The organism is Virgibacillus subterraneus, assembly GCF_900110695.1.
Lineage (GTDB): Bacteria > Bacillota > Bacilli > Bacillales > Amphibacillaceae > Lentibacillus > Lentibacillus subterraneus.
In genome coordinates this window covers 519043-575759 of the sequence record NZ_FOEH01000002.1, presented here as the reverse complement: position 1 = coordinate 575759, position 56717 = coordinate 519043, and the positions used below count along the sequence as shown (strand labels likewise).

Genomic DNA, 56717 nt, shown 5'->3' with positions numbered 1-56717 from the left:
TAACAGTTTATTACTGCTCCTCATCTATTTTCACCTTCTTCATTTAATGATTGGATAGGATTAAACCGTTCGCCAAGAATTTTAAAACTGCCTGCACCTTCTTTTAATTCTTCAAGAAATATCTTTAGGCTTGGAACGTTTGAAGAAACCACTATTAAACGTTCTAAGGTGTTGTATTCCTCAATCGCATATATTTCTTCAATCACTTTTGGGGGTATTTCCCCAAATCGCATCTTAAGTATTGCTATCAGGTCTTCTCTATCCTGGACATAACTAGCACCGTCTTCAAACAACATCTAAATCCCCCTTTTTTTGCTGGAGTTATTACATCTTCATCATTTTAAAATAATCTGCTATCATAACTTCTTTACAAGCTTCTCCAAGTTCTTTGGAAAAGTCTGTCATTTCCTCACCCATTCTTTCAACTGCTTCATGTGAAAAATACTTCGATTTTTGGTGTGCGAAGCCATCTCCATAATAAAAAATGAGTTGGTATTGCTTCGAATCTTTAATGACGTGTGCTTGGATATCATAAGGATGTATATTATAATGTTTTTCCACTTCTTCCATTAGAAAGCTGTACAGATCCGGCAAAGCGACTCTTAAAAATTGTTCCTGCTCTGTCTGTAATCGTTCTGATTCCATATCAACTCACCTCCAGTAATTTTTTTAATATATGATTAGTGTTCTGGTAGTACTTCCATTTCTTTTTGGTTATGAAGCTCATCTACTATAATTAACGATTGGAATTTTTGGACAACTCCATCATTGATGCCGTCGTCTTTTAGAGTGGATTTAATTTCCTTAATTAATATCCTTAACAAATTATGATCTCTGGTTAATGCAACAATATCCTCATTTAGATCGGGATTTTCTTCAACTAATTCTTTATATAATCCTTCTTCTTCAGCTTCAGCATGTCGAAGTGTTCTAGTTTCCCATTGTTCGACAATTACATAAGCTAGTTCCAACGCTTTTTCGCTATGATTATCTCTAACTAGCTTATCGAGGAAATTCGTCAATTCAATTGCCTCATTTAGTGCTGCTTCATGAATAGCTTTGTGACTATCGACATGTTTTAATGCAGGACCTGACATAAAATGATCACCTCTTTGAGTGTACTATTTTTATTAATTGTTTATAATAATTAAGATAGAAACTTATTCCATCTAGTAGATTTAGCATATCATGTATCATTTTATGGAACAATTAATTATATTGAATATTTAAATTTAAGTGACAATTATCACATAAATAGATTCAAGTGAAACCCATATACTTTATCATCGAGTTATTAGTTTAATTAGCATATTTTGCGGTAATATACTATTAGGTTGTTATGCATTGTAAAAAATATGCAATAAAGTAATATTATTCTAGGGAGTGATTACATGCTTCTACATGTAACTGTAAGCGGGCGAGTACAGGGAGTTGGTTTCAGGTACACCACTCAGCAAAAAGCAAAAGAACATGGTTTAACCGGATGGGTCCAAAATCAATCCAATGGTACTGTTGAATTGGAAGTTGAAGGTAAGGAGACAAGTGTAAATTCATTTTTAATAGAGCTGGAAAGTGGGTTTAATCAGTTCATTCGTGTTGATGATATAACAGTGGAGAAAATAGAGGAGCATAAGGGTTATAATAATTTTTCGATAAAATAAAAGCCGCCCTCTTATGAGTAGCGGCTGTTGCTTTATTGTTGATCTTCATAGAATTTACGATTTAAAGCAATGTATTCATTTTCTTCTTCAGGAACTTCATCTTCCATATAAATAGCTTCCACTGGGCAAACTGCTTCACAAGCTCCACAATCAATACATATATCCGGATCAATGAAGAACATATCTTTTCCTTCTTCTATACAATCAACAGGACAAACTTCGACACATTCGCCTGATTTCTCATCTTTACAAGGTGATGTAATAATAAATGCCAAGTAAATCTCCTCCTCAAAATTAAGGCCAAATATTTATTTATACAATAATACTACATAAACTTTCCTATTCTTTCAAGCTAATTACACACATAGTTAGGCTTTTATACATATTATTTATTATTCGATAAATAGAGGAGCGAATGTACATGGAAGTAATCATAAGACCAAATGATTCGTTTTGGTATTATAGCCAATTATTCGATATTCCACTCATATTAATAGAACAATCAAACCCACAACTCAATCCAGATCAATTACTAGTGGGACAAAGTATTAAATTGCCAGGGTATACATTAAATAATTACCAAATAAATGGAAATGATTCCTTATGGAAAATTGCAATTGAGAATAATATTCCAGTAGATATGCTTTTATTAATGAACCAGTCAATTGATGCAAAGAACCTTCAGATTGGGCAAACGATTGTAATTCCACAGCGTGTAAATGGTTTACTTATATCTGATTTTGACAATTATACATTTGAAAAAATGGTGAGCGATATTAATAACTTACTATCGGTTTATCCGTTTATCTCAAGACAAATAATTGGTAAATCTGTAATGGGTAAAGATTTAGTGGAGTTGCAGATTGGAAATGGTAGTAAACAAGTTCATATAGATGGATCTTTTCATGCTAATGAATGGATAACAACTTCTGTAATTATGCGGTTTGTAAATGAGTATGTTCTTTCACTGACAAATAAAAAGACTATTCGTGGTGTAAATATGCTTCCATTATATAATGAATCATTTCTATCAATTGTTCCAATGGTAAATCCAGATGGTGTTAATTTGGTTCTGGAAGGTGCAGAGGCTGCGGGAGAGTTTAAACAAGAAGTTCTTGAAATAAACTATCAGAATGAGGATTTCTCAAATTGGAAAGCAAATATATCAGGAGTAGATTTAAATAATCAATATCCAGCACTTTGGGAAGTAGAAGCAGCACGTAAACCGGATTCACCACAACCACGTGATTACCCTGGGCCATACCCATTATCTGAGCCAGAAGCTATTGCAATGGCAAATCTAGCAAGAGAACGAAATTTTTTGCGTGTTAATGCATTTCATACGCAGGGAGAAGAAATATATTGGGGATTCGAAGGGCTTGAACCAGCAGTTTCGAGAGCCGTTGTAAATGAGTACGCTCGTGTAAGCGGCTATCAGCCAATACGATATGTAGACAGTTATGCAGGCTATAAAGATTGGTTCATTCAGAACTTTAGACGTCCAGGATTTACAATAGAATTAGGAAGTGGCGTTAACCCGCTACCGTTCGCTCAGTTTGAGGAAATATATCAGGAAAGTCTAGGTATTATGGTAGCTAACTTATATTTATAGCATAAGGACTAATCACCCCATAAGCACTCTATTGAGTGGTTATTGCCCTCAATATTAATCAAATAAACATCAGGATTCCGAAGGCTTTTCCATCCTTCAAAACCAAAACTCGGGTCATATTGTTTCAGTAATAAAGCCATCAGATTTCCATGGCTTACTAGAATGACATTTGTTGCATTTTTATCCGACTGGACACTTTCAATTACTAACTTTGCCCGATTAACTGTATCATTACTTGATTCACCACCTGGCAAATTGAAGTCTAAATCTGTAAATGACTGTTCTAATACATCCATCCAATCATCAATCGGGTGCTCACTTAAAATACGTTCTTTTAATCGATCATCTATCTTAACTTCTATATTATTTTGTTCCGCGTAGGGCTTTATACTTTCAATTGCCCTCAAGTAAGGACTTGAAATGATTTTGTCTATATTTATATTCTGTTCTGTAAAAAAATCCGAAAGCAATTGTGCCTGCCTTATACCTTCATTTGTCAGTGGTGAATCCATATGTTGCCCGTCCGCAGTACAATGGCGAATTAAATATAAATTTTTCAAAATGATTCAATCCCTTCTGTAGAAGAATTATAATGGAAGTTCAAGATATTTCTAAATAGTAAATTAATTATAGCATTAATAGATTAAAATAGAAAATATAATATTTTTTGTTCATATAGAAAATAACAGGTCGAAACCTGTTATTTTAGTTCTTCAAAATAATATTTGTAAAATCCGCCAATCCGATTGCTGTTATCTATAATAAAATAAAACTCTTCAGTTTCATTCTTTACATCATATTGTTTCCCAGGAGTTAGTTTATTATGAACAATAAATTTTTGAGCGTCTGAATGGACGCACTCAACTATTTTCTCTGTGTCGCGTTCTTCCCAATTTAAATGAATCATTTCTATCTCTCCTTGTACAATTGGTTTACATAATTAAATTATCGTTGATCTACTTAAATAGATATAGATAGTTGCTGTATCCTTTGCCTTCCATTTCATCTTTTGGTATAAATCGCATGGCAGCTGAGTTCATGCAATACCGCATACCACCTTTATCATTTGGACCATCGTCAAAGAGATGCCCTAAATGTGAATCAGCGTTTTTGCTTCTAACTTCTGTACGAATCATTCCATGAGATGTATCTGTTTCTTCATTTAATTGGTGTGGATCAACAGGTTTGGTAAAGCTTGGCCACCCGCAGGCCGCATCAAATTTATCATGCGAAGAGAACAATACCTCTCCTGATACAACATCTACATAAATTCCCTCTTCTTCATTATCCCAATATGCATTATCAAAAGGTCTCTCAGTGGCATTTTCCTGAGTAACACTATATTGAATAGGACTTAACTGTTCTTTTAGCTTAACTTTATCAGTTTTTAGTTTCCAGTTACTCTTAATGAAATCTTCCCTGCCTGAACCTTTTTTATATAATTTGTAATGAAACGAGTTTTTCTTATAATAATCCTGATGTTCTACTTCTGCTTCATAAAAAGTTTTTGCAGGTATAATAGGGGTAATTACCGGTTTCGAAAACTTTCCACTTTGATCTAATTTTTGTTTTGACTGCTCTGCAATTTTTTTCTGCTTCTCATTATGATAAAAGATCGCTGTTTGATAAGATTCCCCCCTATCATTAAATTGCCCACCTGCATCAGTTGGATTTATCTGCTGCCAGAATGTATTAACCAGCTCTTCGTATGACATTATTTCAGGATTAAATGTTATTTGCACTGCTTCCACATGTCCTGTTGTGTTGGAGCAAACTTGTTCATATGTGGGGTTCTCGGTATTTCCACCTGTATAGCCCGATACAACATTGATAATACCCGGGCGTTGATCAAATGGTTCCACCATACACCAAAAACATCCACCCGCGAATGTTGCAAATTCATTTTGATTAGTCATTGTTTATACCTCCATTGCGTACAAAGTTATCTTAACCCTATTTTTTCGCATTTTAAAGAAAAAATCAAGTTGTGTGCCTTGTATAGTTAAATATATAACTTTGGTGTCGATTTACCAACATCTCTTTTGGAAGTATTTTGGTTATTTTTTGAATGTTTATGGTCATTCTTAGATTCTATTCTACTTGTTTGTTCCTCACTCTTACTTTCCGTATCATCATCTTCATTTAATGCTTTCATTAGCTTGAACATCGTTGGAAGATTTTTAGCAATTGGAGCATATTGTTGTACAATAGGGGCTGTAGATTGAACAACCTTTAATACTTTCTGTATGTTGTTCAGTGTTTGTGTAAGTCCTCCGATTCTATTTGGAGATAATAAATTTTGGGCATATTGTGGCGGCAAGAAACGATGCATCAAGTCTTGCAGGTGCGGTTCTTGTGGAACCCCCTGGAACCCTCCGCGATTTTGTAAGATATGATTACTAGGATTTTGCGGTTGTATAGGCCATACCATGTTATCCTCCCCTTCAAAACAATTTTCTAGATTATTGTACGTAATAAATTCTAAAGAGTGTAGGCAGACATCATTAATTATATTAAAAAGCCCTTACAAATTTTGTGTAAGGGCTTTGAATCTGGTTATTCTGCTACTTCTGCTGCAATAATAAATCCAATTGTTCCTGTTAGAATAATACCAAATACAATTGCCGTAAACATATTATCCCCTTCTTTCTTTTCTTATCCTTATATTATAAGTATAAGTGATAAGAGGACGATAAAGGTACTATACTTATGACAATTTCATGAAATATCAGTCATCTAACATTATTATTTCCCGGGCAACCGCATGTTACTACATAATTTTACATATATTTTGCGGTTTTTGCCGAATAAGTACGAATTCCGTCTCTGTCTTTTTTATCTATCCAAAAGAAAATCCTAGCTCAGAGCCCTGATTTGATGAAGTTATTTGAAGTTTTGCATGAATTTCACTTTTCAAGTGAGGTACGTGCGAGATAATTCCCAGTAAACGATTGCTATTCTGTAAGTCTTTTAGACAGTCAATTGCCTGCTGTAATGAAACATCATCTAACGTACCAAATCCTTCATCGATAAATAACGTATCCAGCTGCACCCCTCCTGCATGTGCTTGGACAACATCAGCAAGTCCAAGCGCCAAACATAGTGCGGCTTTGAAACCTTCCCCTCCAGATAATGTTTTGACAGAACGTTGTTTCCCTGTATGATGATCTAGCACTTCCAAGTCTAAACCACTTTGTGCTCCGCGTTTAGCAACTTGTCCACTGCGTATAAGCTGGTAGCGGTGTTCTGTCATTCTATCCAATCGTATATTTGATTGTAGTAAAATTTCATCTAAGAAGGATGCTAGTACATACCGTTCAAAAGAAAGCCTTAATTGATTATTACCATATGCTAATTCAGCTAGTTCTCCAATTTCGTAATATTCATCGGATAGCTTTTTCTGAATGTTACTTTTTTCTTTTATAGTTGTTTTTATCTGATGATTGTATTTTATTCTTGTATCTAGTGCGTTTAGGCTATCATGAATAGATTGCAGCTCAGTTTGTTTTCTATCTGCTATTTCTTCTAACAAGTTCAGGTCAGGCCGAGTTGTTTCTTTTATTTGATCTCCTAATTCTTTTAATCGATAGTTAATCTGTTCCGTTTTATTTTCATATGTTTTAATGTTTTGCTCGATTTCTGCCTGGTAGCCAGATGATAATTTACTTTTTTCGTAGTCTTCAATTGTTTCAAATCCGTTTTCTTCAATTGATTCTGCAAAAAGATTATATTGGATGTCATAATTATTTTTCGTATTTTTTTCAAACTCTTTTTGCTGTTCAAGGATTGTTTTTTCCTTTTGTAACGATTCCTGTGTTTGCTGAAACTTTTCTTTAATTGTTTCCCATTTCGTTAACCATGCCTGATATGTTTCTTCATAGTGCGATATCTTTTTTTGAAAGCTCTTAAAATCTACTATTTCCGGTGGCAAATGTTTCGCTATTTCATCTAAACGTGCTTCAATTTTTGCTAAAGACGAATTGGCTTTCTGGTAATTTTCAGTTAATTGATCAAACGTTTGTTTAAATTCCTTATTTTCCTGTTTTAACCGCATTTGTTCCGTTTTTAACATCTGTATTTCTTCCAAATTTTTCTGTAATTGGTTCTGTTCAAGGGATAATGTTTTAACTTTTTCATTCCATTTATCTAATTTGTTATTAACTTCATTTAGCTCTATACTTTGTAATTCTTCAGTTAGTTCTTCATATAGTTTGTTGACAGTTGCCCTTTGACTCTGACCTTTGGATTTAGAATCCGTGTATGTTGTTTGGAATGCAGTAAACTCTTTTTCTTTTTGCTGTAGTTTTTCCTGAAGTTGATCTAGTTCATCGATAAGTACTATTTCCTCATGTGCTTCAGCCTTATAAGGGTGGTCAAGTGACCCACACACTGGACAAGGTGAATTATCATGTAATTGTTTGGCCATTAACGCTGCATAATGTTCTCTTTGCTTAGCTTCCAATTCATTATAGTTTTTCCGTAATAGTTCTATTTCTTTCTGCATGTCATTATATTTAGTATGAACTGATTTAAAATCCGCTCGCAATTCTTGCAGGCGCTTGTTTTCTTTAGCTAGTTCGGAGATTTTACTCACCATTTGATGTGCTTTTTCCACTTCACTACTTTTCGAATAATAAGCTTTTGTTACTTCCTGATCATTACTTAATTTGTTTTCAATTTCTTCTATTTTATTATCTCGTATGGTTATTTTTTCCTTTAATTTTCCGAGTTCTGATTCCAAGTTTTCATGGGTTTTCTTTATTTTACTTGCATTATTTTCCTCTTCCTGATAGATCTTTATTTGCTTTAGCTGTTCACTGGCTTTTGTGATTGTTTCTTTAAGTTGTTCACGATCACTTTCCTTTTCTGCTTCTTCATTATATTTAGCAGAAATCGTTTCATACTCTTTTTCCAGATTCACTACCTTTTCTTGTTGCTTGGTCAATTGAGTCTGCTGTTCCTGCCATTCTTTTCTGCGTGCATAACTTTGTTCTTCAAAAGGCTGGATTTTTTGGGCATTTTTTGCTTGCTTTAATTCCTTTTTCTTTTGTTCTACTTCGTCTGCTTGTTGGTTCAGGTCCTTTTTTTCCTTTTTAAGAAACTCCACTTCGAGGTACTTTTCATCAAGTGATTTCCCTTTATGCAGGTTATTTTGGGATTCCTTCAGTTCTTGGGTCTTAGTAATTTTTAATTTTTCGCTTTCAACCTGCTGCTCTTTGAGAGATGCTATTTCCTGTATTAACTTTTGCATAACATGATCAATATTGTCAGTTTCGTCAAGTTCAATTGCAGTCCATTCAATTTTCGCTACTTCTTGTTGAATTAGTTGATCTAGGTTATTAATTTTATCTTTTAAGTCTTTTGATTGTACTTTCAACTCTTCGGTAATCTGTTCATAAAAATATGTGTGAAAGATCTTCTGTAAAATGACTTCACGTTCTTTACTATTTTCTGATATTAATTTCCGAAATTCACCTTGTGGTATTAGAATCATTTTGCGAAACTGTTCGTAATCAAAGCCCAGCTTTTCTTCCAGTGATTCACTTACTTCTTTAACCCGAGAGCTAATTAGATGCTTTTCATCATTAACAATTTCGTATAGAACTGCTTTTGCAGGTTCATCAGTGTATCCTTCGCCACGTTCCTTTTTCTTGGACTGTTTTGGATTACGAATTACCTCATATTCTTTTTGATTTAGAATAAACCGAAACTTTACTTCTGTCGGTTCATCAATACTTGCGAAGTGACTTCTAAGCGTGTCCTGATCACGATCAGAACCACTGGCACGCCCATAAAGCGCAAAACAAATTGCATCAAATATCGTTGTTTTACCTGCTCCGGTTGGGCCGGTTATTAAAAATATTGATTCTCCGCCCAATTCATTAAAGTCAATTACTTGTTTATTCCAATATGGTCCAAATGCAGTAAGACTAAGTGATATCGCACGCAAACTATTCCCTTCTTTCTCTTTCCAATAGTGATGTTACAATCTTTTCCACTTTCTGTTTACTTTCTTCAGATATTGATTCTCCCTTAATCTCTTCGTAAAAAGAGGCAAACAACTCTGTATGTGATTGTGTTTGCTTTTTTCGGATTTGCTCCAAATCAAGAAGGCCATTTTTCGATGTCCGCATAACGCGTTCAAGTCGCAGTATATTAGGATATACTTTTCGCAATTTATTCATTGGATCAACAATCTGACCATCGTCCAATAAACGAATATGTAAATAATCATCATTTTTTTCGATTGGGTCATTAATTAGTTGATCAAAATATCCTTCTACAATATTCATGTCGTGTTTTGGTATAAGTGGAATAAGTGACAGATGAACTTCTCCATCTTTATCAAGGTTGACCATTGTTATTGACTTTTTATGTTTAGCTTCAGAAAATGAATACTTTAAAATGGATCCACTATATCTGATCGTTTCATCCATTACACGTTGTGCCTGATGTAAATGTCCTAAAGCTACATATGAAAAATTTTCGAATAACGTTGTATCTATATAAGGGCTTCCACCCACCATTGACAATCGTTCTTCCGATTCTGACTCCATTCCCCCAGCTAAAAATGCGTGTCCAATAAAGACGTGTCTTTCATTCATATTATTTTCTTGTTCAATTTTGTTTACGATTGCTTCCATTGCTGATTGGTGAGAATAGATGTCCTCATCATCAAAAAAGGCCCGAACTTCCGCTGGCTCTAAATATGGGATTAAATGAAAATTTACTGGACCCGATTTATCCTGAATAACAATAGGTTCTAGCATGCTTGTTAATTTGGATTCAATATATAGTTGCTGTGAACGGAATAACTGATTTCCGAATTCAAGACGATCTGGACTGTCATGATTTCCAGCTATTGCAAGTATAGGTATTTTAAAATCCTGAATAATTTTGGTTAGGGTTCTATTTAATAATTCAACAGCTTCTTTCGGTGGTACTGCACGATCATATAGATCACCGGCAATTATTATGATATCCGGCTTTTCTCTATCGATAATTTCCACTAATTGCTGGAGTACATAATCCTGTTCTTCTGTCATATGAACACTATTTACAATCTTCCCTAGATGCCAATCCGCTGTATGTAGTATTTTCATTTTCCTTCCCCCCTCGTATGATAAGTTTATCATTAATCAGATACTTTTAGTTGAATAAGAACATATGTTTGCATATAATAAGTGTGAGGTGGTTATAATGTCAAAAGATCGAGGTACAATAAAGTGGGCTTCACTGATGCTTCCGGAACATGTTAAACTGCTTCAGGATATGTGGCGGGATGATTACCGAATGTCAAGACCTGTGCTAGATTCACAAGAAACAGAGATGCTTAATGCTCAAATACTGGAAGCCTTTGAATACAAATCAGCTATTTCAGTATCTATTTATTCAGATGGAACAGTTATAAACCGTCTTGGAATAATCACTAAATTAGATAGTCAAACGAATAATGTAATATTGCAATTAACTGATTCTACTCAGATAACGATAGCATTTGATGATATATTATCCATTACGATTAGATAAAAGCTCTGGTAAATTACCAGAGCCTAATCAATGTTTTTAGTTGTATAAATATCCCATAGTTGATCGAACACAGATAGAGCGTTGGCAAAAGGGCTGTTCCATTCTAAATAATTGCTAATCTCATCATAATCAGTTGAATGCTTTGGGAAATCATGATCGTAAAAAATCCAATCAGCAAGCCGACTCTCATCATCAGCTTGTTTCTTTCCCCGATGTGTCATCATATAATGATAGAATGATCGCATAGTTTACACCTCATTATTCTCCATAAACTCCTGATGCTTTTTAATTTTTTTTCGATAAACAATTCCAGATAAATAAATACTGATTTCATATAACACGATTAAAGGTATCGCCACAACGATTTGCAAAACAAAGTCTGGCGGGGTAATTATTGCTCCTACTATTACAAGGATAAGGTAAGCGTATTTTCTGGTTTTACGCATAAATTCAGGCGTAAGAATCCCCAAACTTGTAAGGAACATTGATAAAATTGGGATTTCAAATAATAGTGCAAACGGAATTGTTATACGAAATAGTAGCTTGAAGTACCTATCATACGTGAAAATTTCATCAAACATTCCGGTATTTAACGATAGTAAAAACGGTATTATTAGATTAACAAAAATAATATATCCAAAAACTAAACCACCTATAAACAACAAGAAAATAGCTGGTATGTATAGTAATGATGCTCGTTGTTCAGTTTTAGTTAACCCTGGTCTAATAAATAACCAAATTTGCAGACAAAGTAACGGCAATGTACCAATTATTGCAACCAATCCAGCCAGTGTTATATAAACGGAAACAGTGTCAGTTAGCCCTGTAATTTTTAAAGTAAAGTCCAAATCTTTTGTGAAAAAATAGTAAATTGATTCAACATAGATAAACCCAATAACAAATAAAGTAATGAATACAACTGCTGTAACAATAAGCCTGTTTCTTAATTCTGATAAATGTCCTACCAGGTTCATTTCTTTTTCATTTTCAAATTGCTGTTCTTCAGACATTATTTCACTCCTCCAGCACTCAAGCGCAAAAGAAGATGTAAGGTACTTTCCCCTACACCTTCAACAAGTCAATTATTTTTTGATGATTTATCATTTTTACTGGAATCATCATCTGAGACAATATCTTTTGTTGCATTTTTGAATTCTTTTAAAGAACTGCCAACAGCTTTGCCGATTTCAGGTAATTTTGATGGCCCAAAAACGATTAAAGCAATAACAAGAATTAAAATTAACCCTGGAATGCCAATATTTCCAATCATTCATAATCACTCCGCAAGATTATTTACTTTCTTCACTCTTAATGATACTTTTTGTTTCTTTTACCTCATCTGAAACATCACTTGTTAAATCACGTGCTGAATTCTTGAATTCATGCAATGTATTACCTGCTGCTTTGCCAATTTCAGGTAATTTTTTCGGACCAAAAATGACCAAAGCAATAATCAAAATCAGAATAAGTCCTGGAAATCCTATACTAGATAACATCGTAACACCTTCTTTGTATAATTAATTATATTATAATGTATTTAGACAATGACGTATATCCAAAAACGAAAAATACACATAATAGACATAGTTTATGTAAACGTATATAGTTTAACATGAATTTCTCTTGTTTAACAACTTTAGAAAATTTGGCATTCGTTAAACAGGTTCTTATGAAAGCGTATTTTACTGTTTTAGAACGCCTTATACTTCGAGTGCGAGCTTTTATGGAAAATGTCAGTTGCACCTATGTTAAAAATTATTTCTTGCTTAACTGCTAAATAGTTTTGCTTCTTTATATTGATCTGGATAGTTCATATTAAAAAAATGCCTTGTCACAACCTGGTTCGAAATGTGTTTAAAATTTTTAACATAGTTTACATTTATGTGGTTAAATAACTCCCTGACTTTTAGCTGATTTTTCGCTAATTGCTGCTGTATTTCAGGTAGGATATTACTGGTATAAACTCCTGACAGCGGATGCATCTTTTCTTTATAAATTGGAACAACGGCATCAAATTCACCTAATGATTGTAATAAATAATTAAATACATCCTTATGTACAAATGGCATATCACAAGCTGCAAATATATATATATCTGCATTAATGTTATACATTGCTGACTCTAGACCAGCAAGTGGACCTGAGTTCAGATACCTGTCCCCATACAAATCAAGATTAAGAAAATCAAAAGATGACGGAGTGTTAGAAATCACTGAAACATTGTGACTTACTAATTGAAGTTCATTTGTAATATGTTCAATGACTGGTTTACCTTCCAATGTTAAGAGAGATTTATTTGTTCCCATTCGGGACGACTTTCCACCTGAAAGAACAACTCCAGAAATATTCATTTACAACACTACCTATCGTTTACGATCATATTGCAGAAAATAATAATCGTAAGGGTTTTTCTCGTTCTTTTCCCCTTTTACTTTAGATGTTAAATTCCAATCTTCTTGTGAGAATTCAGGGAAATATGTATCCCCTTCGAACGTCTCTTCAATCCAGGTAATATACATCCGATCTGCATATGGCAGTATCTGCTCAAAGATAATGCCTCCCCCAATAACAAAAAATTCTTGTTCGGGATTTTCGTTGTTCCATTCACGTATGATTTCCATATTATCAATCACATCAACTTCATCTGGAAAGTCAGTTTGCTGTCGTGTAATCACAACATTTTTGCGGTTTGGTAATGGTCTGCCCATTGATTCATATGTTTTTCGCCCCATAATGATTGTGTTTCCGGTTGATTTTTGCTTAAAAAACTTCAAGTCATTTGGCAAACGCCATGGCAAATCGTTGTCAGCGCCAATTGTTAGGTTGCTATCCATAGCTACAAGTAATGATATCATGAAATTTTCGCCTCCTTTAAATTTTAGACTGCGATTGGTGCTTTAATTGAAGGATGTGGATCATAATCAATTAAATCAAAATCGGATAATTCAAAATCGAAAATCGAATTTTTCTCCTTATTAATTTTAAGTTTTGGTAATGGTCTTAAATCACGACCAAGCTGTGTTTTTATTTGTTCCACATGATTTGTATAAATATGTGCATCACCTAGTGTATGGACAAACTCGCCTACTTCAAGATTACATTCATGGGCAATTAAATAGGTTAATAACGCATAACTTGCTATGTTGAATGGTACACCCAAAAATATATCTGCGCTACGCTGATAAAGCTGACACGAAAGCTTACCATCAGCTACGTAAAATTGAAATAGTGTATGACATGGCGGCAAGGCCATATTCGGAACATCTTCAGGATTCCAAGCCGATACGATATGCCTTCTTGAATCCGGTTTGTTGCGGATGGATTCAATAACTTCTTTTAATTGGTCGATGGTTTCGTTTTGGGATGTTTTCCAATCACGCCATTGTTTCCCATACACCGAACCTAAATCACCAAATTTATTTGCAAAGTCATCATTATGAAGTATCTTTTCTTTAAAGTTCTTCATTTGTTCCTGATAAATAATATTAAATTGAGGATCCTGCTGACTGCGGTTTCCAAAGTCAGTCATATCAGGTCCGTCGTAATCACTGCTCTCTATCCACTTTTTAAATGCCCATTCATTCCAGATGTTATTATTATTTTGCAGTAAATAACGAATGTTCGTATCCCCTTTAATAAACCATAACAATTCACTGGATATTAAACGAAATGGAACTTTCTTAGTTGTTAGAAGCGGGAATCCTTCACTTAAATCAAAACGTATTTGATGACCGAAAATTGAATATGTACCAGTATTTGTTCGATCTTCCTTTATCGTTCCGTTTTCTAGAACATGTTTGCACAAATCCAAATATGCTTGTTCACCTTTCAGCATTTTTAACCCTCCATATACCATCATAATTATGATTGGCTCTTTTCATAAGTATTGTTGCTTTTTAATTTTTTGCAGTTGATTTAAACATGTAATGTTGTAAATATTTTATTATGACATCGTTGCAGAAGTAAAATTCACGCACTTAGGGCAACGCTTCAGCTTCCCCGGAAGCAAAAACCGCTTCCTGCGGGATCTTCATCTGTTGCTTCGACGAACAGGACGTTCTAGTACCAGCGTTGGTCACAGGACGTGGCCGGTTTTTAGCCGGTGACCCGAAAAAGTCCCCGTGTATTTCCTACGCTGGATATGATCAAAGTTAAGAAAGCTAACTACTTTTTACTTCATGGTGATAAGCCATGTTTTCTAAACAATTTCCTGGAAATTAACAATTTTATATTGTAATGAATAAAAACAAGATTTTAAACCATTTAAATCAGCATTTGGAATGTGCGAAACAGTGAGCCACACTATATGCTACGATAGGGTACCTTAAGCTTACATCGCAGTTTATATGATTTCATTACTTTGGTAAAGCAACAAGCTTTTAAAAAAACACCCCTTAGGATTTCACATCATCATTATAATTTAATTTATTGTAACACAAACGTAAACTAGCTGGGGCATAATCAACGCTAAATCGACATAAATCTGTTAAGAAGAGTCAACAAGAAAGGGGATATTTGTATGCTGAATGGTACTGTAGAACATGTGGTTAAACAATCTATTCTGTATAGTTACGTGTTAAGTCAACCGTTTTCTGTTTATGTTGATGCATATCCTGTCCTTCAAAATAAGCAGCTATTAGAAGCAGAACAGTTAGAGTATGGACAGCACGGTGAATCTGTTCGTGTTCTACAACACAAATTAAACAAATTATCCTACTACGACGACGAAATTCATGGAGATTTCACGGTTTTAACTGAGCATGCTTTAAAAAAGTTTCAGGCTGACAATAATATAACAATCAGCGGCCAAGCAGATATGATTACATTAACTACACTGATTAATAAAGAAAAGAAAAAGTACATGGAACAAATAGATGAAATGTCTGAGTCTATCTATCCGGGGATGAAAAGTGAAGATGTAAAAATAGCACAATATGCATTACAATACTTCGGTTATTATGAAGGAGATTTAGACGGAATATATGGTCCACTCACTAAAAAAGCATTAGAAATTGCTGAAGAAGAACATGGGTTAAAATTAATAGGTGAGTCTGATCAAGTAACAGAATCATCATTGACTGCGTTATATGAAAAAGACGAGAATGAAGAACAGAAAATAGAACAAAAGGTAAAAAAGGAATCAAAAGAGGAAACACAAAAGACAAAAAAGGTTAAAGTTACAAGTACTAATTATTCAAGTGCAATTGATGCGGCACATGCTCAAATTGGTACACCATATGTTTGGGGTGGTGAATCAACTAGAGGATTCGATTGCAGCGGTTTTATCCAATACATTTTTAAAACGGAAAATATTGTATTGCCTCGTACTGTTAGTGATGTATGGAATTTCACCCAACACATTGATAGCCCCTCTGTTGGAGATTTGGTCTTTTTTGAAACGTATAAGCCTGGACCATCACATATGGGAATCTATATTGGTGATGGAAAATTTATTCATGCTGGAGAATCACGAGGTGTAGAGATAAGTGAATTAAGTACTTCATATTGGGATCAAAGATATCTAGGTGCAAGAAGAGTCAACTAAATACTTAATTTGTCCGAACTGAATAAATCCTTCCTTTACTAATAATACTATTTTTAATAACACGTAAAGGTGGGATAATTATGACTGGGTTAGTTGTAAAGTTACTTATATGTCCAATTGGTTTATTTTTGGCTTCATGGGTCTTTCCGAATGTAGAGTTTGGATACTGGTATCAGCCAATTATACTCGGGGTTGTATTAGCTTTTGTAGGATATTTTATGGAGAGAATCTTGTTGCGTGAAGAAACTAATTGGCTTAGTGTATTCATGGATTTTGTTGCCACAACATTAATAGTTTACTTTGGAGCAATGTTATTTGTAGATACCAGAATAACTTTCTTTGGCTCCATTTTAACCGCTGCTCTACTGGCAGTGACGGAAATATTTCAACATAATTGGCTTTTAGACAGTGGCAGAATCAAAAAAGAAAACAGTTAGTGAATAACGTTAGAAAAATTGGCATTCTTTAAAGGGATTGTTATGAAAACATATTTTGCTTTCTTAAAATCCCTTATATTGGAGTGGAAGCCTTAATGTTGAGTGTCTTACTTGTTATTATGCAGTAAGAGATTATTTGTACTTTCCTAACTGCGAACAAAAGAGCAAGCGCTTGGTCAACGTCGTATGGAATGCCCCGCGCATCGCGAGTAATTGACGTTACAGCGCTTATATTTTATAGTTTCCAAAGCAGTGAAAAAAGTCGAGCAGAGTTGTTCTGCTCGACTTAATTTTTCTTGGGCAAGCTACCATTCATTAAAAAATTGGTCTAAATAGTTTTTCATGAAACTGTGTCGTTCCTCAGCAATTTGTCTTGCGGTAGACGTATTCATCAGATCTTTCAGTTTTAAGAGTTTATCGTAAAAATGCTGAATAGATGTATTCTCTTTATTGTCATTTCCCCAAATCAATTGTCCCTTTGAACCACCAAACGCAAAAGTTCGTGCAACGCCAATGGCTCCTAATGCATCTATTCGGTCTGCATCCTGAACTATTTTACCTTCAAGTGTTGCAGGTGTTGTTCCTTTGCTGAACGAAACATCTTTAGCAGCCGTGTTAATTTGTTTCAATTGGCTTTGCGTACAATTTATTGTTTGTAAAAAATCATTTAACTTGTCTAATTCATCACTACTATTTGAAAACAATTTCGAGTCTCCAACATCATGTATCCATGCAGCAGCCTCAGCTATAAATTGATCTGCTCCCTCTTGTTTAGCGATTAAACTAGTCATTCTAGCTACCCGTTTCATATGATAATAATCATGACCAGTGGCATCACTTGAAAAAATGTAATATATATATTCACGAATAGCATCTAATTTCTCAGTATTGTTCATTAAAATAATCCCACGATTTTTCCATCTTTAGCTACATCCATATTCAGTGCAGCTGGTTCTTTAGGCAATCCAGGCATTGTCATCATGTCTCCTGTTAACACAACAATAAAGCCTGCTCCAATCGATGGTCGCAGTTCTCTTATCGTAACAGTAAACCCTTTAGGTCTTCCTACTAAGGTTGGGTCATCAGATAAAGAGTACTGAGTTTTAGCCATACAGATTGGGAGTTTTCCCCACCCTTGTCTTTCGTAAAACTCCAACTGTTTTTTCGCTTTGTGGGATAGTTCAATACCATCTGCGCCATATACGGTTGTTGCTACTTTTCTGATTTTAGCTTCCAACGTTTCTTCCAAATCATAAACACGATTGAAGTTCCTTTCATCAGAATTAGCTTTATCAATAACTTTTTCAGCGAGTTCAACGCCACCTGCTCCACCGTTCGCCCAAACATCACTTAATGCTACGTCAATATTTCTGGATTCACACCATGTCATAATAAAGTCTGTTTCGGCTTGTGTATCCGTTGGGAATTTATTTATGGCAACGACAAAGGGAAGTCCAAAATATTCAATGGTTTCAATATGCTTTTTTAAATTTTCCATTCCTGCCTTAAGTGCTTCAACATTTTCGACAGTTAAGTTGTCTTTTGGAACACCTCCATGCATTTTTAATGCACGTACTGTTGCTACAATTACTACAGCATCGGTATCAAAATTGCCAGCACGGCTCTTAATATTAAGGAACTTCTCGGCACCAAGATCTGCGCCAAATCCTGCCTCTGTTACAACATACTCTCCAAGTTTTGCAGCTGTTTTGGTTGCCATTATACTATTGCAGCCATGTGCAATATTTGCAAAAGGCCCTCCATGAATAATTGCTGGTGTATTTTCAATAGTTTGGACTAAATTAGGCTTCATGGCATCTTTTAGTAATAGTGTAATGGCACCTTCTATTTTTAAGTCTTTAACTGTTACTGGCTTTTCATCGTATGTATAACCAATAACTATTCTCGAGACCCTTTCCTTTAAATCTTCAAGATCTGTTGCTAAACACAAAATAGCCATTATTTCTGAAGCTACTGTAATTGTGAACCCATCTTCCCTTGGAACTCCACGTAATGGTCCTCCTAGCCCGACAACTATTTGACGCAGCACACGGTCATTCATGTCCATTACTCGTTTCCATTCAATCCGACGGGGATCTATATTCAAATCATTTCCTCGTTGTATGTGGTTATCAATCATGGCTGATAACGCATTATTGGCACTTGTTATTGCATGTAAATCACCGGTGAAATGTAAATTAATGTCTTCCATTGGCAGTACTTGTGAGTATCCCCCGCCTGCCGCTCCGCCCTTCATTCCCATGACTGGTCCTAAAGATGGCTCTCGCAATGCAATAATCGCTTTTTTGTTTAATTTGGTAAGTGCTTGTCCTAACCCAACAGTAACAGTAGACTTTCCTTCTCCAGCAGGTGTTGGATTAATTGATGTTACCAGGACAATCTTGCCTTCTGGTTTTTCTTTTAATTTGTCCAATAAAGAGTCAGACAGTTTTGCTTTTGTGTGACCATAAGGTTCCCAGTCTTTATCTGTTAATTCCAATCCTTTGGCAATTTCCCCAATTGGCTTTAGTTCAGCTTGTTGAGCTATCTCGATATCCGTCTTCATTTGTACTCCTCCTTGCAACAATAATATATATAGTGTAACGCATTTAACATTATTTTCACATAATTTTAGAGGATTTTTAAAGCGTTTACATTATAAACTAAGAAGCCTTTTTTTGTTATAAAATATTTGAGTTTATTATGCCTAACATCTTGACGGCTAGACGAAAATAGGCTATATTAGACATAAGCAAAGAAGATGTATGGAATCATTAACGACAGGCAGCTTCCATAGAAGTGGACGTACTAGTGATCCTACCTTCTATACGAGGTTGTCTTTTTTGATATTCATTTATCTGCTTTGTATTAACACGTTTTACGTGAAAGTTTTTAGGAGGATTTATTTACATGGAAAACGGAGTAGTAAAATGGTTCAACGCAGAAAAAGGTTATGGCTTTATTCAATTGGAAGAAGGAAATGATGTATTCGTACATTATTCAGCTATCCAGGAAGAAGGCTTTAAGTCTTTAGAAGAAGGACAAGAAGTTTCTTTTGAAATTGTAGAAGGCGAACGTGGCCCACAAGCTGCAAATGTAACTAAAAAATAACCCAACAATATATAAAGCGGTAATCTTTTTCAGATTACCGCTTTTTTTGATGGTTTTATACTGCATAAATGCAATTATTCCATTCACCAACTGGATAATCATTCACGTCTTGGCCGACGTATATGACGTACTATTCTAGTGCCGTTGACGCCACTGGACGTGCCGTTCTCACCCGCCAGTGCCTCGTGGACTTCCCTTAACTTGTCTACGATAAGATAAATTTATTCCTTCTTGGGCTTCAATGATTTTATAACTTTTTAAAATGTTCATACGTAATATGTTGTCTATTGAATTTCAATCCCCCCTTGCTTCTTAAACTGTAAAAACGTATAATGAATTTTGTTGTTTTATCGCGGTTCGTAAACTCCCGCGTTATCAAAACTAAGGAGGAATTTATTATGATGCCAAATGAAATAATTTGGATATTGTTTGCCCTTGTTAACTTCTCATTATTACTGTTATTTTACCGCTTGTTTGGAAAAATGGGTCTTTTTGCATGGATAGGTATGGCAACAGTTATCGCAAATATTCAGGTACTTGAAACAATTGAACTATTTGGGTTAACTGCAACGTTGGGAAATATAATTTATGGCACAGCATACTTAGCAACCGACATTTTGAACGAAAAGTATGGTAAAAAGGATGCGAAAAAGGCTGTATGGCTAGGATTCTCAACTTTAATTACAATGACGATTATGATGCAAATAGTACTTGTATTCGAACCTGGTGCAGACGATATTGCCCACGGATCACTAGCAACAATTTTTGGAATGATCCCACGTATAGCTGCCGGTAGTCTGGCTGCTTATGCTATTAGCCAATATTTCGATGTTTGGATCTATGACAAACTACGGAAATTGTTTCCATCAGATAAAAATTTATGGATTCGAAATAATGGCAGTACAGTAGTAAGTCAACTTCTTGATACTGCTGTCTTTTGTACAATAGCATTTTATGGTGAATATCCAACCTCCGTTTGGCTGGAAATTTTCCTTACGACGTATATAATTAAATTCGCAGTAGCATTAATTGATACACCATTTATGTATATTGCTAAAAACCTGCATAAAAAATAAGCTTAAAGAGGATAGCGAATATGCTATCCTCTTTTGTTACAAGGTTGCTTTCGTTAACGCTTTTTCTTCACGCGGAATTCTTACTTTTAAGAGAATGATATGCAGGAGCGGAAATACAAATGCAGTTAAATAGGCTCCTAAAAGAAACGGAATTATAAATAACTCTATAGCGACAATAATATAATTTGGATGTTTCACGTATTTGTATGGTCCTTTTTTAATCAGCGAGACTCCTGGCAGAACAATAATTTTTGTATTCCAGAATTTTCCTAAAGTATGAATACACCATATTCTTCCTAATTGTGTTAATAAAAATATAGTGATCAAAAAGTAATTAATTCCGGTACTGTTATTATTATTCAAAAGTGCTTCAAAAATCATCGACAAAAAAAAGATGCTATGAAGCCATATAAACCATTTATAATGCTTCTCCCCTTTTTCGATACCTCCCCTATCTTTCATCCATCTTTCATTTCGCTTGGCAATGTTTAGTTCTATCAGCCTTTGTGCAATAACTACAATAATTAATAGCCACATCCAAGTTGTCATCTTTCATTCCACTCCAATATTAATAATTCTGAACTAAATCCTGGCCCTAAGGCTGATAAAATACTTTGTTCTTTTTCCGGTACTTCCTCTTTTAACCATTCATGCAGTATGTAAAAGACGGTTGCTGAAGACATGTTCCCGTGGTTTCCAAGTACACGATACGAATGTTTAAACTTTTCTTGTGGAACCTGTAGAACATCTTCCATAGCTTCTAATACCTTTTTACCTCCAGGATGTGAAATAAATGAATATATTTCATTTCTGTTTATATTATTATCTTGCAGAAATGTTTCAATATGCTTCTTCCAGAATGTCTGCACAAGTGCTGGAATACTTTTTGAGAATACTACTTCCAATCCATCATTTGTAATGTCCCATCCCATAACGGAATTACTGTTCTTCATAGTTGCTGAGCTCGTATGCTTTATTTGTGGCTTTACTTTCTTTGCATGAGATAGATAAGTTGAATTTTCACCTACTAATAAAGCAGCACCCACTCCGTCTCCAAATAGGGCTGTACCAATTAAGTTGCTTTTTTGATTATCATCTTTTTGAAATGTTAGACTGCATAGTTCGCATGAGATAATAAGCACTGTTTTATCAGGATGAGCTTTAAGCCAGTCAAAAGCCCGGGATAATCCTATTGCGCCCCCTGCACAACCTAATCCCCATAGCGGCATACGAGAAATATCTTCTCGGATAGGACGCTCGTTCATTAAATATGTATCTAACGAGGGCGTAGCTATTCCAGTACTCGATACAAAGATAATTAAATCAATAGCTTCGTATGGAATATCCTGTTTAAGAAATTCTTTATTAGTTAGACAAGCGTCCATAGCTTTTAATGAATAATTGATAGCGTGTCTATGATATAAATCATTCTTTTCCTGGAATGAGTGCTTTTCTTTAAACCATTCCTCTCCCACTACAAACTGTCTTTTATTAATCATTGCATGGTCAAATACAGGTAATAATCTGGATAATTGTTTTTCAGAGTATGTGAAAATTTCCCTGACTAGATTTTTAACTGAAGGCTGTGATAATTCATTTGAAGGAATACCTAATCCAATTGAACAAATAAATGACATGAACTCACCTTTTTAGGTTTAGTTTGCTTATTTTACACAAAAATATAACAGTTTCTTCACATATTTTTCATAACCTCTATTAATATATTGCTTATAATCCCCTTAACCTCTTGGCTCGCAGCAGTTATTGAACAATTTATGAATTATCGTTTAATTCAACGGTTTTCATTTTTTATAGGTGTATCATAAAGATAGAAACATAATTTAGTTTAAAGGGAGTGAGTAATTTGACGAGTCTACATCATCAAAAGGAAGAAAAAGCTAATAAAAAAGAAAGTCCAGAATTAATAGGAACATTTATTTCGGTTATGATGCTTGGACTATTTATTTTGGCTAGTTGGTTTGGTGTATACGCTCTTTTTGTTATGAGATAAAAAGAAATATGGGGAGATGTTTTACATGCATTTACACAAATACGAAAAAATTTGGCTAATGTTTGGGGTAGGATCACTTGTGGTATTCCTTCTAGTTATAGGTATAGGAGCATTTTATAAAGGAACACATCCACAAAGCCAGATGACAACAATTGATCCACAAAATGTTGAAGCAAATGAGGCATTTAAAAAAGAAAATCTTGGTTTAACTAAAGTAGATGAAAATAAATATATTCTTAATGTTCTTGCTTCAGCATTTAATTATGATTTAGGCGTAGATGAGGAAGGGGCTCAGGTAAAATCTATCAGAGTACCCAAGGGATCAACTGTTTTGTTCCATGTAACGTCAAAGGATGTTGTTCATGGATTTGAACTTGCTGGAACAAATGTAAACATGATGGTTGAACCTGGTTATGTCAGCAGTTATGAAACAGTAATGGAAAAACCTGGTGAATATACTTTAGTTTGTAATGAATATTGCGGAACTGGACATCATTTGATGTTCGCTACTGTGGAGGTGTATGAATAATGATTAGTGAAAAATTAGGTTTATCTAAACAGGAAACGAAATTATCCATGGCATATATTTATGTAGCATTTATCTCCCTGCTTATTGGTGGTCTAATGGGATTACTCCAAACATTAGTTCGTTCCGGGACATTTACACTTCCATGGGGAATTGATTATTACCAAGTATTGACTGTTCACGGTGTTATATTAGGTCTTGTCTTAACAACATTTTTCATTATTGGATTCCAGTATGCTTTAATAAATAAAACAATTGGATTAACAGTTAAACAACGTAAGATCTCCTGGGTTGGCTTTTGGATTATGCTAGTCGGTACTATTATGTCTTCGATCACTATATTATTAGGTAAAGCAAGTGTACTTTATACTTTTTACGCTCCATTAAAAGCACATTCGGCCTTTTATATTGGGTTGGCATTAGTAATTATCGGAAGTTGGGTTGCTTGCTTTGTTAACTTCAGGCAAATGTTCTTATGGAGAAAAGATCATAAAAATGAAAAGTCACCTCTATTAGCATTTATGGTTGTTATAAATATGTTGCTATGGTTTATCGCAACTTTAGGTGTAGCATCTACAGTATTGATTCAGTTTATTCCTTGGTCACTTGGTTATGCTGACACGATAAATATTTTAGTAAGCAGAACATTATTTTGGTATTTTGGACATCCATTGGTATATTTCTGGCTACTGCCGGCATATATGGCTTGGTACGCTATAATCCCTAAAATTATTGGCGGGAAAATATTTAGCGATTCGCTAGCTCGTCTAGCCTTTGTCTTATTTTTAATGTTTTCCATTCCAGTAGGCTTTCACCATCAACTAACCGAACCTGGAATTGACCCAATGTGGAAGTTTATTCAAGTTGTATTAACATTTATGGTTATTATTCCTTCTCTGTTAACTGCATTTTCCATGTTTGCAATGTTTGAAATTACGGGACGCAAAAAAGGATTTCAAGGTATATTTGGCTGGGTAAAACATTTACCATGGAAGGATGTAAGATTCTTTGCACCGATGGTAGGTATGCTTGCGTTTATTCCCGCTGGGACTGGCGGAATTATTAACGCTTCTCACCAGTTAAATGCAGTTGTACACAACACAATTTGGGTAACAGGACACTTTCACTTAACTGTTGCAACAACTGTTATTTTAACCTTTTTTGGAATATCTTATTGGTTGATTCCGGTTTTAACTGGGAGAAAACTGACAGCTGATATCAATAAGTTAGGTATGATTCAAACAATTATATGGACAATTGGTATGACCATTATGTCGGGTTCAATGCATATTGCAGGTTTATTCGGAGCTCCCCGTCGATCAGCATATTCAACCTATGGTGGTACCGAACAAGCATCAGAGTGGATTGGTTATCAGTACTCACAGGCGATTGGCGGGTCCATTCTATTTATAGGAATTATACTGATGGTATATATAATTATTAAATTAGCGTTCTTTGCACCAAAAGGAATAGAAGAGTTTCCTATTGCAGAAGAAGAACCAGATGCAGAACCTACACCAAAATTCCTGGAAAATTGGAAACTTTGGATTGGGTTAACAATAGCATTGATTCTATTTGCATATACCATTCCGTTTATAGAAATTATTCAGCATTCACCTCCAGGCTCACCACCATTTGCTTGGCCAATTGGAAATAACTGATAATTCAACAATAGAAATACTTATTTATCATTAAAGGGGTTCTATAAAAAACGTATTTTGCTTTTCTTAGAACCCCTTATACTTTCAAGTGCAATCCTTAGTTGCATACTTATTCAGTAAGAAAGGAATGCCTTCTTATCTCCTAAAAAACAGGGGTACTTCCCTGTACTTTGCATATTAAAGATTGTATATTTTGCTGTATTTATTTGTTAGATAATTTACAAGATAATCCGGATTTAATTTTTCTTTTGTTACATCCTCAATTATTTCAAGAGGTTTCTTCATTTTGCCATACTGGTGAATGTTTTCTGTCAACCAATTGCGTATTTGATCAAATTGGTTATTTCGAATTAAGTCATCTACATTCAACTTGGTCTTCATTGTATTATGAAATTGAGCTGCATACATATAACCTAATGCATAAGAAGGGAAATAACCGAAATCCCCTCCTGACCAATGAATATCCTGTAAGACACCCTCTCTGTCAGTTGGTGGTTTTATTCCAAGGTAATCCTCCATCTTCTCGTTCCAGAGATGTGGTAGATCACTAACACTAATTTCGTCGTTAATTAATGCTTTTTCTAGTTCATAGCGAATCATAATATGAAGCGAATAGGTTAGCTCATCTGCTTCAATTCGAATTAATGATGGTTTCACTTCATTAACAGCACGGTAAAATTCACCCAATGGAAGCTGCTGGAAATGCTTTGGTGCATATGACTGAAATAACTCGTAATTACTATCCCAAAAAGCCTTATTTCGTCCGACAAAGTTTTCCCAAAACAGTGATTGTGATTCATGGATACCCATGGAAGTTCCGGTTGCTAACGGTGTATTAACTAATTTCTTGCTAATGTTTTGTTCATATAAGGCATGGCCACCTTCGTGAATCGTACCAAAAACAGCTGTCCGAAAGTCTTCTTCATCATAACGAGTGGTTATACGTACATCATTCATATTTAAAGCGATGGCAAAAGGATGTACAGTTTCATCAAGACGTCCTGAAGAAAAATCGTAACCCATTTGCTCTAAAATCTTAATAGTAAAGTCTTCCTGGTCTTTTTTAGGGAAATGGCCCACTAAAACAGTTGGATCTGGCTTATTGCTGCTTTGGTTTATTTTGTTCAATAAAGATGATAAGGATTTTCTGACTTCAGGGAATACTTTATCAAGCGTTGCAGTTGTAACGCCAGGTTCATAATTATGTAATAGAGCATCATAAATGTTATCTTCATAACCCCAATACGATGCAAACTTTTGATTATATGAGACTAACTCCTCAAGATAAGGTTGAAAAAGAGAGAAATTATCTGTCTCTCGTGCTTCCTGCCAGATGGACTCTGATTTAGACTGAAGCAATACATATTCTTTGAATTCATCATTGGGGATTTTTCGATTTCGCTCATATATTTCTTCGCATTCCTTTACAGTCTTTCTGACGATTTCATCTTGGGTACTATCTTTTAAAAGGTCAATAAAATATTTCATCTTTTCTGAAGTTTCAAGTTGGTGAACTTTTTCGGACAAAAACCCAACTACTTCTGAACGTTGCTCAACTCCATTTTTCGGGATTTTTGTACGCATATCCCATTGTGTTAGGGTAATTGCTTCACGATAAACTTCTAGTTCACTTAGTAATTCTTTGAAGTCTTTTTCAATTTGCTCTATATTATCCAAGCTTGATCCTCCTTTATTTGTTACCAAAATACTGATAATAATTTGTTTGGATGAACCCGTTAAATAATTTTCGTTTTTTTGTAGCCTTTTGTCCGTATTCCTTTTCAAAGGCATCATACGCAGTTAAAATGTATACACTCCATGATGGATGTTGTTTCATTACATTACCTAAATCCTTATATATTTTTGCTGCGTCTTTTTGATCTCCAATACGTTGCCCGTATGGTGGATTACCTATGATATACCCATTCTCTTCTCGTAAAAACAAATCCTTGGCTTGCATTTGTTTCCACGAAATTAAATCGCCTAGCCCGGCTTCCTTAGCGTTATCATTAGATATTTTGATCATCTTATGGTGAATATCTGATCCGGTGATATCCAGTTTTTGGTCATAGTTTGCCTTATCTTCGGCTTCTTGAAAGGCTTCGTCCCAGTACTGATCTTTAACGAATTCCCAATCTTCAGAAGCGAATTCACGATTAAACCCTGGAGCAATATTTTGCCCGATCAGTGCTGCTTCGATTGGTATTGTACCAGACCCACAGAATGGATCGACTAAAGGATGTTCGGGTTTCCAATTAGTTAGCATTATGAGTGCTGCAGCCATTGTTTCTTTTAAGGGTGCTTCCCCTTGCCCAACACGATATCCTCTTTTATGTAAGCCGGCCCCTGATGTATCTAATGTTAGTATTGCTTCATCCTTATAAATCGCCACTTCTACTTTGTATAATGAGCCGGATTCCGGCATTTTGGCAGCAACACCATATTTTAATTTTAAGCGTTCAGCTATTGCTTTCTTTACGATAGCTTGGCAGTCCGGAACGCTATATAATGTAGATTTTACAGATTTACCTGAAACAGGAAACTTACCATCTTCCGTAATAAATTGTTCCCATGGCAGAGCCTTCGTTGACTCAAATAATTCATCGAATGTAGATGCATTGAACACACCTACCTGCAGTTTCACACGATCCCCTGTTCGTAACCACAAGTTACAGCGAGGAATTGCAGACACTGGCGCTTGAAATACTACTTTACCGTTTTCAACTTCAACTTTATACCCGAGTTGTTTTACTTCATTTGCTACCACAGACTCAAGCCCCATAGCAGCTGTTGCGATTAATGTTACCTCTTGTGTCATACATTTAGTCCTTTCATTTCTAAGAATTAGTTATAGTTTACCATATCGTATTGAAATTACTAATTAGAAACATGGATTATCGTCAAGCATTAATTGCGAAAGTCTTAGTTGTGGTTATTGGCAGACAAGAAGTATTTATACTTTCTTAACTGCCAATAAAAAAACCTCCTAATTGTATACAATTAGGAGGTTTGTCGTTTACGTATAGACCTTTGAATACTCGGTAAGCCATGTTCTGTTCCAATGTACTCAAACGGTGGTCAACCTTGTACGTTGGTCGTAATCATCTATCTACAAGCAATAAATTACTTGTCCCTTTTTCGGTTCAATTTCCCTAATCAAGGATGCCCCTACCAATATTTGGGTTGCTCACTCGTGGGGTTTACCTCGTTCCACTCGGAATGTTTCCATTCCGACTACGTCACTGTGGCACTTTCAAGTGTATTAATCCATGTCATAAGAGTTAGGATTTTCCACTGCCATTAACCCAATTAGGTTATCCTGACTTATGATTTCGTCAGGCACGAACACTACAAACGTCTCAGCTTGTGTGAGCATGGACTTTCCTCTGCATACTAAATATACAGCGATTACGTGAGTATTCAACTTTTTTACTAACTAAATTATAACATATTCACAAGCCTACATCATTGGTAAATAAAACTAATTCAGGAATCCGCGTATTTTTTGCCAAAGACCGATTTTTCAAGATTGGATAGGCGTTTTAAGATATCATAATTTACTTGATGATTTGGAGTTGTTGCAGTTCTAGTTCTTGTTTGATCAGACTGTTTCTTTAGTCGGTCGTTTTCCTGCTTCAATTTCTCAATTTCTTGTTCATATGCTTCATAATCCTGTATGACTGTATCAAGAAACTCATCAACTTCTTCCTGATGATAGCCACGCATTGCTGTTTTGAACTCTTTTTCCAGAATTTCTTTTCCATTGAGTTGAATGCGATTAGTATTCATTTAAAGTCACCTCATACTTTTTGAATTGTTTTTCGTTCTTCTAATGTTAATAAGTAAATGTCAATTTTAATTGTATTGTTTGTCCCTTTAATTTATGCACAATTTCTTCCTTTATCATAGTATAACATTATTAGGTGAACTTGTCTTTTGGGTTATTAAAATGTTAGAAAACTTGGTATTCGATAAAGGGATTTTTTGAATGCGTACTTTGCTTTCGTAGGACCCCTTACACTTTGGAGTGCAAACTTCAATATAGATAAGCCTTAGTTGCGCTTATGCAAAGTATTTATACTTTCTTAACTGCAAAAAAATGAAGCTGAAAGTAACAGCTCCATTTTGATCTATTTTTCAGTTAAATCTTCTGGCTGAAAAGAAAAAGGCAATAGATCATCCATCGTAATGGATTTAATATCATTATGTAAGTTTGTCAAATGGACTGTCAGATTACTGTCAAAAAACTCGCTCATAACCTGCCGACATGAACCACAGGGAGGAACGGGCCGTTTGGTATCAGCAACAACTGCCATTTCTTTAAATTCACGCTCGCCATCCGCAATTGCTTTAAAGATTGCTACTCGTTCAGCGCAGCAACTTACAGGGTATGCTGCATTTTCAATATTACATCCTGTATATACTTTACCGGATTTGGTTAACAATGCAGCGCCTACAGGGAATTTTGAGTATGGAACGTATGCTTTATTCCGAATAGTAATTGCTTCTTGAATCAATTCTTTTTCACTCATAACATGTTCCCCCTTCACACTAAATGGAAGGTAATTATAATAGAAAAAGCTAATCTTGTAAAGTTTTTACATATTGTTAAGCTCTCTCAATAATTGATCTAAGACATAGAGTACTGAATGATTTAATTCCATGTATCTTTTTCTCTTTGCATCGATATAGAAGCTATGCATTAATAATAACTCCATATTTTCCCTTGTAGAGGTAACCTGCTGAGGATGGATATTAACTTTACGATCCTTAACAACTTGAAGTGTATTCTTTTCCCATTCCTCTAACAATACATATATAGGTGCTGTATATTCTTTTACCATAAGAAAAAATTGTTTATCTTTTTTATTCTCTGGTGGGTTATTTTGTTCATATCTTACTCTTAATTTATCTACATGTTCTTTAAATTGCTTTGTTTGTAATTCCAATACCATAAAACTGTCCTGCCTTTTAAATATATTTTACTAACAGATACATTTTATCATTACTAATTCAAATAAGCACATATTAGGATAATCTTTTTTTAGCTTTCGGAGCGTAATCGGACATTAGAAGGTTATCGCTTTCCGTGATTTTTTGGACAGATGAATACACGCGATTAATTTCTTTTTGCTGTTCCTTGTAATTAATGTCTATACTGTTATCAGTTCCCATCGTAATTTTTTGTTCAATGAGTCTCAATTGATCAGCTAAATCGCCGATTGAATTTCTAAATTTCCTTTTATCTATTCCATGAACCTTCTGATTCATATCCTTTATAATTGCCATTATTATAACCACCCTTTTTATAAAAGTATTAATTACTTTTTCGAGGAAAAGATAGACATCCCTTCCCCTTCGACAAAACTAGAAGAAATATGGCAAAACAAGTGTAGTTTCGCTGATAAATAGACAAACTAAATGGAAAGGAGGTGTCATTATGGTGAAAAAGAAATCCCAACAAAAAGCAGAAAATCGCCGACAAAAGAAAAGAAATCATACAGGAGATAAAAAGTTGGATGGTCCAAATCGTCCTTCAACATAATATTTAGAAAAGGGTTTGTATCATACAAATCCTTTTCTAGCTATTTCTTAAGTGATAATAGGCATAAAGTAATTCTCTTCTTTTGTAGAATGACTGGCTGACATCTGAATTCAAATCGTCCTTTGAGCTTTCCATCCATTTTTTCTTTATCCCCCCTCTTTTATACCAATCCGAACGAATAGTATCTTGATGAGTGATTACTGGATATACAGTACGTAATAAAGGTCCTTTTTCGAACTGTTTTCCAAGAAATTGTTCATAATCCCAGCGGGAACCTGTATGTTCAATTGAATGGGCATATTCAAGCAACCGATCATAAATCAATGGTTTAAACATGATTGAAGCTATACGCTTTCCTAAATCTATACGTTTTGAAAGATTTGTGAAATCATGTACGAATGTACCATATAAAACGTTTTTTCTTGTTGGTAAAATAATAGCATTCATAAATAAAAAATCTTGTAAGAGGTATGGTAGGCGTAAAAAAATATGATACTTAAAATAAGACTGTTGAATGACAGGTTTTTGAATTACATTCTGTTCATTGACTATTAAGGCAATCATAAGCCTTTCTTTATCATTATTTTTCCAATAGTTATTCCATTCTTGAACCATAAACTGTGATACATGGAGATTTGGTAATAGATGGAACATTGATCTGTTTAATTGAATCGAAAGTTTATAAACTAGCAACTGTGGGTATGCATCAGAAAAAATTAGCCAGTTTGCCCGTTCATAGGTCATAAACAATTGCTTGTTTTCGTCACCTGAAAGAATTTCTTGAAATGGGGATAAAAATAAATCTGTCATATTCCAACCAGCATTCCGGGATACCATACTTGCAATGAATGCCCATTTTATCTCTTTAAACTCCATATAAAAGTTTTGATATGCTTTTGTTCGGGAAATGTTATCGGTGTTATGCTGATTTGTCTTATTTATAATATAATAGAGATAATCATTATTTCTTAGTTTGGGATTCATAATAGCACCTCTTTCAGAAGTCTCCTTAGATAGCAAAATACACTCATAATATTCCCTTTAATGAATGCCAAATTTTTTAGTAGTTATCAACTTGTAGTATTTTTGGTATGATATTTAAATATGCAAGGGGGAAAATAATGAATTATCCAAACGGAAAAAAGAATAACGTAAAACAACAATCGTCAGATTCTAAGTATGGTTTTAGTAACCGTGGGATGACGCTGGAGGATGATATAAATGCGACTAATACCTTTTACCTTGATAGAGATAAGGCAATTATTCATAAAAAACCAACACCTGTACAAATAGTAAATGTACATTATCCCAAACGCAGTGCTGCTGTCATAACTGAAGGTTATTTTAAACAAGCATCTACAACTGATTATAATGGTATATATAAACACAAGTATATTGATTTTGAGGCCAAGGAAACAAAAAATAAAACACGATTTCCACTTGCGAACATACATGAACACCAAATAATGCATATGAAATCAATTATTGATCACGGAGGCGTTAGCTTTTTAATAATTCGCTTCGCAGTATATAATGAAACATATTATATGCCTGCTGAATCCTTCATTCCACTCTGGGATAAGCAGTTTAATGGTGGGAAAAAATCAATACCATATGAAACCATCAAAGAAGAAGGGTATGTAATTCCATTTCACTATCAAGCAAGAGTTAACTATTTAGAAGTTATAGATAAGCTTTATTTTTAGATTGGAGGAAGATGAGCTATGGCAGAAAAAGGCCAATCTCGTACAGCAAGAAGAAAACAAAAACAATCAAAAAAGAAACCATTATGGAAAAAGATATTATTAATAACCGGTATTGCAATTCTAGCTATCGGTATTGGTGTAGGTGCACTATTTACGTATTATATTGCCACGGCACCCGAAATTGATGCGTCTAAATTATCCATCCCGTTTTCATCAAAAATATATGATAAAGATGGAGAACTTTTTGCCGATTTAGGCGCAGAACAACGCACGAAAATTGAGTATAATGAAATACCCGATGTTTTAGAGGATTCAGTTATTGCGACAGAAGATTCAAGATTCTATGAACACCCAGGAATTGATATATGGCGCATCGGTGGAGCTATAATAGCTAATGTAACAAATGGATTTGGTTCTGAAGGTGCCAGTACAATTACCCAACAAGTAGTTGAGAAATCTTTTTTATCACCTGAAAAGAAAGTTAGCATTAAAGTTCAGGAACAATGGTTAGCATTAAAACTGGAACAAGAATATTCAAAAGAACAAATTTTAGAGATGTATTTAAACAAAATTTATTATGGTAATGGTGCTTATGGCGTTGCCAAAGCAGCTGAATTATATTTTGGTAAAACTGACTTAAGCAAGCTTAATTTGCCAGAAGCTGCAATATTAGCTGGATTACCGCAAAGACCATCAGCATATAACCCATACAAAAATCCTGAATTAATGAAAAAACGTATGAATACTGTTTTAAGTCTTATGGTTCAGCATGGGAAAATATCGCAGAAAGAAGCTGATAAGGCGAGTGAAGTTGATATCCCTTCGCTATTAGCTGGCGATCAGCCAGACACAACTCCATATCAAGCGTTCCTGCAAAAAGTACGCGATGAAGTTGAAGAAAAAGTGGATGGCGCAGATATTTATACAGATGGCTTGAAAATTCATACAACTATTGATACAGATGCACAAGAATATGTTGAATTTTTATTATCAGACAGTGAGGATAATCCGATTAATTATCCAGAACCTGTTACAGACCCAGCTAATCCTGATGGTGATAAGGTCAGACTGCAAGCAGGTATGACTGTCCTGGATACAAAGACTGGGGCTATCCGAGCAATCGGTGGTGCACGCGGTGGTGTAGAGAACGATGGTTTAAATTACGCAACTGGTATTAGCCGTCAGCCCGGGTCAACATTCAAACCGATAATTGACTATGGTCCAGCAATCGAAAACAAACAATGGTCAACATATCATCAAATAAATGATGATGGACCGTTTGATATAGCTGGTACAGAAGATCAAATAAATACCTGGGTTAACAACGGTCATTATTACGATTGGGTATCAATGAGGTTCGCATTAGAGCAATCATTGAATGTCCCTGCTGCTAAAACATTTGAAGAAGTTGGCCGGGGCAAAGCAAAAGAATTCGCAAAAGGTTTAGGTATTAAATTTGAAAATGACGAAATACAATTAACTGATTCCATTGGTGGCTCCTCAGGTACGAATCCTACGAAATTAGCTGGAGCGTATCGAGCATTTGCGAATGAAGGTATCTACAATGATCCTTATGCTGTCACAAAAGTAGAGTTTCCAGACACAGGAAAAACTGTTGATTTAAAGCCAGAGCCTGAACCGGCGATGTCTGATTATACTGCTTATATGATTACAGATATGTTGAAAAATGTTGTCACAGAAGGTACTGGTAAATTAGCCAATGTACCAGGATTGCATGTAGCAGGAAAAACCGGAACAACTAACCGTGATGATGTTGAAGGACCTCCAGATTCTTGGTTTAGTGGATATAGCACGAATTACACTATCTCCATTTGGACTGGTTACAATAATAATAATATTGGTATTTCAGACACAAAAATACCGCATGCATTATTTAAAAATGCGATGACAGAGTTATCAAAAGATAAGGATACACCAGACTTTACAAAACCAGATTCTGTCGTAGAAGTTGCTGTTGAAGAAGGATCTAGACCTGCTAAACTTCCGAGTGACTTCACACCAGATTCGGAAATTGTTACAGAGCTATTTGTTAAAGGCAATGAACCGACTAAAACATCTGAAAAATATGATCAACTGGATCCTGTAGAAGGTCTGAAAGCCACTTTTGATAAAGAATCCAGTACTATACAGGCTGAATGGAAGTATAATTCAGATGAGGATGTTTCATTTAAAGTGAGTGCAAGTGTTGATGGTGGAGAAATGCAAGGACTGTCTTCAACTGAAGAAACTTCAATTGAAATTTCAAATGTCGAACCTGGTTCAGAGTATGAAATACAGATTGTAGCTGTTAGTAATGAAACAGAAGCTAACTCAAGTGAACCGAAAACAACATCAGTTAAAGTTCCTGAGGAAGAGGAAGAAGAAGAGGAAAATGAAGGTGACGAAGGAGAAAATGGTGAAGGTAATATACCGCCAGTTAGTAATCTGAGTGCTTCTCGTTCCGAATCAACAATTAATGTGTCATGGAAATATGATGGCCCACCTGTGGAATATGAGGTTGTCATCACACCTAATGGTGGTGATCCACAAACTCAAACTGTTGAATCAGAGGGTATCAAAATAGATAATGCACAGCAGGATCAGTCTTACACGATAACAGTTACACCTATCGGCCAAAATGGCGCCAATCAAAAAGTAAGAGGTGAATCTAGTCAAACTACTGTTGAAGGTAGCACAAATGAAACTTCTGAAGGTTGATGGTAGTAACGACAATGTAGAACAATATACAACTAGTTAGAATAAAAGAGGCAACCTTCTTCAATGAAGGTTGCCTCTTTTATGTCCCTATTATGTTTGTTGATCAATCGCTTCAGCCTTTTTCATCCGTTTCTGCCCTTCCCTGCAAAGTTCCAGCAGCGGACATTCCGGACATTGCGGATTTCTCGCCTTACAGTGATACCTGCCAAAAAATATCATTCGATGATGTGTGTCAGCCCACTCATCTTTTGGGACCTTCTTCATTAACGTTTGTTCAACTTCCAATACCGAATCCTTCCATCGACAGATCGCCAGCCTTTTAGCAACGCGCTCTACATGTGTATCTACAGCTATCGCTGGTTCTCTAAATGCAACTGAAGCTACTACATTTGCAGTTTTTCGTCCTACTCCCGCAAGCTTCATTAATTCAGTTTTGGTTTTAGGCACTTCTCCACCATAATCATCAATCAGCATTTGACATAGCTTTCGAATATTTTTTGCCTTATTTCTATATAAACCAATTGATTTTATATCCTTCTGCAATTCTTCCAATGAGACAGCTAAATAATCTTCTGGTGTCTTATATTTCTGAAACAAAGGTTCTGTTACTTTGTTTACTAAAACATCAGTACATTGTGCAGATAATAATACAGCTATCACTAATTCAAACGGGTTAGAATGGCGTAGTTCACACTCAGCTTGTGGATACATTTCCTTCATCACATCTAAACAGAAATTCACTTGATTTTTATTTAGCATTTTAGTTGTCCTCCCCATCAAGCCAATTATAATAAAAAGATGTATCTCGTTTCTTACTAGTATCAGTTTGTTTTTGTGTTTGTACTTGGTTTTGGTGAAAGGATTTACTTGCTTCGCGAGCTTGTTCTACAGTATGAATTCCCTTCTTCTGCCAGTCACGAAGAATTCGATCGATATATTTAAAATTTAATTTGGCCATTAGTACTGACTCCCGTAATGCAGCTTTAATTAAAGCCGGTTTAAGTTCATCAGCATCCAACCAGGTATTTATCATTTCAATTTCAAACGGAGATAATGGTCTACCAAATTCCTGTTCGAATAATATAAAGATAGTGCCATCTTCTTGTGTGTTTACTTTCTCTTCTTCCTTTGTAAACAACTTTTCCCACAGTGGGTTTAAACTGTATACTTCGCTTAGTTGGTTCTGCTCATTTTTCAATTGTTCTATTGATAAAAGGTTTTTTTGGATAAGCTTTCGTAAAATATTTGCACATTCCTTTTCATCAAAAGTTAAATGTGATGTCAGATCATTAGGGGTAGGAAACTCATTCTTGTCATGCATAAAACGAAGTATTTGTAAAATAACCATGATTTCTTTTTCATCAAGACCCAATGATGTATAGTCATCAAGTAATTTTATTGGTATTTGCAGTTGATTTGTTATTATATCCTGAAATGAAATGGATTTCTTCATTATGTGTAACACCTCATTTCCCAGTATAGCATGAATTTAATTTTATCAAGATTATAAAATCCCTTGCCATCCGTCTGCAAGGGATTTTACAATTTATTAGCGTACAAAACTTAGGCTCTGTGGATAGCTAGAATAGTTTGTCAAGTTTATTAAGGATACAATCGATTTAATAATCTAGGGAATGGAATAGTCTCTCTCACATGTTCTACACCAGACAGCCAAGCAACTGTTCTTTCAAGACCTAATCCAAATCCTGAGTGTGGCACGCTACCATATTGACGTAGTTCTAGATACCATTTGTAAGCAGGACCGGTTAAATCATGTTCTTCATAACGCTGTTTCATCAATTCCAAATCATCAATACGCTGAGAACCGCCAATAATTTCTCCATAACCTTCTGGAGCAATTAAATCAGCACATAGAACAACATCCGACCGTTCTGGGTCAGGCTTCATATAAAATGCTTTTATTTCAGCTGGATAATTTGTAATGAAAACTGGTTTATCGAAACTTTCAGCGATTGCCGTCTCATGAGGCGCACCAAAATCAACACCCCATTCAACATCATCGAAACCTTTTTCCTTCAGCATCTCTACAGCATCATCATAACTGATTCTTGGGAAGGGTGCTTTAATTTTTTCAAGTTTAGATGTATCCCTTTCAAGTGTATCCAACTCAAGTTTGCAATTCATAAGTACTGATTGAACAACGAAGCTCACATACTGTTCTTGTACTTCCAAGCTTTCGTCATGATCCATGAACGCCATCTCTGGTTCAATCATCCAGAATTCAATTAAGTGTCTTCTTGTTTTAGATTTCTCTGCACGGAATGTTGGTCCAAATGAGAATACTTTTCCCAGTGCCATTGCTGCAGCTTCCAAATATAATTGACCACTTTGCGATAAGTAAGCCTCTTCATCAAAATATTGTGTATGGAACAACTCTGTAGTACCTTCTGCTGAAGCCCCCGTTAAAATTGGCGGATCAATCTTTACATATCCATTTTCATTAAAAAATTGGTATGTGGCACGTATAATTTCATTTCGTATTTTCATAACAGAATGTTGCCGTTTTGAGCGTAGCCACAAATGACGATGATCCATCAAAAATTCTGTCCCATGCTCTTTTGGAGTTATTGGATAATCAACAGCTTCTTGAATCAATTTAATGTCACTAACTTGCATCTCATACCCAAATGGGCTTCTTTTATCTTCCACAATATTACCTGTTATGTACATTGATGATTCCTGTGTCATATTCTTGGCAAGTTGAAAGATATCTTCTGCAACATCATTTTTGGCAACTACGGCTTGCATGAAACCAGTTCCATCTCTAAGTTGCAGAAAAGCAATTTTACCACTGGATCGTTTGTTTGAAAGCCATGCTCCAATAGTTACTGCTTGTCCTTCATATTTTGGTACTTGCGAAATAGTTGTTTTCAAGAAAATTACCTCCATTACTTTGATTGATGGTTAAGTACAAAACGTTTGATTCGCTTTGCAGCCTCTTCTAATAAATCAATTGATGTTGCATAAGATAAACGTACATTATTTGGTGCTCCGAAACCTGACCCAGGTACCAAAGCAACTTTTTCCTCTTCAAGTAGGGCGGTAACCCATTCATCAACAGATTCAAATCCATTGCTTTTAACTGCTTCAATTACATTTGGAAACAGATAAAATGCACCTTTTGGTCTAATACAGGAGATACCTGGAATATCATTCAATAATTCTAATGATAATTCGAGACGTTCTTTGAAGGTTTTCCGCATTTCCGCATTTGGATCTTCTTTTGTATCATACGCTGCTAACGCGGCATACTGTGCAATTGATGTTGGGTTTGAAGTCGAATGAGATGCCAGATTTGTCATTGCCTTAATTATTTCCTTTGGTCCAGCAGCATATCCTATTCTCCAACCTGTCATGGCATGTGATTTCGATACGCCGTTGACAACTATTGTTTGTTCTTTCAACTGTTCGGATAGTGCAGCAATTGAAACATGTTTATCACTTGTATAGATTAATTTTTCATAAATTTCATCCGACACAATTATGATATTGTGTTCTAAACATATTTCCCCTAGCTTTTGCAGTTCTTCTTTATCATACATCATTCCAGTAGGATTACTTGGAGAATTTATAATAAATGCTTTAGTTTTAGATGTTATTGCTGCTTCTAGTTGTTCTGGAGTCAGTTTGAAATTATTTTTTTCATCTGCATCAACAACAATTGGTTTTCCGCCAGCTAATTTAATTTGCTCTGGATAACTTACCCAGTAAGGTGCCGGAACAATGACTTCATCGTTTTCATTCAATAACACTTGAAACAATGTGTATAAAGCATGTTTTGCGCCTGTTGTAACAATTATTTGGTCTGTTGAGTATTCTAAGTCATTATCTTGATTAAACTTGCTCACAATCGCTTCTCTAAGGTTTAGGATACCTCCAGAAGGTGTATATTTAGTGAAACCGTTCTTCATTGCAGATTCAGCAGCCTTAATAATATATTCTGGCGTATTGAAGTCTGGTTCGCCCGCTCCAAGTCCAATAACATCATGACCTTGACTTTTAAGTTCTTTTGCTTTTGCAGTAATTGCTAATGTTGATGATGGTGTTAATGTTTTTACTCTGTTTGCTAAATCCATGAAATCACCTTTCTATTTGAACATATGTTTAAAACGAAATTGCTCAATACGTGTTCGATCATAAATGGATAAATAATCAATAACGTATCGATTTGATTCATCTGTAAACGTAACCTCCCACGAAGGCTTATCACCAACTAATGCTGGAGTAATATCATAAAGTTCACAGTTTCTGCAAGATTCATTCCATCCTTTTCGTATAGATTCTTCTGAAATAATTTCAGATTTGTCTACTATGGTTATATCTTCATTATTTTTGCTAAAAGGATAGTAAATAATTTTCTGTTTATTGTTATTTGTTTCCCCATAAATTATATAATAAGCTTTTTCACCATGAAATCTTTTTACTTTGTCAATGGTTTCTAATTCTGTTTCTTCCATCACTTTATTTTTTACATATTCAAAAGATGCTGTTTTATCCTGTTGTATAGCATTATATAAATTAAAACCATAAATAAAACAAGCAATCAATACAAGTGATATTACAGCAAAAACCCACTTAAGCCAATCAGGTAAGTTAAACCACGAATAACGCTTATTCTTCATTGGCCTCAACAAATGGTGAAACAATGTAACTAACTATTTTATAATTACTTGAAGAACAACTTTTTTTTGATACCTCTAATTTATTATCCATCGTTTTCCCTCCAATAATAAATACTGCTTGTTTTATCAAATTTTACTACTCATAGTGTTCTTCGTATTTGCGAAAACTATAGGTAACGTTGAATAAATAGGATGAATTACAATATAGTATAACAAGCATTCGTGTAAAATTGTTTTATTTTTATTTATTTCAACAAAATCTCCTATCCCATATCATACCATATCATACTGATGTATCACTTGGTGCATCAGTATATTTTTTTTGCTATAAATGCAACTAAGGATTTCTCCATTATGGCTTGGTAATAATCCAAATTTTCTAAGGTTGAATAATGATGTAAATATTGCACGTCAGGCCTTCTTCATCTAACTCATGGCTAGAACCAATCCATGGCTTTGTCCATTAATGCCTGGGTGGATTCGTAAGTGGTTGGGACAGAAGGAATTGACTCCGTAAAATATTTTCCGTAACGAGCCTTAATAATACGTGCATCACAGACAAAAACAATACCCCGGTCATTAGACGAGCGTATTAATCTGCCAAAACCTTGTTTAAAACGAATAACAGCATTAGGTAGTGCTAATTCAAAAAAAGCATTTTTACCTTCTTTTTTAAAATGATTTGATTTCGCTTCGTATACCGGATGATTAGGCGGCTGAAATGGAAGACGCACAATCATTAGGCATGATAAATCATCGCCCGGTATGTCGACACCTTCCCAAAAGGAACTGGTTCCTAACAAAATTGACTCATCAAACGTTTGAAAATTCTTTTTTAATCGGGATCTGCTACCGCTTGAAATACCTTGAGCAATTAGCATATATTTATTAATATCAATTGTTTCCCTTAATAAATTATATGATTTCCTTAGCATGTCGTAGGAAGTAAATAATACGAGCATTCTTCCATTTGTTATTTGTGCTAACGATAAAATGGCCTCACAAGTTGAATAAATAAAATCATCTAAATTACCATGTTTGATATCAGGAAAGTCATTTGGGATCATTAACTGTACTTGATTCTCATAAGAGAATGGAGAATTAATTTTAGTTGTCAGCGTATGATCAGATTCCAATCCTAGCCTGTTCATAATAAATGAAAATGAATTCTTCATTGTCAATGTAGCACTTGTAAGAATAATACTTTGTTTTTGATTGAAGAAATCCTCTGAAAGCAAAGCAGACATATCTGTTGGTTCACTGTAAAGGTATACAGCGTTTTTTGCTCCATAAGCCTCGATTTCCATCCATTTAACATTTGCAATCCCCTCATCCGTTAGAAACAACTGCTCAAGGGAATCAATAATCGTTTGAATTGCTTCCATAATTCTGGTTAGTTCTTCCAAATGATTTTTATCAATATCTTTTTCTTTTAATAGAGATTGCTTTAATTGTGAAAGTAAATGAATGAGATCTCTAAGATAGAATGTCAAACGTGTTGACATTTCTATGATGACGTTCCATTGTGCTGAATTTTTTTCGACTTCATCAAAGCGATACTGGATTCTTCCGATATCACTTAATGACTTTTCCTTCTGTTTTTGTTCGATAACATACTGAAAAAGCATACGGAATAAATCATCAACTTCATATTTAGCTTTGTTATAGAAGTTTTCCCATTCATCCACTGAAAAGTTTTCATCTTTAATAGGGTAGTTTGTCAGTAGCTTGCCTAGCCAATTCCCATCTTTTGTATCCCCTATTTGCGTTAACGTATACTGTACATGGACATAATCAAGCTTTAAACCATAATGTTTTGAAGCTGTTTCTTCCAAATGATGCGCTTCATCAATAATTGCCTTGTCATAGGATGGTAATAATTGATATTCATTAAACATATCGGTACATAATAATGCATGGTTCGTTATCAAAATATCTGCCTGCTGTGCTTTTTTACGCGCTTTTTGATAATAAGATCTGGAAAACCAAGGATTTGTTGGATCGATTGAACCTTCTGTATCAGTTGATACTTTTCTATAAAATAAGTAACCACTTGAAGGTAACTGGATTTCATCGATATCTCCTGTAATTGTTTCTGTCAGCCAAACAAGTATCATTGCTTTTGTCAGTGTAATATCATAATTATCCGCTTGTTCAGAAGATAATGCACGTTCAAATTTTTCCAGGCTAATATAATGTTGTTTTCCTTTAAGTAAAGCTATTTTAAATGGAAATGGTACCAAATTATGAATTAACGGAATCTCTTCGTCCATCAACTGGGATTGTAGCTGAGTTGTATATGTACTAATGATAATTCTCTTTTTTTCCGATACCGCCTCATAAATTGCAGGTATTAAATAGGCTAACGTTTTACCCGTTCCGGTCTCTGCTTCAATTAAGGCATGATTCTTCATTCGAAAAGCATCATAGACAGTCTCAGACATTTCACGTTGCCCTTCTCTTTTTTCATAATTTAGCATTTGTTGTTGCATAGTACCGTCATTTTCATAAATTTCATCAAGAAAATTTCCAAAAGCTGTGTCGATATCTTTTTTAACCGGTTTCGTTTCTTCTGTTGACTTAAAGGCCAACCCTCTATACGTATCAATATTATCACCTTCATAAACTGAAAAAGCGAGTTCTTGCTGTTGTTCGTAGAGCATGGTATATATGTCTGACTTCAGCTTCTTTTCCAGCTTTAATAAATGCGAAACTGTTTCATAAGGTAATGTATTTATCTTCTGCTTTAACTTTAAAAACAATTTCGCTGTCACATATGCATCTGACAAAGCTCGATGTGGATCATTATGCATAATTTGGAGATGCTCTGCCAATTGTCCCAACTTATAACTGGGAGCCTTGGGATATAACATACGGGAAAGCTCAACCGTATCGATTACCGGGTTATTTAGTTGCCTATAACCATTTGATGCAAGCTCCTCATTTAAAAATCCTAAGTCAAATGGAACATTATGCGCAATTAAATAGCTATTATCAAATAAATTAATAATTTCTTGAGCTTTTTCTTCAAACATTGGGGCATCTTGTACATCATGGTCAGTTATACCAGTCAAATTTGTAATAAAAGATGGAATTGGCATATTCGGATTAAAGAAGGTGGAAAATTCGTCAGTAATCTCATTATTTTGAATAACAACGATTCCTACCTCGATAATTTTATCTTGTTCTGCCGGAAAATGACCTGTTGTTTCCAGGTCAATCACAACAAATTTTTTATCCATACTTCCACCTATCTCTCATGTATACTTAGCTTTAAATTGTACATCGACATTTCTTATTATCGTTTCCGTATAAGTAAAAAAAACTCTTATCATATAAACTGATAAGAGTTCTACCTGATAACCAAAAATATTACATCTCGGTCAGCGGTGGTTCTTGTTCAATAAGTTGCTCAATCTCGTTACTGTTATTCATAATGGCAACTTTTGGTTTATATGATGCTAATTCATCATTAGAAATAAGTGCATACGAAACAATTATAACAATGTCATTTGGTTGAACAAGGCGTGCTGCAGCACCATTTAGACAAATAGTACCTGACCCTCTTGCTCCGGGTATTACATATGTTTCAAGCCGTGCACCATTGTTGTTGTTTACAATTTGAACTTTTTCATGAGGCAGCATATCAACTTGATCCAATAGATCCTGATCTATTGTAATACTGCCTACATAATTTAAATTTGCTTCCGTTACTCGTGCGCGATGTATTTTTGCTTTCATCATAGTGCGAAACATGTAACTGCCCCCTAGTAAAATTGCCTTATCAGCTTTCCATTTTCATTAAAAATAATATTGTCAATCAATCTTGCGCGTTTAAATTGTACTGCAACTGCTAAAACAACATTATTTTTAATGGTGGAGACTGATTGCAAATCTGGATAACTCAGCATCTCGACATAATCGACAGTACCAGAGGTTTCTCTGTTTATTACATCAATTACCTCTTTTACAATAATAGCAGGATTTTGCTCTCCGTCAACCACTAGTTGGTGACCATGCTCTAATGCTTTCGTGAGCCAAACTGCCTGACTTCTTTCGTCATTGGCTAAATTCACGTTTCTACTGCTCTTTGCCAATCCATCATGCTCACGGATAGTTGGTAATGCAATAAGTTGAATAGGAAAATTCAAATCATTTATAAGCGCGTCGACAACTGCCACTTGCTGAGCATCCTTCAAACCAAAATATGTATTATTCGGACGTATTATATTAAATAACTTGGTTAAGACAGTTATGACTCCTTCAAAATGGCCTGGACGTGATCGCCCACATAGAACATTCGCTCTCTCTTCAACCGATAATGTTATGTTCATTTTGGTTGGGTACATATCCTTAACACTTGGAATAAACAATATATCTACTCCTGCTTGTTCTGCAAGCCGGATATCTTGTTCCTCATCACGAGGATATTGCTCATAATCTTCATTTGGCCCAAATTGCAAAGGGTTCACAAAAATACTTGTAACGACAACATCATTATCTTCCGCTGCCTGCTTCATTAATGCTAAATGTCCTTCATGAAAATATCCCATGGTTGGAACAAATCCTATGCTTTCAGATTTGGATATTTTGATCATTTTTTCCTGCATTACAGTTGTTGAACGTATTATTTTCATATTATCTACCTTCTGAATTGTTTGGTAATAAATCTTTATTTTTAATCTTAAATGAATGTTCATCTAATGGAAATGTTCTGTCCTTGACATTTGATATATAAGATTCGATAGCTTGTTTACCGACTTTATTTAAATCGGCATATGGTTTTACGAATTTCGGTAAACGATCCACTCCATACTTTAAAATATCGTGATAGACGAGAACCTGTCCATCGCATTCCACACCAGCACCAATTCCGATTGTAGGTATTGAAACTGAATTTGTTACAATTTCAGCAAGCTCTTTTGGCACACACTCCAATACTAAGGAAATAGCACCATGGGCAACTAATCGCTTTGCATCATTAAGCAATTTTGCACCAGTATTTTTATCCTTTCCTTGTACTTTATAGCCACCTAATACATTTACGGATTGAGGTGTTAGACCTAAATGTGCAACAACTGGGATACCAGCATCTGTTAGACGTTGTACGAGTAATAGAACTTCTTCTGATGCTCCTTCAACTTTGACAGCCTGTGCGTCTGTTTCTTGAAAGATTTGCTGCGCATTTAATAAAGATGCTTCTAATGAAACATGATAAGACATAAAGGGCATATCAACTACAATAAATGTATTTTTAGCTCCACGCTTTACCGCTTTTGCATGATGAATCATGTCTTGTACTGTGACTTTCACTGTGGAATCGTATCCTAACATAACCATTCCTAACGAATCACCGACCAGGATCATATCAATTCCAGCTTCTTCAGCAAGCTTTGCAGAAGGATAGTCATATGCAGTAATCATCGTTATCTGTTCATCTTCCCGTTTCATTTTTTGCAAATCCATTCTACTGAGCATTATTGTCTTCTCCTCTCATAAACCATTCGATTTCCCCTGAATATATTTTTTTGATTTCATCGTTATCTGTTTTTGTTAGTAAGGCTCCATCTTCAGCTATTCCTAGAAATTTAGCTTTCCATTCTTTATGTAACGTCTTTATTTTGATGTACTCGCCAATTCGATAACCATAGCTTTCCCATTTATATTTTACATCAGGAAACCCATTCTGCATGAAAGAGTCATATGAATTTTCAAATGATTGAAGGACATGCTGGATAAAATCTTTTATATTCCATTGATGTCCGGTTTGTATTTGAAGAGAAGTTGCTTTATCTTGTATATCCTTATCGAAATCTTCTGTTATTTGATTAACATTTATTCCTATCCCAATTACGACATATTGAATTTGATCTTGTTCTGCCTGCATTTCCGTTAAGATGCCTGCTGTTTTTTTTTCGTTGATTAATATATCATTTGGCCATTTAATCTTTGGTGTTAATGCAGTATGCTCTGCAATTGCATCGGCAAGTACAGTTGCAGATAAAAGGGTTAATTGTGGTGCCATTACAGGAAGAAAATCTGGTCTAAGGATGATACTCATCCAAATTCCTTTCCCTTTTGTGGATTGCCATTGGCGATTCATTCTTCCTTTTCCCTTCGTTTGTTCATCTGCTATGATAATTGTACCATGTTCAGCATTGTCTTGTGCAGCTTGGTGGGCAATCTGCTGGGTTGTTTTTGTTGATGTCTTGTGAATTATCTTTTTCCCAAGCCAGTCGGTTCTTAAGCCCCATTGAATTGTGTTTTCACTCACTTTATCCGGGAATTTTACAATCCGATATCCTTTTCTAGAGACTCCTTCTACATGGTATCCATCTTTTTCAAGCTCTTTCATATGTTTCCAGATGGCACTTCGGGATATCTTTAGTTTTTCGGATAATAGCTGTCCAGATACAAACTGTTTGTCGCTGGTTTCTAATAATTCGATTAATCTATTACGTGTGGATTCCATTTTATCCAATCCTTTAAATCCATTTTATTATTCTTTAACTTCCCTGATAAAACTTCATGTTCAACTGCTGCTAATGTATTTCGAATCCATGGTCCGCTCTTTAATTGAGGGAACAATTCGCGCACATCATCACCGGTAATTGCCAGGTCTTTTTTTGACTTTATCGGTAGCCTATTGTCTATTAGCTCCATTTCATCTATTAATATAATTTGATTAAAGAGCATATTTACTAATTCTGAAAAAACCTGGTAATAATTTCTTGGTAAACAATATACCAATAAGCGATCCAACCCGCAATTTTTATAATGCAATAAAGCATCATTCAAAATTAGGGCTTCATTTTTAACATTATTTGAGCATTTCCATTCATTAACCCATTTCTTTATACTTATTGTCGGAGCTAAAAAATGAAAAAGTGCAATAACTCCTCCAAATGATCGTATAGCTTGCATGTTCTTCGGAAGAAGTTCGATGATATGTGGGTGGTCATTCATGATTGGTAAATGTTGATACACCTCTGTATCTGTTAAATAGTTAAGACCAATTTCAATATAATCCCCAGCAAATAATTTAGTCATTTCATTATTTATTCGCTCAACAGCAATGTTTTCGATTTCACTTTTAACTAACTTCATATCATTTATAGTATTGGGGCTGATGGAAAAACCCAGTTGACTGGAAAATCGTAGCGCGCGTATGATACGTAAAGGATCTTCCATAAATCGATCATAACCATTACCAACTGTCTGAATTATTTTGTTTTCAATATCGCTTCTCCCATCGAACAAATCAATAACGTTGCCTTGTTTATCCATAGCGAGTGCATTAATTGTAAAATCACGGCGTTTTAGATCCTGATCAATCGTTTGAATAAATTCAACCGTGTCAGGATGTCTTTGGTCCGAATAGCTTCCTTCAACGCGGAAAGTAGTGACTTCGTATGACTGATGTCTATGACGCACAATTACAGTGCCATGCTCCAATCCGACTGGAATGACCTTATTAAAAATCTGCTGGATTACACTTGGAGGTGCAGAAGTTGCTATATCAATATCACCTATTTCGCGTTTGAGTAATAGATCCCTTACACACCCACCAACAAAATATGCATCGTAAGCATGACTTTCAATCTGATTTAGTACCTCTATTGCCTCAATAAATGGTTTGGTAAATAACACTGTAATCACCATTATTTCTGTTTAAAATTTATTAATTATATCATCATATAAATCTGTATACTGCTGAACAATATCATGCGAATAAAAATGATTTTTGGCATGTGCTAATGCATCTTTGGAAAAACGGTCTAAAAGTGTTTCATCTTCAAGTAAATTAATTGCGTATTCCGCAGCTTTATCAATATCACCTAACTCAATTATGTAGCCAGTTTTATTATGATCGATTACCTCAGGTATTCCACCTACATTTGTTCCAATACACGGCACCTCACAGGACATCGCTTCTAATAAAACAAGACCAAAACTTTCCTTTTCTGACATGAGCAACTTCAAATCAGAAATAGACAATAAGTCACTAACTTTCTTTTGTTTTCCTAGAAAAAGAACTTGATTTGTGAGTCCTAATTTCCCAACTAGATGATATACCTCAGAATATTCAGGTCCATCTCCGACCAGAATTAATTTTGATTTAATATTTTTTTGTATTTTGTGGAATGTATAAATTACATCTTCTACCCTTTTTACTTTACGGAAATTTGATATATGAATAATTACTTTTTCATCGGGTCCGATACCATATTGTTGCTTAATTCCAGGAGGTTCGTTTTTAAAATATTCTTCTTCGTTAACAAAATTATATATAACATTGATATTCTTATCCACACCAAGCATTTCTTTAGTTTGTTTCACCAAACTATTTGATACGGCTGTAACGGCATCAGACTTCTCAATGCCATGTCTGATCATTTTTTTGAGGGAATGATCAATCCCTAAAACAGTTATATCCGTACCATGTAATGTTGTTACAATTTTTACATCATGCTTTGCAATATCTTTCGCCAGAATTGCACATATGGCATGAGGCATTGCATAGTGCACGTGAAGAATATCCAATTTTTCCTGATCAATCACTTCAGCCATCTTATTTGCTAGAGCAAGATCAAATGGAGGATATTGAAAAACTGGATAGTGATTTAGTTCAACCTCATGGTAATAGATATTGGGATGTACCCTATTCAATCGGAACGGTAGACTGGATGTTATAAAATGAATCTGATCTCCTTGTTTTGCCATTAACATTCCAAGTTCGGTAGCAATAATTCCTGACCCACCTACTGTCGGGTAGCAAGTTATTCCAATCTTTTTCATTTGTCAATATCCTCACTTCTATTTTGCTTGACAATTTCACGCCACTCGAAGTCACCTCTTCCTAATGCTCGTATCACAATTTCGGCTGCAGCTAAATTAGTAGCAAGGGGAATTAAATGAACATCACAAAGGCGCATTAATGCGCTAACGTCTGGCTCGTGTGGCTGGGCTGTTAATGGATCTCTGAAAAAAATAACAACATCCATCTCGTTGTTTGCAATCTTTGCACCTATCTGCTGATCCCCTCCAATTGGACCCGACTGGAACCGGTGAATATCAAGTCCAGTCTCTTCAGTTATTCTTGTTCCAGTAGTTCCAGTCGCAAATAAGTTATGATTCTGTAAGACATGTTTATATGCAATACTAAAGTTGATAATATCTTGTTTCTTTTTATCGTGTGCAACTAATGCGATATTCATTGTATCCCCCCTACTCAAGTATTTTTTCTAATCCATAGACTAGTTTATTTAAATTAATTACTTCATTAACAGATAATTTCACCCCATCCATGAAAGATTGACGGTTATAGGAATCATGTTTAATTGTTAATGTTTGACCAGGACCACCATAAATCACTTCTTGATGGGCAACAAGCCCTGGCAGGCGTACACTATGGATTCTAATCCCATCTGTCTCTGCTCCTCTAGCACCATTCATTATTTCACGTTCGTCGGGATGTCCTTGTTGCTTACTCTCTCTTGTTTCCTTAATCATGTCTGCGGTTTTAACAGCCGAACCTGATGGAGCGTCTAGTTTCTGATCATGGTGTTTCTCGATTATCTCTACATCTGGTAAATATTTCGCGGCTGTCTTAGCAAATTGCATCATCAGTACAGCACCAACAGCAAAGTTAGGTGCAATGATACAACCAATATTATTTGTACCTGATAAATCAGACAAGGTCTTTATTTGTTCAGCTGAAAATCCTGATGTTCCAACTACTGGTCGAATATTGTATTGTAATGCTAGTTTTGTATGTAAGAACCCTGCATCCGGTGCCGTTAAATCAATTAAAACGTCTGCAGCCACTTCCTGAAAACATACTTCGGGATCCTCAAAAATTGGTACGTACAGATCTGGAAGGTTATCAATGTCTTTTACTTTTTTGCCATGATTTTTTCGGTCAAGACATGCAACCAATTCAAATGATTCCTCATTGTTTACCATATTAACAGCCTCAGACCCCATTTTGCCTCTTGGTCCGGCAATAATTACTTTAATACTCATGTTTATATGCCTCCTGTTATGTCTACTAGTGTTTGTTAGTTAATTAACCTTTGTGTGTCCAACGATCTTTATCCCTTGTTTCTATTTTGTTTATAGATAATTCAAAGGCTTCCGACATATCTATGTCGAGTGAATTTGCAAAACAAGTGAGAACGAATATTATATCACCAAGCTCTTCATCAATATTCTTCCGTGTCTCAGATGATTTTTTAGGCTTTTCACCATAGTAATGATTTACCTCTCGTGCCATTTCTCCTAATTCCTCAGTTAATCTAGCCATAAGACTTAATGGAGAAAAATAGCCTTCCTTGAACTGTGAAATATATGCATCGACTCTTTCTTGAATTTCATCAGTGCTATATGATTTACCGTTTTCTGTCATACAAAATACTCCTCTAACTTGTTTAATCTCCTTTCATGTTAGCTAAAAGGCCCTGATTTGACAAATTATTAATCTGATAAGTATTTCTTATTTGATTGTTCTTAGCTGGTAAATTGTCTATAATAATAAAAGTGTCATTTAAGAGAATGTTACGTATAAAAGGATTGGAGGTTATGTGGATGGTTTTCAGTCTAAAAATAAAAAATATTATATTTATTCTACTGGGTTCTGCCATTTTCTCATTTGGAATTGTTCACTTTAATATGCAAAACAACTTAGGAGAAGGCGGATTTACTGGTATTACATTACTCCTTTATTTTTTATGGGAATGGGATCCAGCTATTACAAATATTGTTCTTAACATTCCTGTCTTTTTCATAGGATGGAAATTTCTAGGACGCAACACATTTTTGTATACGATAATTGGTACATTTGCTGTATCCGTATTTTTGTATATTTTTCAAATCAACCCTTTTCCAACATACCTGCAGTCAGATATGACACTTGCTGCACTTTTTGCAGGAGTCTTCATCGGTGTCGGATTAGGTATTATCTTCCGTTATGGAGGTACAACAGGCGGTGTGGATATCATCGCTAGGTTAGTCCATAAATATGCAGGCTGGAGTATGGGGAAAACAATGTTTCTTTTCGACTTTATTGTTATTACCACATCCGTCTTCACCATTCTTGAATTGGTTGAGGGCATGTACACATTAGTAGCTGTATATATTGCAGCTCGAGTAATCGATTTTATCCAGGAAGGTGCTTATTCAGCACGTGGCGCAACAATAATTTCCAGTCATAGTAAAGATATTGCCACAAAGATTAATAAAGAAATGGATCGTGGTGTAACGGTATTATCTGGAAAAGGAAGCTTTACCGGTGAAAATCGTGATGTTCTTTATTGTATAGTCGGAAGGAATGAAATCGTGCGGTTAAAGAATATTATAAATGCAATAGATCCCCATGCCTTTGTAGCAGTGAGCTCTGTTCATGATGTAGTTGGTGAAGGATTTACATTAGATGAAAATAAAAATCCAATTGAAGACTAATGTTTCTATTATTATTATCGAATGCCAAAGTAAAAATGTGGCAGAATTAATTTTTAGGATGCTTCCTAAAAGTTTATTTACACAAAGAATATAAACTGCGACACAGACTAAGGGTAACCGGTCTTGTAGTATTTAATGCGGCTCCCTGACCACGCAGCTGGAATATACTCGCTTTCACCGCTCCGGACATCTGCTCAAGCTGAAGCTTTCACAGTGTCTTCTTAGCCGTGGGCGCAGCACGATGAGGTTGCCAGCCGCCCGTGGAAAACGAAGTGTATGCGGTGTCATAGCACTTAAATTTTTTTCCACGTTATGTCGCAGTTTATATCAACTGGATGGTTAACGGGCAAAATATTTACAAAAAGAGACATTTTTTAAAATATGCCACTTTTTTATGCTGAGAAACGATTATAGTTGTGAAGCGATGCACTGGCTGCTGTGGAGGTCACTGGCCATAAAGCTATGGAAGACTCCTGTTCAGTCTTCCCAGTAATTATTCAGTTCTTAGTTAGACCCTTGAACGATTAATCAATTTCCATCCAGGTGTATTCAATATTCATTCGTGTTTATTCAGTCTTCAACGTGATTTTTCAGTTTTCAGCAGGTTTAAATCGAAAGATGTCAAAAAATTGTTTGTTCACCTATTTGCTAGACAAATTCAGTGACTCGATAGAAAAGCCAGCAAAATTAATAATTACTGTTGCACACTAAAAAGAGCATTGAATTGCTCTGCAATTCAATGCTCAATTTGCTCTAATATTCTTATTGTTTGAAACGAACTGGACCACATAATTTAAATTTATTCACTGCTTGCAGCATAAATTAGAACAAACCTGATAAGTTCAGCCAGAGCCACCATTGCAGCGGCTACATATGTTAATGCTGCAGCATTTAGAACTTTTTTCGTTTCACGTTCTTCATTATTTCGGATAACTCCGGTTGAAACTAATTGCCCCATTGCTCTATTTGAAGCATCAAATTCAACTGGCAATGTAACTAATTGGAATAACACTGCAGCAGACATGAAAATGATTCCAAATAGCAGCATGTTCGGCATTGTGAAGATAATCCCAGCAAATATCAGAAAGAATGACATTTTAGAACCCATGCTTGCTGCAGGGACCAATGCATGCCTAAAACGCAAGAATGCATAATCTTGTGCATCCTGTATCGCGTGACCAACTTCGTGAGCGGCAATTGCAGATGATGCCATTGATTGTCCGTAATATATATCTTTTGAAAGTCTTAACACTTTTTTACTAGGATCGTAATGATCGGATAAAACACCTTTTGTTACCTCTATATTCACATCAAATATTCCGTTATCATTTAAAATTTTACGTGCAACTTCGGCACCAGTCATTTGTGATGAAGTCGCTTTTTTCGAATATTTTTTGTACGTTTTTTTAACCTTTGACTGAGCCCAAATTGGTATTATCATTAACAATGCTATATATATTATATATCCACCAAGGCCACCTAACATGTTCATTCCTCCATCATTATAGTATATAGTACCTTATGGTCAATTTTAGTCAAAAAAGGGTAGATAGTCAACTGTTTGAATCTCTTTCGCTTTGTTTCTTTTTCTCACCTTTATATTTTCTCCAACTTACATAAGTTAATGTAACAGCTATACACCCACCAACAATTGTCAACATCCAGTAAAAGGGAATCATTTCTGCATTATTATTAGATGACAAAATAAATTGATTCTTAACAGGGATTATTTGCTTTGCGTAACTTATTGTTTTAGTCAGTTGAAAGTAAATGCAAACCCCTATGACCGTGGAAATTGTATATTTATCTAAAGAACTACTTTTCATAGAGTTCACCTCACATAACATCTTCTCCCACTAATGTATGTGCGGCTATAGTTTAATATAACAGGTTACGATAATGAATTTTTGGGTTTGATTGTTAACTTATAGGCTATGAAAATAGACAAAATGCTTAACCAAAAAGTAAAGTACCCTATTTCTTCCATATACATTGTTACGGAGGAATATATCGGCATCATGTCAAATACATAGTCTATCACATCATTATGTAATGTCCATAATGCACCAAACATTATATGGCGTACTTTTATGGCGTAAAATGGAGCATATAATAAACCTTGAATTGCCATTCCACCATGTGATGCCATCAGCATGTAACCTTGCCAGCTTAACGAACCGTCGACGTAGAGCGTGAATAAATTCATTGCAACTGCCCAAATACCGTACTTAAAAAGTGTGATAATTGCCAGAGCTTCTATGTAAGGCGTATTTCTATTGAATAAAAAAAGAAGTAAAAATATAGTGAAGAATAAACTTGCCGTTGGGCTGTCCGGAACAAATACTAAAAAAATATCTGGAGTTATGGAAAGCTGAGAACGATACCAGTAATAGCCATAAATAGTACCTATTAAGTTTACGATTAATAAACCTAATAAAAAGCGCTTATCTAAAAGTATATATTTTAACATATAATGAATCCCTTCTTTGCATGATTCTGCTTACAGAAAAAAACACCTTCACCAGTCGTTTGGCAAAGGTGTTTTAAATTAATTTCCTTGTTCGTTTACAGAAACAATAAAATCAGTTAATTTCTTTAATTCTTCATCTGAACCTTTAAATTGATCTGCTGGCATTGTGCCTATCCCTTCACGAGCAATTTTTGCAATTTCCTCAGCAGAGCGGTCAATACCAATTAAAGGTGGTGCTGCTGCTCCACCAGATAAATCACCGCCATGGCAAGTCATACAGTTACTTTCATAAATTGCATAGCCTGGGTCTTGTTTATCAATTTCAACTTCTTCTGATGGAGGTATTGGTTTATTTGCTTCAGCTCTCTGTGCCCAATCAACATGGGAGGCTGATTCATAAGTTAGCCATATGACAGAAGCTAATCCTAATAACATCATTCCAACAGCAATTGGGCGTTGGTGTGGTCGTCTGCCAGGCCCTTTATCTAAGAATGGTGCCAATAACAACCCACCAAATGCTAGTCCAGGAATTACCAGGATACCCAGTAGAATAAATGGCCCACTAGCAAAGTCATATTTTAAAAGTTCATATAAGAATAGAAAGTACCAGTCTGGCAAAGGTATATAACCTGCATTGGTTGGATCAGCCATTCCTTCCAGCGGAGATGGATGCGCAAGTGTTAAGCACATAAAACCAACTAAAAATACAGAACCTGCCAACCACTCTTTTAATAAGAAGTTGGGCCAAAATGCTTCAGTTCTTCCGGGATATTCAGAATAATCTTTTGGTATGTTTGGTTTACGTTCGGCCGAAATCCGCGAATCACCGACGAATTTCATTCCTTTACCCTTATGCACAGCTTTACCTCCTTTTTATTTATAGTGGTCCTGAAATTCCTTGTCTTCGTATTAATATAAAGTGTGCTGCCATTAATCCGAATAAGGCAGCCGGTAGGAAGAATACGTGGATTGCAAAGAATCTAGTCAGTGTTTGTGCACCAACAATATTCGCATCACCAGCAAGTAGAGTCTTAATTTGTTCTCCCATAAATGGAACCTGTTCTGCTATTTCAAGACCAACTTGAGTCGCGAAATATGCTTTATTATCCCAAGGCAATAAATATCCAGTAAAACCAAGTCCAAGCATAACAAAGAATATAAGAACCCCAACTATCCAGTTTAGTTCACGTGGTTTTTTATATGCACCTTGGAAAAATACTCTCAGTGTATGTAGTAGCAACATTACAATAACGACACTGGCACCCCAGTGGTGCATGCCTCGTACAATTTGGCCATGCGCAACTTCAGTTTGTAAGTAATAAACTGACTTCCACGCATTTTCGATATCTGGAACATAATACATCGTTAAAAACATACCTGATAAAATCTGAATAACGACTACGAAAAATGTCAATCCTCCAAAGCAATAAACAAAAGCCGAGAAATGATGGGCAGGATTAACATGCTCAGGTACTTCATGGTCCGCAATATCACGCCACAAAGGCGAAATATCTACGCGGTCATCAATCCAATCATATATTTTCTGTAGCATATACTATTAAGCCTCCCCTTGTGGATGTGCATTACCAAGATATAACATCCCATTTTCAACTTTTTGTTCATATACATCCAATGCCGCTGTTGGTGGTGTGTTTGGTACATTTACGCCACTCTTATAATAACGGCCGTCATGGCATGGACAATAAAATTGATTTGGATAATCTTCACTGCCTTCCCATGAAACAACACAGCCAAGGTGCTTACAAATTGGGGAAAGTGCTATTATATCGCCATTATCATCTTTGTACACCCATGCTGATTTAGTAACTTCAGACTCATACCAACCATCAACCTGTTTAATCTTCCAATCTACACGCTGTGGATCATTTGTAATATCCTCTACTGCCAAACTAACATTTGCAAAATCTCCAGTTGCTGATTCTTGCAAGACTGGATCAACTGCCATACGTAACATGGGAACAAGCATACCTGCTGCCATGAATCCACCTACACCAGTAAGTGTATAATTTAGAAATTGACGACGGGATACTTGCTGTTTCTCTTCGCTCATGAATTTTCCCCCCTCTATACATTTTTCACGGACAAGATTATTTTAATCAGATTACTAGGACATTACCATAATAGCGCAATCTGTTTATCTGGTCAATAAATAATCTTTTTTGACATAAAACTTTCGTAAATAGGTGAATAATTAGTAATTAAAAAGTACTATTTTTTACACCGATAGGAAAATGTAAATCTTTAGAAATCGTATAAGTACAAGTAAGTTTATCGCCACTAAATTTTTGCGCTAAGTTAAGTTCACTAATCTTTCCAGTAAGACCTTATAAGCTCACTTACTTGTTCAACATTGCTACGTATGATGGAGTGCATTTCATTTGATTGTAATGTACCATCTGATACGCCAGGCAGCCATAATAGGGTGCCACGCATTCCTTGTTCATTCTTTTTCCATGTAGAATCAAATGTAACATAAAAAATATGGTTGAAAGGTTGTTGTTCTATGTCATCGATCCATGAATTTATTCGAACTATTTCCTGGTCTTTATGGGATGATTTAAGATAATTATAATTCGGTGTAAGCAAAACCCTTCCTGTAAGCTCTTTTTCAAGTTCGTAGGAAAAAGCAACTAATACTTCTCGCTGAAACGCATCCTTTTCAAGTACAGAATCGTTTGATAACTGAAAGGGTATGAGTGGAATAATTATTGTATCCACATATTCTTTTGCATTTACATACTGGTGTAAATCACTTTTTTTCCATTTCATAGTATACAACCCTTCCTCTATTCTATTCTTCTTCATTTTAGAAAAAATATGATTTAACTTAAATCTTATCTTAAATCAGCAAAAAAAATCAACCTATTACCTTTGTAAGTTAGGTTGATTTAATTTCATGTTATCCAATCTATGTAGTTTTTTTGCCAACTCTTGAAATGTTTGTTGATCTTTCTCATCTAGAGCACGATCTATTTTAACCTGCA

At 35.2% G+C, this 56717-nt stretch carries 66 protein-coding genes and 1 other RNA gene (2 of these 67 only partly in view); 14 read left to right on the top strand and 53 right to left on the bottom strand.

What is annotated here, in order from left to right; genetic code table 11:
- The 4 genes in view from BMY13_RS09470 to BMY13_RS09455 are tightly spaced (at most 35 nt apart) and all read right to left on the bottom strand, a layout consistent with a single transcriptional unit that may run on beyond the window.
- Positions 1-24, bottom strand: the start of a protein-coding gene (locus BMY13_RS09470; protein WP_092504142.1) for a nitrate reductase subunit alpha. Its footprint begins 3657 nt before the window's first position; only the first 24 of its 3681 coding nucleotides appear in the window; the start codon lies at positions 22-24; its stop codon lies off the left edge, out of view.
- The gene (locus BMY13_RS09465) at positions 21-296 is read right to left on the bottom strand and encodes a hypothetical protein (protein WP_092492775.1); all 276 of its coding nucleotides are present in this window, start codon (positions 294-296) and stop codon (positions 21-23) included. Before BMY13_RS09465 ends, BMY13_RS09470 begins: the two co-directional genes overlap by 4 nt.
- Positions 297-324: 28 nt before the next feature.
- Complete coding sequence (locus BMY13_RS09460) at positions 325-645, bottom strand: hypothetical protein (RefSeq protein ID WP_092492774.1); 321 nt, start codon at positions 643-645, stop codon at positions 325-327.
- 35 nt (positions 646-680) lie between these two features.
- Positions 681-1097: a hemerythrin domain-containing protein gene (locus tag BMY13_RS09455; protein WP_092504140.1), complete on the bottom strand. Its 417-nt coding sequence runs from the start codon at positions 1095-1097 to the stop codon at positions 681-683.
- 294 nt (positions 1098-1391) lie between these two features.
- Here BMY13_RS09455 and BMY13_RS09450 point away from each other — a divergent pair, with 294 nt between their 5' ends.
- Positions 1392-1661: an acylphosphatase gene (locus tag BMY13_RS09450; RefSeq protein WP_092504138.1), complete on the top strand. Its 270-nt coding sequence runs from the start codon at positions 1392-1394 to the stop codon at positions 1659-1661.
- 32 nt (positions 1662-1693) lie between these two features.
- Here BMY13_RS09450 and BMY13_RS09445 read toward each other — a convergent pair whose 3' ends face one another.
- Positions 1694-1936: a ferredoxin family protein gene (locus BMY13_RS09445; protein ID WP_092492771.1), complete on the bottom strand. Its 243-nt coding sequence runs from the start codon at positions 1934-1936 to the stop codon at positions 1694-1696.
- Positions 1937-2082: 146 nt separating this feature from the next.
- Between BMY13_RS09445 and BMY13_RS09440 the strand changes: the two genes are divergently transcribed.
- Entirely contained in the window at positions 2083-3273 is a 1191-nt protein-coding gene (locus tag BMY13_RS09440; RefSeq protein WP_092492770.1) for a M14 family metallopeptidase, read from the top strand.
- Positions 3274-3281: 8 nt separating this feature from the next.
- Here BMY13_RS09440 and BMY13_RS09435 read toward each other — a convergent pair whose 3' ends face one another.
- From BMY13_RS09435 to BMY13_RS09410, 6 genes are all read right to left on the bottom strand, one after another.
- Positions 3282-3833: a histidine phosphatase family protein gene (locus BMY13_RS09435; protein WP_092504136.1), complete on the bottom strand. Its 552-nt coding sequence runs from the start codon at positions 3831-3833 to the stop codon at positions 3282-3284.
- Positions 3834-3973: 140 nt separating this feature from the next.
- The gene (locus tag BMY13_RS09430) at positions 3974-4180 is read right to left on the bottom strand and encodes a DUF6501 family protein (protein WP_092504134.1); all 207 of its coding nucleotides are present in this window, start codon (positions 4178-4180) and stop codon (positions 3974-3976) included.
- A gap of 49 nt (positions 4181-4229) precedes the next feature.
- Positions 4230-5189: a peptide-methionine (S)-S-oxide reductase MsrA gene (gene msrA / locus BMY13_RS09425; RefSeq protein WP_092504132.1), complete on the bottom strand. Its 960-nt coding sequence runs from the start codon at positions 5187-5189 to the stop codon at positions 4230-4232.
- Between the two features lie 86 nt (positions 5190-5275).
- The gene (gene vrrA / locus BMY13_RS09420) at positions 5276-5704 is read right to left on the bottom strand and encodes a VrrA/YqfQ family protein (protein WP_092504130.1); all 429 of its coding nucleotides are present in this window, start codon (positions 5702-5704) and stop codon (positions 5276-5278) included.
- 408 nt (positions 5705-6112) lie between these two features.
- Positions 6113-9223 carry an AAA family ATPase gene (locus BMY13_RS09415; RefSeq protein ID WP_092504128.1) on the bottom strand — a complete coding sequence of 1037 codons (3111 nt, stop codon included), beginning with the start codon at positions 9221-9223 and terminating at the stop codon, positions 6113-6115.
- Position 9224: 1 nt separating this feature from the next.
- Positions 9225-10376 (bottom strand): exonuclease SbcCD subunit D, encoded by a 1152-nt coding sequence (locus BMY13_RS09410; protein WP_092504126.1) that lies wholly within the window; start codon positions 10374-10376, stop codon positions 9225-9227.
- Between the two features lie 97 nt (positions 10377-10473).
- On the opposite strand from BMY13_RS09410, the gene BMY13_RS09405 reads away from it, so the two are divergent.
- Complete coding sequence (locus BMY13_RS09405; RefSeq protein ID WP_175476761.1) at positions 10474-10803, top strand: YolD-like family protein; 330 nt, start codon at positions 10474-10476, stop codon at positions 10801-10803.
- 23 nt (positions 10804-10826) lie between these two features.
- On the opposite strand, the gene BMY13_RS09400 is transcribed toward BMY13_RS09405, so the two are convergent.
- The 7 genes from BMY13_RS09400 to BMY13_RS09370 all read right to left on the bottom strand — a co-directional run bounded on the left by BMY13_RS09400 (position 10827) and on the right by BMY13_RS09370 (position 14638).
- Positions 10827-11048: a YozE family protein gene (locus tag BMY13_RS09400; RefSeq protein WP_092492762.1), complete on the bottom strand. Its 222-nt coding sequence runs from the start codon at positions 11046-11048 to the stop codon at positions 10827-10829.
- Between the two features lie 3 nt (positions 11049-11051).
- Complete coding sequence (gene tatC, locus BMY13_RS09395; protein WP_092492761.1) at positions 11052-11813, bottom strand: twin-arginine translocase subunit TatC; 762 nt, start codon at positions 11811-11813, stop codon at positions 11052-11054.
- 68 nt (positions 11814-11881) lie between these two features.
- Entirely contained in the window at positions 11882-12073 is a 192-nt protein-coding gene (gene tatA / locus BMY13_RS09390; protein WP_092492760.1) for a twin-arginine translocase TatA/TatE family subunit, read from the bottom strand.
- Between the two features lie 19 nt (positions 12074-12092).
- Positions 12093-12299 (bottom strand): twin-arginine translocase TatA/TatE family subunit, encoded by a 207-nt coding sequence (gene tatA, locus BMY13_RS09385; protein ID WP_092492759.1) that lies wholly within the window; start codon positions 12297-12299, stop codon positions 12093-12095.
- A 270-nt stretch (positions 12300-12569) separates the two neighbouring features.
- A complete protein-coding gene (gene mobA, locus BMY13_RS09380; protein ID WP_092492758.1) occupies positions 12570-13154 on the bottom strand; it encodes a molybdenum cofactor guanylyltransferase in 585 nt (194 codons plus the stop codon).
- Between the two features lie 12 nt (positions 13155-13166).
- Positions 13167-13658 (bottom strand): dihydrofolate reductase, encoded by a 492-nt coding sequence (locus tag BMY13_RS09375; RefSeq protein WP_092492757.1) that lies wholly within the window; start codon positions 13656-13658, stop codon positions 13167-13169.
- A 23-nt stretch (positions 13659-13681) separates the two neighbouring features.
- Positions 13682-14638: a thymidylate synthase gene (locus tag BMY13_RS09370; protein ID WP_092504124.1), complete on the bottom strand. Its 957-nt coding sequence runs from the start codon at positions 14636-14638 to the stop codon at positions 13682-13684.
- A gap of 684 nt (positions 14639-15322) precedes the next feature.
- Between BMY13_RS09370 and BMY13_RS09365 the strand changes: the two genes are divergently transcribed.
- Together BMY13_RS09365 and BMY13_RS09360 are read left to right on the top strand one after the other, a co-directional pair.
- Positions 15323-16348 carry a C40 family peptidase gene (locus BMY13_RS09365; RefSeq protein ID WP_092492755.1) on the top strand — a complete coding sequence of 342 codons (1026 nt, stop codon included), beginning with the start codon at positions 15323-15325 and terminating at the stop codon, positions 16346-16348.
- Between the two features lie 80 nt (positions 16349-16428).
- Positions 16429-16785 (top strand): DUF2512 family protein, encoded by a 357-nt coding sequence (locus tag BMY13_RS09360; protein WP_092504122.1) that lies wholly within the window; start codon positions 16429-16431, stop codon positions 16783-16785.
- Between the two features lie 305 nt (positions 16786-17090).
- On the opposite strand, the gene BMY13_RS09355 is transcribed toward BMY13_RS09360, so the two are convergent.
- Positions 17091-17681 carry an HD domain-containing protein gene (locus tag BMY13_RS09355; protein ID WP_092504120.1) on the bottom strand — a complete coding sequence of 197 codons (591 nt, stop codon included), beginning with the start codon at positions 17679-17681 and terminating at the stop codon, positions 17091-17093.
- Positions 17681-19351, bottom strand: a complete 1671-nt coding sequence (locus tag BMY13_RS09350) for a formate--tetrahydrofolate ligase (RefSeq protein ID WP_092504118.1) — start codon at positions 19349-19351, stop codon at positions 17681-17683. The genes BMY13_RS09355 and BMY13_RS09350 overlap by 1 nt, the downstream gene beginning before the upstream one ends.
- A gap of 344 nt (positions 19352-19695) precedes the next feature.
- Here BMY13_RS09350 and BMY13_RS09345 point away from each other — a divergent pair, with 344 nt between their 5' ends.
- Both BMY13_RS09345 and BMY13_RS09340 read left to right on the top strand, forming a co-directional pair.
- Positions 19696-19896, top strand: coding sequence for a cold-shock protein (locus tag BMY13_RS09345; protein ID WP_036572880.1), 201 nt, complete (start codon positions 19696-19698; stop codon positions 19894-19896).
- Positions 19897-20297: 401 nt separating this feature from the next.
- The gene (locus BMY13_RS09340; RefSeq protein WP_092493235.1) at positions 20298-20972 is read left to right on the top strand and encodes a queuosine precursor transporter; all 675 of its coding nucleotides are present in this window, start codon (positions 20298-20300) and stop codon (positions 20970-20972) included.
- Between the two features lie 36 nt (positions 20973-21008).
- Here BMY13_RS09340 and BMY13_RS09335 read toward each other — a convergent pair whose 3' ends face one another.
- On the bottom strand, positions 21009-21521 hold the full coding sequence (locus BMY13_RS09335) for an isoprenylcysteine carboxyl methyltransferase family protein (RefSeq protein WP_092504116.1): 513 nt from the start codon (positions 21519-21521) through the stop codon (positions 21009-21011).
- The gene (locus BMY13_RS09330) at positions 21518-22609 is read right to left on the bottom strand and encodes a type III polyketide synthase (RefSeq protein ID WP_092504114.1); all 1092 of its coding nucleotides are present in this window, start codon (positions 22607-22609) and stop codon (positions 21518-21520) included. Before BMY13_RS09330 ends, BMY13_RS09335 begins: the two co-directional genes overlap by 4 nt.
- A gap of 227 nt (positions 22610-22836) precedes the next feature.
- Between BMY13_RS09330 and BMY13_RS09325 the strand changes: the two genes are divergently transcribed.
- Genes BMY13_RS09325 through BMY13_RS09315 form a run of 3 tightly spaced genes read left to right on the top strand, consistent with a single transcriptional unit; the run spans position 22837 to position 25170 of the window.
- Entirely contained in the window at positions 22837-22983 is a 147-nt protein-coding gene (locus BMY13_RS09325; RefSeq protein WP_092504112.1) for a cytochrome c oxidase subunit 2A, read from the top strand.
- A gap of 25 nt (positions 22984-23008) precedes the next feature.
- Positions 23009-23512, top strand: coding sequence for a cytochrome c oxidase subunit II (locus BMY13_RS09320; RefSeq protein ID WP_092492748.1), 504 nt, complete (start codon positions 23009-23011; stop codon positions 23510-23512).
- Positions 23512-25170, top strand: coding sequence for a b(o/a)3-type cytochrome-c oxidase subunit 1 (locus BMY13_RS09315; protein WP_092504110.1), 1659 nt, complete (start codon positions 23512-23514; stop codon positions 25168-25170). Before BMY13_RS09320 ends, BMY13_RS09315 begins: the two co-directional genes overlap by 1 nt.
- Before the next feature lie 177 nt (positions 25171-25347).
- On the opposite strand, the gene BMY13_RS09310 is transcribed toward BMY13_RS09315, so the two are convergent.
- The 7 genes from BMY13_RS09310 to BMY13_RS09280 all read right to left on the bottom strand — a co-directional run bounded on the left by BMY13_RS09310 (position 25348) and on the right by BMY13_RS09280 (position 30459).
- Positions 25348-26838 carry a carboxypeptidase M32 gene (locus tag BMY13_RS09310; RefSeq protein WP_425445149.1) on the bottom strand — a complete coding sequence of 497 codons (1491 nt, stop codon included), beginning with the start codon at positions 26836-26838 and terminating at the stop codon, positions 25348-25350.
- Between the two features lie 22 nt (positions 26839-26860).
- The gene (locus tag BMY13_RS09305; RefSeq protein WP_092492745.1) at positions 26861-27988 is read right to left on the bottom strand and encodes a THUMP domain-containing class I SAM-dependent RNA methyltransferase; all 1128 of its coding nucleotides are present in this window, start codon (positions 27986-27988) and stop codon (positions 26861-26863) included.
- Positions 27989-28207: 219 nt separating this feature from the next.
- Positions 28208-28590, bottom strand: an RNA gene (gene rnpB / locus BMY13_RS09300) — RNase P RNA component class B.
- Between the two features lie 66 nt (positions 28591-28656).
- Positions 28657-28959, bottom strand: coding sequence for a cell division regulator GpsB (gene gpsB / locus BMY13_RS09295; RefSeq protein WP_092492744.1), 303 nt, complete (start codon positions 28957-28959; stop codon positions 28657-28659).
- 341 nt (positions 28960-29300) lie between these two features.
- Positions 29301-29702, bottom strand: a complete 402-nt coding sequence (locus BMY13_RS09290; protein WP_092492743.1) for a cytidine deaminase — start codon at positions 29700-29702, stop codon at positions 29301-29303.
- 66 nt (positions 29703-29768) lie between these two features.
- Complete coding sequence (locus tag BMY13_RS09285) at positions 29769-30125, bottom strand: DUF1798 family protein (RefSeq protein ID WP_092492742.1); 357 nt, start codon at positions 30123-30125, stop codon at positions 29769-29771.
- Positions 30126-30198: 73 nt separating this feature from the next.
- Entirely contained in the window at positions 30199-30459 is a 261-nt protein-coding gene (locus BMY13_RS09280) for a hypothetical protein (protein ID WP_092504108.1), read from the bottom strand.
- A 151-nt stretch (positions 30460-30610) separates the two neighbouring features.
- Between BMY13_RS09280 and BMY13_RS19640 the strand changes: the two genes are divergently transcribed.
- Entirely contained in the window at positions 30611-30715 is a 105-nt protein-coding gene (locus BMY13_RS19640) for a spore protein (protein ID WP_217633946.1), read from the top strand.
- 36 nt (positions 30716-30751) lie between these two features.
- Here BMY13_RS19640 and BMY13_RS09275 read toward each other — a convergent pair whose 3' ends face one another.
- Positions 30752-31699 carry a DUF2515 family protein gene (locus BMY13_RS09275; RefSeq protein ID WP_092504106.1) on the bottom strand — a complete coding sequence of 316 codons (948 nt, stop codon included), beginning with the start codon at positions 31697-31699 and terminating at the stop codon, positions 30752-30754.
- Between the two features lie 107 nt (positions 31700-31806).
- On the opposite strand from BMY13_RS09275, the gene recU reads away from it, so the two are divergent.
- Both recU and BMY13_RS09265 read left to right on the top strand, forming a co-directional pair.
- Entirely contained in the window at positions 31807-32421 is a 615-nt protein-coding gene (recU, locus tag BMY13_RS09270) for a Holliday junction resolvase RecU (protein WP_092504104.1), read from the top strand.
- An 18-nt stretch (positions 32422-32439) separates the two neighbouring features.
- Positions 32440-35139: a PBP1A family penicillin-binding protein gene (locus BMY13_RS09265; protein WP_092504102.1), complete on the top strand. Its 2700-nt coding sequence runs from the start codon at positions 32440-32442 to the stop codon at positions 35137-35139.
- Between the two features lie 90 nt (positions 35140-35229).
- Here BMY13_RS09265 and nth read toward each other — a convergent pair whose 3' ends face one another.
- The 15 genes from nth to BMY13_RS09190 all read right to left on the bottom strand — a co-directional run bounded on the left by nth (position 35230) and on the right by BMY13_RS09190 (position 50190).
- Complete coding sequence (nth, locus tag BMY13_RS09260) at positions 35230-35898, bottom strand: endonuclease III (RefSeq protein WP_092504100.1); 669 nt, start codon at positions 35896-35898, stop codon at positions 35230-35232.
- Position 35899: 1 nt separating this feature from the next.
- Positions 35900-36592 carry a DnaD domain-containing protein gene (locus BMY13_RS09255; RefSeq protein ID WP_175476760.1) on the bottom strand — a complete coding sequence of 231 codons (693 nt, stop codon included), beginning with the start codon at positions 36590-36592 and terminating at the stop codon, positions 35900-35902.
- 149 nt (positions 36593-36741) lie between these two features.
- Complete coding sequence (gene asnS, locus BMY13_RS09250; protein WP_092492736.1) at positions 36742-38034, bottom strand: asparagine--tRNA ligase; 1293 nt, start codon at positions 38032-38034, stop codon at positions 36742-36744.
- Between the two features lie 14 nt (positions 38035-38048).
- Positions 38049-39236, bottom strand: coding sequence for a pyridoxal phosphate-dependent aminotransferase (locus BMY13_RS09245; protein WP_092492735.1), 1188 nt, complete (start codon positions 39234-39236; stop codon positions 38049-38051).
- Positions 39237-39248: 12 nt separating this feature from the next.
- On the bottom strand, positions 39249-39782 hold the full coding sequence (locus tag BMY13_RS09240; RefSeq protein WP_092504097.1) for a cell wall elongation regulator TseB-like domain-containing protein: 534 nt from the start codon (positions 39780-39782) through the stop codon (positions 39249-39251).
- A 437-nt stretch (positions 39783-40219) separates the two neighbouring features.
- Complete coding sequence (dinG, locus tag BMY13_RS09235; RefSeq protein WP_092504094.1) at positions 40220-43024, bottom strand: ATP-dependent DNA helicase DinG; 2805 nt, start codon at positions 43022-43024, stop codon at positions 40220-40222.
- A 130-nt stretch (positions 43025-43154) separates the two neighbouring features.
- A complete protein-coding gene (panD, locus tag BMY13_RS09230) occupies positions 43155-43538 on the bottom strand; it encodes an aspartate 1-decarboxylase (RefSeq protein ID WP_092492732.1) in 384 nt (127 codons plus the stop codon).
- Between the two features lie 11 nt (positions 43539-43549).
- The gene (gene panC / locus BMY13_RS09225) at positions 43550-44419 is read right to left on the bottom strand and encodes a pantoate--beta-alanine ligase (RefSeq protein WP_092504092.1); all 870 of its coding nucleotides are present in this window, start codon (positions 44417-44419) and stop codon (positions 43550-43552) included.
- Position 44420: 1 nt separating this feature from the next.
- The gene (gene panB, locus BMY13_RS09220) at positions 44421-45260 is read right to left on the bottom strand and encodes a 3-methyl-2-oxobutanoate hydroxymethyltransferase (protein ID WP_092504090.1); all 840 of its coding nucleotides are present in this window, start codon (positions 45258-45260) and stop codon (positions 44421-44423) included.
- A complete protein-coding gene (locus tag BMY13_RS09215; RefSeq protein ID WP_092504088.1) occupies positions 45250-46254 on the bottom strand; it encodes a biotin--[acetyl-CoA-carboxylase] ligase in 1005 nt (334 codons plus the stop codon). Before BMY13_RS09215 ends, panB begins: the two co-directional genes overlap by 11 nt.
- Positions 46230-47432, bottom strand: coding sequence for a CCA tRNA nucleotidyltransferase (locus tag BMY13_RS09210; RefSeq protein WP_245736067.1), 1203 nt, complete (start codon positions 47430-47432; stop codon positions 46230-46232). Before BMY13_RS09210 ends, BMY13_RS09215 begins: the two co-directional genes overlap by 25 nt.
- Before the next feature lie 21 nt (positions 47433-47453).
- Positions 47454-48581: an N-acetyl-alpha-D-glucosaminyl L-malate synthase BshA gene (gene bshA / locus BMY13_RS09205; protein ID WP_092504084.1), complete on the bottom strand. Its 1128-nt coding sequence runs from the start codon at positions 48579-48581 to the stop codon at positions 47454-47456.
- Positions 48578-49000 carry a methylglyoxal synthase gene (mgsA, locus tag BMY13_RS09200; RefSeq protein WP_092492726.1) on the bottom strand — a complete coding sequence of 141 codons (423 nt, stop codon included), beginning with the start codon at positions 48998-49000 and terminating at the stop codon, positions 48578-48580. The genes bshA and mgsA overlap by 4 nt, the downstream gene beginning before the upstream one ends.
- A gap of 10 nt (positions 49001-49010) precedes the next feature.
- A complete protein-coding gene (dapB, locus tag BMY13_RS09195) occupies positions 49011-49808 on the bottom strand; it encodes a 4-hydroxy-tetrahydrodipicolinate reductase (RefSeq protein WP_092492725.1) in 798 nt (265 codons plus the stop codon).
- Between the two features lie 43 nt (positions 49809-49851).
- Positions 49852-50190 (bottom strand): nucleotide pyrophosphohydrolase, encoded by a 339-nt coding sequence (locus tag BMY13_RS09190; protein ID WP_092492724.1) that lies wholly within the window; start codon positions 50188-50190, stop codon positions 49852-49854.
- Between the two features lie 179 nt (positions 50191-50369).
- Between BMY13_RS09190 and BMY13_RS09185 the strand changes: the two genes are divergently transcribed.
- A complete protein-coding gene (locus tag BMY13_RS09185) occupies positions 50370-51242 on the top strand; it encodes a YitT family protein (protein WP_092492723.1) in 873 nt (290 codons plus the stop codon).
- A 799-nt stretch (positions 51243-52041) separates the two neighbouring features.
- On the opposite strand, the gene BMY13_RS09180 is transcribed toward BMY13_RS09185, so the two are convergent.
- The 8 genes from BMY13_RS09180 to BMY13_RS09145 all read right to left on the bottom strand — a co-directional run.
- Positions 52042-52728: a zinc metallopeptidase gene (locus BMY13_RS09180; protein WP_092492722.1), complete on the bottom strand. Its 687-nt coding sequence runs from the start codon at positions 52726-52728 to the stop codon at positions 52042-52044.
- Positions 52729-52795: 67 nt separating this feature from the next.
- On the bottom strand, positions 52796-53068 hold the full coding sequence (locus BMY13_RS20055; RefSeq protein WP_425445146.1) for a sporulation protein YpjB: 273 nt from the start codon (positions 53066-53068) through the stop codon (positions 52796-52798).
- A 65-nt stretch (positions 53069-53133) separates the two neighbouring features.
- Positions 53134-53712, bottom strand: a complete 579-nt coding sequence (lhaT, locus tag BMY13_RS09170; protein ID WP_092504080.1) for a lipoprotein heptaprenylglyceryl N-acetyltransferase LhaT — start codon at positions 53710-53712, stop codon at positions 53134-53136.
- A gap of 78 nt (positions 53713-53790) precedes the next feature.
- Positions 53791-54570, bottom strand: a complete 780-nt coding sequence (locus tag BMY13_RS09165; protein ID WP_092504078.1) for a menaquinol-cytochrome c reductase cytochrome b/c subunit — start codon at positions 54568-54570, stop codon at positions 53791-53793.
- Between the two features lie 19 nt (positions 54571-54589).
- Positions 54590-55264 (bottom strand): menaquinol-cytochrome c reductase cytochrome b subunit, encoded by a 675-nt coding sequence (gene qcrB, locus BMY13_RS09160; RefSeq protein ID WP_092504076.1) that lies wholly within the window; start codon positions 55262-55264, stop codon positions 54590-54592.
- Between the two features lie 6 nt (positions 55265-55270).
- Positions 55271-55783: a QcrA and Rieske domain-containing protein gene (locus tag BMY13_RS09155; protein ID WP_092492717.1), complete on the bottom strand. Its 513-nt coding sequence runs from the start codon at positions 55781-55783 to the stop codon at positions 55271-55273.
- A 254-nt stretch (positions 55784-56037) separates the two neighbouring features.
- Positions 56038-56502 carry a DUF2487 family protein gene (locus tag BMY13_RS09150; RefSeq protein ID WP_092492716.1) on the bottom strand — a complete coding sequence of 155 codons (465 nt, stop codon included), beginning with the start codon at positions 56500-56502 and terminating at the stop codon, positions 56038-56040.
- A 96-nt stretch (positions 56503-56598) separates the two neighbouring features.
- Positions 56599-56717, bottom strand: the end of a protein-coding gene (locus tag BMY13_RS09145; RefSeq protein ID WP_092492715.1) for a ReoY family proteolytic degradation factor. It continues 454 nt past the right edge of the window; only the last 119 of its 573 coding nucleotides appear in the window; the start codon falls outside the window, past its right edge — the gene reads right to left on this strand; the stop codon is at positions 56599-56601.

Excerpts from the sequence above, each read along its gene's own strand:
- BMY13_RS09465 (WP_092492775.1), bottom strand. The coding sequence starts at position 296 with ATGTTGTTTGAAGACGGTGCTAGTTATGTCCAGGATAGAGAAGACCTG.
- BMY13_RS09460 (WP_092492774.1), bottom strand. The coding sequence starts at position 645 with ATGGAATCAGAACGATTACAGACAGAGCAGGAACAATTTTTAAGAGTC.
- BMY13_RS09455 (WP_092504140.1), bottom strand. The coding sequence starts at position 1,097 with ATGTCAGGTCCTGCATTAAAACATGTCGATAGTCACAAAGCTATTCAT.
- BMY13_RS09450 (WP_092504138.1), top strand. The coding sequence starts at position 1,392 with ATGCTTCTACATGTAACTGTAAGCGGGCGAGTACAGGGAGTTGGTTTC.
- BMY13_RS09440 (WP_092492770.1), top strand. The coding sequence starts at position 2,083 with ATGGAAGTAATCATAAGACCAAATGATTCGTTTTGGTATTATAGCCAA.
- BMY13_RS09430 (WP_092504134.1), bottom strand. The coding sequence starts at position 4,180 with ATGATTCATTTAAATTGGGAAGAACGCGACACAGAGAAAATAGTTGAG.
- msrA (WP_092504132.1), bottom strand. The coding sequence starts at position 5,189 with ATGACTAATCAAAATGAATTTGCAACATTCGCGGGTGGATGTTTTTGG.
- vrrA (WP_092504130.1), bottom strand. The coding sequence starts at position 5,704 with ATGGTATGGCCTATACAACCGCAAAATCCTAGTAATCATATCTTACAA.
- BMY13_RS09410 (WP_092504126.1), bottom strand. The coding sequence starts at position 10,376 with ATGAAAATACTACATACAGCGGATTGGCATCTAGGGAAGATTGTAAAT.
- BMY13_RS09405 (WP_175476761.1), top strand. The coding sequence starts at position 10,474 with ATGTCAAAAGATCGAGGTACAATAAAGTGGGCTTCACTGATGCTTCCG.
- BMY13_RS09400 (WP_092492762.1), bottom strand. The coding sequence starts at position 11,048 with ATGCGATCATTCTATCATTATATGATGACACATCGGGGAAAGAAACAA.
- tatC (WP_092492761.1), bottom strand. The coding sequence starts at position 11,813 with ATGTCTGAAGAACAGCAATTTGAAAATGAAAAAGAAATGAACCTGGTA.
- tatA (WP_092492760.1), bottom strand. The coding sequence starts at position 12,073 with ATGATTGGAAATATTGGCATTCCAGGGTTAATTTTAATTCTTGTTATT.
- tatA (WP_092492759.1), bottom strand. The coding sequence starts at position 12,299 with ATGTTATCTAGTATAGGATTTCCAGGACTTATTCTGATTTTGATTATT.
- mobA (WP_092492758.1), bottom strand. The coding sequence starts at position 13,154 with ATGAATATTTCTGGAGTTGTTCTTTCAGGTGGAAAGTCGTCCCGAATG.
- BMY13_RS09375 (WP_092492757.1), bottom strand. The coding sequence starts at position 13,658 with ATGATATCATTACTTGTAGCTATGGATAGCAACCTAACAATTGGCGCT.
- BMY13_RS09370 (WP_092504124.1), bottom strand. The coding sequence starts at position 14,638 with ATGCTGAAAGGTGAACAAGCATATTTGGATTTGTGCAAACATGTTCTA.
- BMY13_RS09365 (WP_092492755.1), top strand. The coding sequence starts at position 15,323 with ATGCTGAATGGTACTGTAGAACATGTGGTTAAACAATCTATTCTGTAT.
- BMY13_RS09360 (WP_092504122.1), top strand. The coding sequence starts at position 16,429 with ATGACTGGGTTAGTTGTAAAGTTACTTATATGTCCAATTGGTTTATTT.
- BMY13_RS09355 (WP_092504120.1), bottom strand. The coding sequence starts at position 17,681 with ATGAACAATACTGAGAAATTAGATGCTATTCGTGAATATATATATTAC.
- BMY13_RS09350 (WP_092504118.1), bottom strand. The coding sequence starts at position 19,351 with ATGAAGACGGATATCGAGATAGCTCAACAAGCTGAACTAAAGCCAATT.
- BMY13_RS09345 (WP_036572880.1), top strand. The coding sequence starts at position 19,696 with ATGGAAAACGGAGTAGTAAAATGGTTCAACGCAGAAAAAGGTTATGGC.
- BMY13_RS09340 (WP_092493235.1), top strand. The coding sequence starts at position 20,298 with ATGCCAAATGAAATAATTTGGATATTGTTTGCCCTTGTTAACTTCTCA.
- BMY13_RS09335 (WP_092504116.1), bottom strand. The coding sequence starts at position 21,521 with ATGACAACTTGGATGTGGCTATTAATTATTGTAGTTATTGCACAAAGG.
- BMY13_RS09330 (WP_092504114.1), bottom strand. The coding sequence starts at position 22,609 with ATGTCATTTATTTGTTCAATTGGATTAGGTATTCCTTCAAATGAATTA.
- BMY13_RS09320 (WP_092492748.1), top strand. The coding sequence starts at position 23,009 with ATGCATTTACACAAATACGAAAAAATTTGGCTAATGTTTGGGGTAGGA.
- BMY13_RS09315 (WP_092504110.1), top strand. The coding sequence starts at position 23,512 with ATGATTAGTGAAAAATTAGGTTTATCTAAACAGGAAACGAAATTATCC.
- BMY13_RS09305 (WP_092492745.1), bottom strand. The coding sequence starts at position 27,988 with ATGACACAAGAGGTAACATTAATCGCAACAGCTGCTATGGGGCTTGAG.
- gpsB (WP_092492744.1), bottom strand. The coding sequence starts at position 28,959 with ATGAATACTAATCGCATTCAACTCAATGGAAAAGAAATTCTGGAAAAA.
- BMY13_RS09290 (WP_092492743.1), bottom strand. The coding sequence starts at position 29,702 with ATGAGTGAAAAAGAATTGATTCAAGAAGCAATTACTATTCGGAATAAA.
- BMY13_RS09285 (WP_092492742.1), bottom strand. The coding sequence starts at position 30,125 with ATGGTATTGGAATTACAAACAAAGCAATTTAAAGAACATGTAGATAAA.
- BMY13_RS09280 (WP_092504108.1), bottom strand. The coding sequence starts at position 30,459 with ATGGCAATTATAAAGGATATGAATCAGAAGGTTCATGGAATAGATAAA.
- BMY13_RS19640 (WP_217633946.1), top strand. The coding sequence starts at position 30,611 with ATGGTGAAAAAGAAATCCCAACAAAAAGCAGAAAATCGCCGACAAAAG.
- BMY13_RS09275 (WP_092504106.1), bottom strand. The coding sequence starts at position 31,699 with ATGAATCCCAAACTAAGAAATAATGATTATCTCTATTATATTATAAAT.
- recU (WP_092504104.1), top strand. The coding sequence starts at position 31,807 with ATGATATTTAAATATGCAAGGGGGAAAATAATGAATTATCCAAACGGA.
- BMY13_RS09265 (WP_092504102.1), top strand. The coding sequence starts at position 32,440 with ATGGCAGAAAAAGGCCAATCTCGTACAGCAAGAAGAAAACAAAAACAA.
- nth (WP_092504100.1), bottom strand. The coding sequence starts at position 35,898 with ATGCTAAATAAAAATCAAGTGAATTTCTGTTTAGATGTGATGAAGGAA.
- BMY13_RS09255 (WP_175476760.1), bottom strand. The coding sequence starts at position 36,592 with ATGAAGAAATCCATTTCATTTCAGGATATAATAACAAATCAACTGCAA.
- BMY13_RS09245 (WP_092492735.1), bottom strand. The coding sequence starts at position 39,236 with ATGGATTTAGCAAACAGAGTAAAAACATTAACACCATCATCAACATTA.
- BMY13_RS09240 (WP_092504097.1), bottom strand. The coding sequence starts at position 39,782 with ATGAAGAATAAGCGTTATTCGTGGTTTAACTTACCTGATTGGCTTAAG.
- dinG (WP_092504094.1), bottom strand. The coding sequence starts at position 43,024 with ATGGATAAAAAATTTGTTGTGATTGACCTGGAAACAACAGGTCATTTT.
- panD (WP_092492732.1), bottom strand. The coding sequence starts at position 43,538 with ATGTTTCGCACTATGATGAAAGCAAAAATACATCGCGCACGAGTAACG.
- panC (WP_092504092.1), bottom strand. The coding sequence starts at position 44,419 with ATGAAAATAATACGTTCAACAACTGTAATGCAGGAAAAAATGATCAAA.
- panB (WP_092504090.1), bottom strand. The coding sequence starts at position 45,260 with ATGCTCAGTAGAATGGATTTGCAAAAAATGAAACGGGAAGATGAACAG.
- BMY13_RS09215 (WP_092504088.1), bottom strand. The coding sequence starts at position 46,254 with ATGGAATCCACACGTAATAGATTAATCGAATTATTAGAAACCAGCGAC.
- bshA (WP_092504084.1), bottom strand. The coding sequence starts at position 48,581 with ATGAAAAAGATTGGAATAACTTGCTACCCGACAGTAGGTGGGTCAGGA.
- mgsA (WP_092492726.1), bottom strand. The coding sequence starts at position 49,000 with ATGAATATCGCATTAGTTGCACACGATAAAAAGAAACAAGATATTATC.
- dapB (WP_092492725.1), bottom strand. The coding sequence starts at position 49,808 with ATGAGTATTAAAGTAATTATTGCCGGACCAAGAGGCAAAATGGGGTCT.
- BMY13_RS09190 (WP_092492724.1), bottom strand. The coding sequence starts at position 50,190 with ATGACAGAAAACGGTAAATCATATAGCACTGATGAAATTCAAGAAAGA.
- BMY13_RS09185 (WP_092492723.1), top strand. The coding sequence starts at position 50,370 with ATGGTTTTCAGTCTAAAAATAAAAAATATTATATTTATTCTACTGGGT.
- BMY13_RS09180 (WP_092492722.1), bottom strand. The coding sequence starts at position 52,728 with ATGTTAGGTGGCCTTGGTGGATATATAATATATATAGCATTGTTAATG.
- BMY13_RS20055 (WP_425445146.1), bottom strand. The coding sequence starts at position 53,068 with ATGAAAAGTAGTTCTTTAGATAAATATACAATTTCCACGGTCATAGGG.
- lhaT (WP_092504080.1), bottom strand. The coding sequence starts at position 53,712 with ATGTTAAAATATATACTTTTAGATAAGCGCTTTTTATTAGGTTTATTA.
- qcrB (WP_092504076.1), bottom strand. The coding sequence starts at position 55,264 with ATGCTACAGAAAATATATGATTGGATTGATGACCGCGTAGATATTTCG.
- BMY13_RS09155 (WP_092492717.1), bottom strand. The coding sequence starts at position 55,783 with ATGAGCGAAGAGAAACAGCAAGTATCCCGTCGTCAATTTCTAAATTAT.
- BMY13_RS09150 (WP_092492716.1), bottom strand. The coding sequence starts at position 56,502 with ATGAAATGGAAAAAAAGTGATTTACACCAGTATGTAAATGCAAAAGAA.